Below are 57,671 nucleotides of genomic sequence, written 5' to 3'. Positions count from 1 at the left end.
CTTCTTTTCCTCAAACACGTATTCAATTCACTTTAGAAATATATCATAAACACTGATGACTTGTCAAATGCTAAATTTATTCGTTTTTCACAACAAAATTAATATTATCAGACATTCTGTATTTTGACAATACGTTTTTTTAAAGTAATTTGGACAATAAATATTCATCATGATACTTCCCATCAAAAAACAGAGATTCGCGCTTTATTCCTTCTTGTTCAAAGCCCATCTTTCGATATAAGGATAGCGCAGGGGCGTTGTTTGCAATCACGGACAATGCCAAGCGCCGTATTTCGTTTGTCCGTGCATGCTCCTCCATTTTCTGAAATAACTTCGTACCGATGCCTTTTCCTCTGTCCTGCTCATTGATGCCGATGACGATTTTGGCTGAATGCCTCGTTCGGCTCATTTGATTGCCCAATAAGATTAGGTAACCATTCAACTCATGGCCGCTAGCAGCAACGAGGAAAACAGAAAGGGGATTTTTTTCGATTTGCTCCATTTGCTTCTCCATTTGTTTCCCCGTCGCTTTTCTTTCTCCAGGGTTGAACAGCATATACCCGGAATCTTCAACATGATTGAATAGAGCTGCCAATTTACTTGCATCTTGCTTTGAAGCCTTACGAATTTCCACTTCTCCCCATTCCCCCTTTGGCCCACGCCATATTGAACCGATTCTCCATTGTTAAGAATTGTCTTTGGCCTTTTTCTTTTTCTCAATGGTATCCCAAGAAAAAAGGACTATCCAAAAAAACAGGACCGGGACAATCGCATATTGTCGATACTCATCCATTAGCAATAAGATGAGGATGGCAAGGAATGTTGGCCCGAATAGATAAGAAAACTTCTTCTTCATGCTGACCCTCCTTTTCATTGTTGTACATTCATTCACATGTTGATTTCATTTTATCATGACTTAATTAAAAGAGGGACACAACGACTTGTGCCCCTCTTTTGCTATTAGCGGCTTACTTCCGCTTTAATCGCTGAAACAAAATCTTCAAAAGCGATCGTTTCCGATTTTTGTTCACCGTATTTACGTACGTTCACACTGCCTTCGTTAACTTCATTGTCACCAACAACCAGCATGTATGGAATTTTTTGCATTTGCGCTTCACGGATTTTATAACCAATTTTCTCGTCACGTGTATCCAAATCGACGCGAATGCCTTGCGCTTTAAGCTTTTCTTGCACTTCTTTCGCATAATCCAAGTGTACTCCCGGTGAGACAGGAATCACTTGTGCTTGGATAGGTGCAAGCCACGTCGGGAATGCCCCCTTGTATTCTTCGATCAAGTATGCAACGAAACGTTCCATTGTGGAAACGACTCCGCGGTGGATGACAACCGGACGGTGTTGCTTGCCGTCTTCACCAACATAATTAAGATCAAAGCGTTCAGGAAGCAAGAAATCAAGCTGAACAGTGGAAAGCGTTTCGTCTTTGCCTAAAGCCGTACGCACTTGAACGTCAAGCTTAGGACCGTAGAATGCGGCTTCACCTTCTGCTTCAAAGTAATCCAGACCAAGTTCATCCATTGCTTCTTTTAACATGCTTTGTGCTTTTTCCCACATGGCATCATCATCGAAATATTTTTCAGTATCTTGCGGATCACGATAAGACAGACGGAATGAATAATCATTAATATCGAAATCTTTATATACTTCCAGAACCAAGTTCACAACACGCTTAAACTCTTCTTTGATTTGATCTGGACGAACGAATATGTGAGCATCATTCAATGTCATCCCACGTACACGCTGAAGGCCGGAAAGGGCACCTGACATTTCATAGCGGTGCATCAAGCCAAGTTCGGCAATCCGGATCGGCAGTTCACGGTAGCTGTGGATACTGTTTTTATATACCATCATGTGATGCGGACAGTTCATCGGACGCAATACAAGCTGTTCGTTTTCCATCTCCATGACTGGGAACATGTCGTCCTGGTAGTGATCCCAGTGTCCGGATGTTTTATAAAGGTCCACGCTTCCCATTACAGGTGTGTAGACATGGTCATAGCCCAGACGTTCTTCCTTATCAACGATATACCGTTCGATAGTCCGGCGAATGGTCGCGCCTTTTGGTAGCCACATCGGCAACCCTTGACCCACTTTTTGTGCGCTCATGAACAAGTTCAATTCTTTACCGATTTTACGGTGGTCACGTTCCTTGGCTTCTTCTAGGAAACGCAGGTGTTCGGCTAAATCTTCTTTTTTATAGAAAGCCGTTCCGTAGATACGCTGAAGCATTTTGTTTTTGCTATCGCCTCTCCAGTATGCACCGGCGATGCTCAATAGCTTGAATTCTTTGATTTTCCCAGTTGATGGAACGTGAATGCCACGACAAAGGTCAAAGAATTCCCCTTGCTCATAAAGCGTTACTTGCTGATCGGCAGGAATCGCATCGATCAACTCGAGTTTATACTCGTCGCCTATTTCTTTAAAACGGGATATGGCTTCATCACGACTGACTTCAATGCGGGAAATTTCCAAGTTTTCGTTGACGATTTTCTTCATTTCCTTTTCAATCAATGGAAGGTCTTCGGGAGTCAATGATTCCTCTAGATCTATATCGTAGTAAAAACCGCCTTCGATGACTGGACCAACACCGAATTTTGCGTTTTTGTACAAGCGTTTGATGGCTTGTGCCATTAAGTGGGCAGTACTGTGACGTAACACTTCAAGCGCATCCGCAGTATCCTGTGTAACGATTTCTATAGTACCGTTTTCTTCAATCGGGCGTTTCAAATCATATAGTTCACCATTGAATTTTCCAGCAATGGATTTTTTTCTTAAACCAGGACTGATGGATGCAGCGATGTCTTCAGTTGTTGTGCCTTTAGCAAACTCCTTAACCGCTCCGTCAGGAAAAGATATTTTCAGTAATTCAGACATTCAATTCCACTCCCTCTTATTGATAAAAAAATATTCTTGCAGGTATCCGATTCCATTACAACACAAAAAGCCCGCCCCTGTATAAAAACAGGGACGAGCTTAGTCATAAATGTCATTTACCCGCGGTTCCACCCTCGTTCCATCTTGCTTTTCAAGGCAAAATGGCACTTGTAACTTGGTAACGGCAGCTTCCCGTCAGCTCATATTCGCAAATTGATTGCTTTCCGAGCCGAAGTTTAAAGGTGGTAAGTGCTCCATGCGAATAGGAAGCTTTCAGCCTGATGGCTCCCCTCTCTGATAAACGGCAACTAGAATACCCTTGTCCTCATCATAACTTTTTGTTTTTTAATAGTATGTAGGAAATTATAATTTGTTATACGGTGAAAATCAAGGTTAATTTTCTCTTTTCCAAAAAAGTTCATTCGAATGACTTCGAGAATGACGAAAGCGGCAGGACGGTCGCCCGCTCTTCGAAAATTCTTGCGATGGTTTGAATTAGTCCCTCGTCCCTGTCGTCTGTATAGATACACAAGTTTTCAGGAGCAATCGATAGCAGTGGGGCAAGTATCACTGTATCGAGAAAAAGTGAACTTTTGGCAAGAAGACTCCTGTCGATCAAACTATTAATTTTTGGTCGGTCAAGCTTGCTGTATTCCTGATCATAGAAATGAAAACCGTCGTTGTTGACAAGGTGAAGCTTCCTTAATTTCGACTCCTGCCCATGAAGGCAATCGCGGAGAGTAGCTATGAAATTTTGATAGTCCTGCTCCAACTTATATTCATCGATGGCCTTAATAACATACTTTTCCAAGGAATGCTGGAATGACTTTAAACGGAAGGTCGTAAAAGAATCGAATGAAAAAGATACCTGTCCCTCCAAAATGCTTTGAAGGCCGACCTCAATTGATCGTTTCTCCGTACTGAATGCCTTCTCCTCATTCTTGGCCCTTTCCCCTTCAATGATTGATGAAGCAATCTCAAGGATGGCTTCAATTTCTTCCCGTTCTCTATAGAAAAATTTACCAACTATTATTTGTTCAAGAATCGGAAGCGTCTTTTCTTCCAATAAAAATGAATGAAAGGCATCACGTAGCAGGATTAGCCATTTATCACCTGAAGACTTCGTCATATCCACATGCATACCTTGTTGCGGAAGAAATTGAATGTATGGTCGAAATTCTGCCCCTAGTGGATGGACAGAAACGAAATTCAGTAATTTCAAAGCCTCAGAATCATTATGAAACAAAATTTGCACTACGACATCCCCCCTTCCCCCTTGCTTCTTTTTTCATGTATATGGGGATGCGGACGTGTTTAGAAGTAGGATGGGCCTTGTATTAAGAAAAAAGTGATCTCTATTTAGAGACCACTTTTCTTTTACCTTCTCCGGTTTACTCCATCCAGCTTGACCGGCTCCGCTAAATATTGAATTCTTTCCAATACCCTGGCAGCCTTCACTTCTTCCTTCTCACCACGCTGTGAAAAAGTTAAGTGATTCTCCAGGCCATTCAAGTCAAAGTTCGAAGTGAAAAACGTCGGCAGGTTTTCCAGCATCCTAAATTGTAAAATCGGACCAAAAACCTCATCGCGCCCCCAGCTCGTCATCGACTCTGCCCCAATATCATCCAACATGAGGACAGGTGCCGTCTTCACCATCTCAATTTTTTCATTGACCGTATTATCACCTATCGATCCCTTAAGTTCCCTTAGGTAGTCAGGTACATAGACAATAAGAGAGGAAATTTGCCTTTCAGCAAGTTCATTGGCAATAGCACCTAATAAATACGTTTTTCCAACTCCGAACTTCCCATATATATATAAGCCTTTTTGCCTTTCGCCTGGCTCATACTCCATAATGAACGACATCGCCTTACTTAATACACCCAAGCGTTTGTTTTCATCATCCGTTTGTGTAAAATCTTCGATCGTCGCCTTTAAAATATCCTTCGGCACATAAAGGCTGCGGATCAATTTTTCCCGTTTCCGCTTTTCATCCTCTGCCAATTTCCGCGGACAGATTTCATAATGCAGATTCAGGGCTTTCCCCTGAACGACCAATTTGGGATAATAACCATGCATCATATTGATGCAGCCATCCAAGCTGGGACATTTATCACACTTATTGCTTTGTGAAGTGAATTCATAAAGTTTTCCTAAGTTTTTATCAATCATTTCATTCGTGACAGTCGAACTGTTGGCATTTAAAAACAACCGCACCTGTTCGTCTTCAAAAATCTCCTGTTTTAGCTTTTCATAACGCTCTTGAAATTGGTTTGTATTGGCCAATTTATTAAGGGAACTATTAATCTTTTCCATCGTTCATTTCACCTCCTGCTTTCCACTGCTTCCATTTTTCCTGGAGATCACGTTTCTGGGCATTCAATTCAGGCTGATCCGTATTCTGCTCCTGTTGTACTTCTTCCTTTTTCTCAAGCCACTCCGGAACCACTTCTTCCCGAATCGCCTTTTTTCGGCCGCCCTTAGCAACATTCCTGCTCCCTTGAGCCCAGTCTTGATATTTCCTGTGTTCATTTTTAGCTAATTCCATCGCTTCGATGACGGTGGAAACCTTCAGCCGTGCCCAATGACCTGCCAGCTTTTCCACATAGCCCTTCGTGAATTTCATATCCGTTTTGAGCATGACATATTCAATTAAGACATTGACGACACCTGGATTCAGCTTTTGATTGATCATTACGCCTTCCACCACTTTCAAATCACCGCTTGATGGTTCTGCACCGCCTGACAATTGCATCAACCGCTCCCGTGGAGAAATCGTCTCCAAATGACGGATCAGCTCTTGTTCCTGCGTTTTCGGTTCTTCTTTTTGTGTCCGTTCACGAATCGGCTGCACACGATTGACAAGGGAGGGCATATCTGCCTGCCGTTCGATTTGATACCAATCCCTTGCTGCCTTTCTGAGGTTCTCCTCATCGATCTCATCATCCAATGAAACGGCATCCATTACTAGTTTTTGCATTTCAAGCGGATCAATGCCATATAAAAAGGCAAGTTTGGCGATCGTACTTTTTATTTTCGGTGTAAAGGCCTTTTTCGGTACGATCGAGGATTTCATCCCGGCAAATAAAAGGTCAAAATCAAATAAGCTGTCAAATCCCGATGGCTCGACTCCATCCGTCCGCTCGATGTATTGCTGTTTTGGCATCGGTTTCCATTCATTTTTCGCTTCATCCGTTACATATAATGAGTCCAAATGATCGGAGGAGAATACCTCCGCAAAAGATTTAGTCACACTCTCATATTGATCCGGTTCAATATGATCATCACAAAAGAATCTCTTTAACCGGTTGAAATGTGCTTTACCAATCTTTTTATATAAGTAGACATTCAGCATTCCATCCGTGAAAAACTGCTGGGGGGACAACGGCGGGTTCAACTCATAGATAAATTCCTTCGTATCATTTTTCGATTTCTTGTATACATTCAACAAACCGATTCCCTCAAGTAAAAGGCGTGCTTCGTAAATATCACCTAGCTTAAGGCCGATGGTATTCATTAATTGATAATGCGAGGAGGTTTCCGACCATAGCCTGTTTTCCTCCAACTCACTCCATAACGTCATGTATAGGCTCATACAGATAGGTCCAATAAGAGGTTGATATAGTCGGGTCAGTATTTTCCGATCATAATCATGAAGCAGCCCCGCAGATGAGACCATGTATGAATCCGCTGGGAGCAATTCTTGCCAATGCATTGACATCTCCATTCAAACCTTTCAAAAGATGTAGTGAAAAAAGAGCCAAAGTAAATCTTCAGCTCTACTTTCTTTCTTTATTTATTAAATCTTTCAATTCATCGATAAAGACATTAATATCTTTGAATTGACGATAGACGGATGCGAATCTAACATAGGCAACCTCATCGACTTCTGCCAGCTTGTCCATCACCATTTCGCCGACATTGTCGCTTTTCACTTCCGCTATGCCCTGGTTGCGCAGTTCTTTTTCTACATAACTGGTAATTTGTTCTAGTTCTTTCAAGGGAACCGGACGTTTTTCACAAGCCCTGATTAAGCCACGCAGGATTTTATCACGACTGAACTCTTCCCGTGTCCCGCCTTTTTTCACTACAATGAGTGGTGTTTCCTCCACCTTTTCGAATGTCGTGAATCGAAAACCACATGCCTCACATTCACGGCGTCGTCGAATCGATTTACTTTCATCGACTGGCCTGGAATCGAGCACTCTTGTTCCATTATATTGACATGATGGGCATTTCATCATTATCAGCTCCGTATTTTATGTAGGACTCCCCTATCTAAATGTTCCCCAAGGAATTACTTTTCTATCTTAATCTTATATTAAAAGGAACGGCCAGTACAAGTAAAAAGTGTAACTTCCAGCAGCAGGCACTTTTGATCAAGCAGCTGAAGTCCGTCATCAAAGTCTTGTGCTCTTTTGGCACGTACCATTAATATTAAGAAGGTTGCCGATTCATGGCATTAAAAAAGAGATGCACCCATGGCATCTCTGTGTATACGTGTTTTTTATAGGGCACTTATATTGGCTTTTTTCATTTGTACAGGACCTAATCCACGTGGCAACTCCATGTTTTCACGCGTTTGCGCATTCAAAGCATCTGCAATATAATTTGCCGCAATATTCGGATCCAAGTTACCGCATGTATAGACATCAATGCTGGCATAGCCGTGTTCTGGAAAACTGTGAATCGTTAAATGTGATTCAGAAATGATGACAACCCCACTAACTCCTTGTGGAGCAAACTTGTGAAAGGCAACTTCGCGTACCTCTGCACCTGATTTCAAAGCAGCATCAACAAAAATCTTTTCAATCAAATCGATATTGTTCAGTTTTTCAAAGTCACAACCCCAAAGTTCAGAAATGACATGTCTACCCATTGTTTCCATAGTGTAAGCTGTTTCCATATTAAGCTTCCCCCTTACCATGATTTAAAAATAAGTTCTGATAACTACCACGGGGGAAAGTTAGTCCAAAGAGGTCCTAACCCTTTAAGTAGCCATCATGCAAACCGCTTTTGAAGAAGTTCACGATTCATAGTATATATGGTTTGAATTTTTTTTGCAACTCCAAATTGAATTTTTAGAAAGATAAACTTTATATGTAATAGGGATATAGCAAAGGTTCCCATGTAGAGCAAATTCTGTTTTCGTGTTTATTCAGTACCATAGAGTGGCCAGAAATTGATTAATCACTGAATTAAAAATAGCCCGCTAAAAAAACTTAGCAGGCTCGTTTTTTTTTTTATTATTTTACTGATAACTCGACTTCGGAAGTTCTTTTCAACTCGGACGCAACTAATTTCACAAGGTCCACTACCCGGTTGGAGTAACCCCACTCATTATCATACCAAGCCAGGACTTTCACTTTCCTGTCACCAATCATCATCGTCGTTAAACCATCGATGATGGCAGAGTGAGGATTCGTTTTGAAATCACTGGAAACTAAAGGTTCCATCGTGAATTCCATGATTCCTTTTAGTTCATTTTCTGAAGCGTCGATGAACGCTTGGTTCACTTCTTCAATCGTGACATCCTGGTTTAAATCCACAACAAGATCGACTAGAGATACGTTAGGTGTCGGTACGCGTAACGCCATTCCGTGAAGCTTGCCTTTTAATTGAGGCAACACCAAGGAGATGGCTTTTGCAGCTCCTGTAGTCGTAGGAATGATGCTTTCCGCAGCGGCACGGGCACGTCTTAAGTCTTTGTGCGGGTTATCGATATTATTTTGATCATTTGTATAAGAATGGATCGTTGTCATTAAACCGTTGTTTATGCCGAATTTTTCATCAAGGACTTTTGCAACAGGTCCAAGACAGTTAGTTGTACAAGATGCATTGGATATGACAAAATGCTTGTCAATTTCCAGCACTTCCTGATTGACGCCCATTACAATGGTAACGTCTTCATTTTTACCCGGTGCCGATAAAATCACCCTTTTTGCCCCTGCTTCTAAATGAAGAGCCGCTTTAGAACGATCATTGAATTTTCCAGTAGCTTCAATTACAATATCTATGTTCATCTCTTTCCAAGGCAATTGCTTTGGATCGCGGTTATTTATTAGTTGTACTCGGCGGCCATTCACTACTAGTGAATCATCTTCCGCTATAATGATACCGTCGAATTTACCATGTATCGTATCATACTTTAGTAAGTGGGCTAAAGTTTCAGCAGGATAGCTTGCATTAATGGCAACAATGTCCAAACTCTCATCTAATATGGCCTTTCGGAAAACCATTCTTCCAATTCTCCCAAATCCGTTAATCGCTATTCTTGAATTCATTGTTCGGACCCTCCTGAAAATATTAATGTTATACTTATTACCTCTCATATGTAATTAGTATAACATAATTAAGTTGAATTGTGCTAATAAAAATGCGGATTACACTTATTTTTTCAACATAAAAGGAAGAAACCTGGAGGTTTCTTCCTTTTATGACACCTATATGACATGCCATTCGCTAAGTATGGCCTTCACTTGCTTCTTCGTTTCGGTAAGGTCCCCGTTATTATCGATGACGGCATCCGCCAAAGCCTTTTTATCAGCTAAGGGCATTTGCGAATGAATTCTGGCGAGAGCATCCGTCTCCGATAGGCCATTCCTGTTCATCAAGCGTTCCAATTGAACTCGCTCATCTACATATATCAGAAGTGTTTTTTCCACCATGTATGTTAGCTTACTTTCGAATAGGAGCGGAATATCCATGAATACCGTTTCTTCACCAGCTGCAAGCGCCGCTTCCGTTTTGAGGCGCATCCACTTTCTGACGGCTGGATGCACGATGCCATTCAAAAGCAATCTTTTTTCCTGATCATGAAAGATTATCGACCCTAACTTTACGCGATCGATAGTCCCATCCGTCAATAAAATATCTTCTCCAAACGTTTTCACCACTTGATGATACGCTTCTTCACCTGGCTCAACGACAGCACGGGAAGCCAGATCTGCATCTACGATTGTGAATCCGAGTTCTTGTAAATAGAGGCTGACACTGCTTTTCCCGCTAGCGATGCCCCCAGTGATTCCGATGATTTGTCCCATAAGCTCCCCCTTTTAAATCAATTAACATAACTTGAATAAGCCGATAAAAATTAAAAGTACACCTGGAAGAAAGGTCAAATGCTGGACAATTTTATTATTTGAAAGCAATTTCCCGCTTTGGAGTCCGCTCCATATGAAGATTGAACTCATAACAGCGATGCATCCAGCGAGGATGATTGGCGATATTCCGATCATGGCCGCTCCAACCCCGGCCCCGAACGCATCCAGCGATAGCGCAAACCCCAGCACAAGCGCTTCAACACCAGTGATCGTACCTGATTTATCAAAATCGGCATTCAATGGTTTTTGCAAAATATTGATGACTACCCCAAGTGATTTTATTTCAAAATTAAAGATGATTTTTTCATGATATCTATCTTCATTCAGTTCTTTGTCAGGCTTAAAATACTGGTATACCATCCAGGCACCAAGAATAATGAGAATGATGCCCCCCGTTTTTTCAGCCGCCCCGATAGATATGAGCTGACTGATGAATTGTCCGATGACCATCGCTATGCCCAAACTCAATGCAGAACAAAAAGAGATGACTGCTATTGACTTTAAGGGGATTTTCATCTTCCGCATACCGAATGTCAAACCTACGCCAAATCCGTCAATACTAACTGCAAAAGCAAGAAAAATAATTTGTAGCCACATCGGAATATTACTCCTTCCATCTCGTTGCTACCCTAGTATATGGAAGGAGCCCATCCGATGTGTTTGAAAAAACATTAGCTCATGTACGGCTGGCATAATGGGCAAATATGTGTACCGCGTCCTGCAACAACTAGCTTTTCCAGTGGCGTTCCGCATGTTTTACAGTTCTCGCCTTTTCGTCCATAAACATTCAGTTCTAACTGAAACATGCCGATTTGTCCTTGAGAGTTGACGTATGAACGAATCGTACTTCCTCCTTTTTCCACCGCTTCACCTAATGTTGTAATGATTTCTGCATGCAACTTTTTGATTTCTTCCATTGAGAGTGAAGAAGCTATCCTTTCCGGATGGATACCAGCACGGAATAACGACTCGTCCACATATATATTTCCAATTCCAACGACAACCGTTTGATCCAGGAGAACTGGCTTGATTTTTCTGTTGGTTCTTGCCAACTTCGCACTGAGCCCCTCGACTGTAAAATCTTCAGATAGCGGTTCAGGCCCTAAATGAAGCAGCGGCAACCTCTCAAATTCTTCCCCTTTAGCAAATAGGTGCATCGTACCGAATTTCCGAACATCGCGGTATCGAAGTTCACTGCCGTCCGTGAAAGTGAAAATCACATGGGTATGCTTATCAAACGGCTCTTCTTTTGGATGCACCCCGTATTTTCCCTCCATCCTTAAATGAGAAACCATCGAATAATCATCCAAGGTGAAAATGAGGAACTTGCCCCGACGCCCTATACTCTGAATCGTCTGCCCTCTTAGAGCATCCTGGAACTGTTCGACAGGCTCAGGGGCTTTAATGATTTTTGGCCAGAAGACGGACACTTCCTTGATCTCTTTTCCGATTACTAGCTGCTCTAATGTTCTTCTGACTGTTTCCACTTCTGGAAGTTCTGGCATTACAATCACCTATCTTTTATTATTTGGCATCAAACCATGTTGGCCCGAAGGCATAATCCACTTTAAGGGGCACATTCAATCCAATGGCATTTTCCATTTCCTCAGGCACGATCACTTTAAGTATTTCAAGTTCCTCGGGAGGAGTTTCAAAAATCAATTCATCATGCACCTGAAGAAGCATCCTCGTTTTCAGCCCTTCTTTTTTCAGGCGCTTATTCATATTTATCATGGCAAGCTTGATGATATCCGCGGCACTCCCTTGAATTGGCGTGTTCATCGCTGTCCGTTCGGCAAAGCTCCTGATGTTAAAATTCCGGCTTGTAATCTCAGGTATATAGCGACGTCTTTGCATTAATGTCGTGCTGTATCCTTTTTGACGGGCTTCATGTATGCTGTCTTCCATATATTCCTGGACACCAGGAAAACTCCTTAAATACTTGTCGATGAACTCTCCAGCTTCTTTCCTCGTGATGCCAAGACTTTGCGATAGCCCATAGTCACTTATACCATAAACGATTCCAAAGTTGACCGCCTTAGCTTGGCGCCTCATGTTCGAAGTGACTTCTTCTGCGGATACATGGAATACATCCATCGCTGTTCTTGTATGAATGTCCATACCAGCCTGGAACGCTTCAACCAATCCGTCGTCATTGGCGATATGCGCCAGCACCCGCAACTCGATTTGCGAATAGTCAGCAGCAAAAATGATCCAATCCTTTTCGGAAGGAATGAAGGCCTGCCTGATTTTCCTGCCCTCTTCAAGTCTGATCGGGATATTTTGCAGATTCGGATCTGTTGAACTTAACCGACCGGTCTGGGTCAATGCTTGATTGAAACGGGTGTGCACCTTCTCCGTTTTGCCATTGACCACTTTGAGCAAGCCTTCAATATAGGTGGATTGCAACTTACCAAGCTGGCGGTACAGTAATATTTCCTTAACGATATCATGCTGGCTCTCCAGTTTTTCCAGTACATCAGCTGATGTGGAATATCCCGTTTTAGTTTTCTTCATGACCGGGAGCTCCAATTTTTCAAATAGGATGGCCCCAAGTTGTTTAGGTGAATTGATATTGAAAGCCTCTCCGGCCAAATCAAAAATTCTTCCTTCAATGGTTCTTAAGCGGATGGCTAATTCCTGCCCCATGTTTTTCAGCCGGCCACTATCCACCTTTATGCCCTGCCATTCCATATTTGCAAGGATGATCGACAAAGGCAGCTCCAGATCCGTTAATAAATCATATTGCTCAAACTCATGAAGCTTATCAACCATCGGCTCTTTCAGAGAAAGAATCGCCTTCGCTTTTCTGGCGATATGCTCCCTTAATTCTGCCTCCTCAGGTAACTTGCGTTTTGCTCCTTTCCCATAAAAAGCATCATCGGCTTCAAGTCGAATAGCACCTTGGGTTTTCGTGATTTCTGCCACTTCGTCCACTGATTCTGCCGGATCCAGGATATAGGATGCTAAAAACACATCAAAATCGATGCCTTTTATTTCTACTCCTCGGTGGCGGAGTGCCACAACCGTACGCTTCGCATCGAAAACCGTTTTCTTTTTTGTTTCATCTTCTGCCCAGGATTTAAATGCCTCGGAACTCAAAGCATTTTCTCCATGAAAGTAAAAATGACCATGTTCATTACTGATGGCAATTCCAATAATGTCTGCACGATGATAATTATCTTCTAAGATTTCACCGTATAGAGCACTTTCATCCGCAAACATTTCTGCGGTCATTTCAGCCGTGTGGACCTCTATCTCTTCCTGTTCAAGCGGTACACTTTCCGTAACATCCAATTTATCGAGCAAAGTAGAAAAGCCAAGCTCTTTATAGAATGAAATGACTCGATCCTGATCCATTCCACTGTACTCGGTCTCGCTTACAGAAACTTCAAGCGGGACTTCCCTCGTAATCGTAGCAAGCTCCTTGCTCAGCAGCGCCAGGTCTTTATGTTCTTCTATTTTCTCTTTCAATTTTTGTCCGCTTACTTCATCAATCGATTGCAGAAGATTTTCAACGGTTTCAAATTGATGCAATAATTTAAGAGCGGTCTTTTCACCAACACCCGGTATACCTGGTATATTGTCGGAGGCATCTCCCATCAGTCCTTTTAAATCGATGATCTGCAAAGGGGATAGCCCGTATTTTTCATGGATATGCTTTGGCGTATACTCCTCAATTTCAGTAATCCCCTTTTTCGTAATGGAAACCGTCGTATTGGGGGAGGATAATTGTGTTAAATCCTTATCACCGGATATGACTTTCACTTCAAAACCATCTTTTTCAGCTTGTAAAGACAGTGTACCGATAATATCATCGGCCTCGTAATTCTCCAGTTCATACCTTTTTATTTGAAAACAATCGAGCAGCTCCCGAATGAAAGGAAATTGCTCGGATAATTCAGGCGGCGTTTTTTGACGTCCTCCCTTGTATTCTTTAAATGACGCATGTCTGAATGTCGTTTTTCCAGCATCGAACGCAACCAGGATGTGCGAGGGTTTTTCTTCTTCAAGAATGCGGTTGAGCATCATGGTGAATCCGTATACGGAATTCGTATGTACCCCTTTATCATTATTCAAGAGCGGGAGTGCAAAAAACGCACGGTAAGCAATGCTATTTCCATCTATGAGTACTAACTTTTTATCCAAATCCGTCTTCCTCCAGTCATACAGGTTCAAGTATTTTAGCTTCTATTTATAAACGCAAAAAGCCGTTCATTTTCTTCCTCTATTCTACCATGAGTAGAAGCGGAAAGAAAAATGAACGGCAACGCGGTTATTTAGTGTTTCCCATTAACAAGCTCGCATAAGGGGAATCCGATGGCAGAACGATGACCGTTTGATCTCCAATCGTTTTTTTGTACGATTCAAGAGTCCGGTATAGTTTATAGAATTCGGGATCTTTGGAAAAAGATCTATTATAGATTTTCGCCGCTTCCCCTTCCCCTTCGGCCCGGATCACTTCTGCATCTGCCTCTGCTGTCGAGAGCAATTCTTTCACTTTCCGATCAGTATCCGCAATGATCCGGTTTTTTTTCGCATCACCTTTTGATAGGTATTCTTGGGCTTTTGATTCACGCTCGGAAATCATCCTCTTGAAGACCGATGCTTCGTTTTCGGCTGGCAGGTCCGTACGTTTTATCCGGACATCCGTCAAGCTGATGCCATAACTGTCCTTTTGCAGCAGTTCGTTGACTTTTTCCGTTATGCGGTCGTTCAAACTTCCTCTGGATGACTTCTCATCATTGATGATTTCATCATAATTCAATTGGCCCAACTCTGAACGGACTGCTGAATAAATGAACTCTTCCATTTTCGTTTCCGCATTACCGAGCGTCCTTGCATTTGTAATCAACTTCTTCGGATCTTCTATTCTCCATACTGCATAATTATCTATCAGCATCCGCTTTTTATCTTTCGTATTGATTTCAGCTTCAGATACATCAGAACTCATTTGATACTTCGGCAGGGTCATGACGGTTTGAATGAAAGGCACCTTTGCCTTTAATCCAGGGGTCTTATCGATTCTTACAACCTCACCGAATTGACGGACAACTTTATATTCTCCCTCTTTGACGATATAGACATTGGTGAAAATAATTAGCAGCAGCACAATCAAAATAATGATGAAAATGCCACTTTTAACATAGCCTCTCCAGTGAAAGTCGCCTTTCTTCAACTCATTGAAATCTATTATTTTTCCGTTCATTGTTTAACGCCCCCTTCCCCTGTCGCTTTTTCTTCGGATGCATTCTCCTTTTTCGTTTCTGCTTTTTCGGCATTATCTTCATCAGGGACAGGCGCTTTTTTCGTTTCCTCTTTTTCTAGTGAACGAAGCGGCAAGTACTTCATTGTATTTCCATCATCATTCATGATATAAATCTCGGCATTGGGCAATACTCCTTCAAGGGTCTCGATAACAAGACGGTCCTTCGTAATCCCTTTATTGCCTTTATACTCACTGAATATTTTTTCAAAGACCGCTACATCCCCACGGGCTGCTTCCGTACGGGCAGCTTTATCCCCGTTGGCCTGAGAAATGATGGCGTCTTTTTCCCCTTCCGCTTCATTCATCCGTTTATTTTCATATTTATCCGCTTCGTTGATTTTCGTATTGGCCGTTTCACGGGCATCCGTTACATTCGTGAATGCTTTCCGCACTTCTTCATTCGGTAATTCCACGTCCTGGAGTTTAACCGCAGATATGGAAATACCGACATCATATTTCTCCATTAGCTGCGACAATAATTCCCGTACATCCGCTTCTATTTGTGCTTTACCGGAAGTAAGTGCATCATCGATTTTGGTGCTGCCGATAATACTCCGTAAAGCGGCTGAAGTCGTATCATATAATATCTTCTCTGGATCATCTGCATTGTATAGATATTTTGGAGGGTCCGTGATTTTCCACTGAACCACTAGGTCGGCTAGCACAATATTTTCATCACCCGTAATCATTTTGGTCTCACTCGGGTAATCCTTCACCTCTCCATCCTCTTCCTTATAGCCAAATTTCAGACTGAATGTTTCTTTCGATAGCTTCTCAACAGATTGAATCGGCCAAGGCAGTTTAAAGTGAAGTCCTGGTTCTGTAATCGTCTGCTCCACCTTACCAAATGTCATTATGACAGCTTGGTCGGATTCATCAACCGTATACCAGGTCGATATCGCAACCACACCCAAAATTAAAATAAGAAAGACTAGTCCTGTGATCGTATATATTCTTTTTAAGCTAACGATATGTATCACCCCTTCTTTGCTTGTTATATCTTATTTACGCAAGGAAGGGCCTAAAGTTTCATGGAAATCAAATATTTTCCTAAAAAAATAGGAAAGAGGAATGATTCCCAGAGGTATAGATAAAATTCCAAAATTAAAAGACAGAGACTTAGTGTCTCTGTCATTGTTTAACTCCTTGGATGAGGGGTTGTGCAATCATTGTACCCCTGCATTATGAAGACTGTTTTAAGAAATTGTAAAGGAAATGTAAATTCACGGTCATGCTACATTTTTCCCTTTAAACTTTTATTTAGCGTGACTGTAAAAGTCGTCCCCGTGCCTGGTGTGCTTTCCACTTTGATTTTACCTTTATGGACTTCTATTATATGCTTGACGATCGCCAGACCAATGCCAGTTCCACCCGAATCACGGCTCCTTGCCTTATCGATCCTGTAAAACCGTTCAAAGATCCTCGGCAGTTCTTTTTCTTCGATGCCGATCCCGCTATCTTGGACGGCAATATCCACGGTCTGTTCATTTTCCATGACATTCACGGTGACCCTTCCACCATTTGGTGTATAGGTCATTGCGTTCGTTATCAAATTAATGAAAACTTGTTTGATCCTGTCCGAATCCCCTTCAATAAATACCGGATTTTTTGTTGCTTTAATTTCAAGGGAGACTTCTTTATTCTTCATCTTCCCTATAAGCATCTCTTGTATTTCTCCAAGGACTCTCGAAATATCCACGACGCCTGCTTTCAAAACGAACTCCTGCTGCTCCATTTTTGATAAATTCAGAAGCTCCTGAATGAGTTCTTGCAGCCGATCACTTTCTTTCAAGATGATCGATAAAAAGTGCTTCAAGGTCTCTTCGTCTTTTAAAGCCCCATCTAACAATGTTTCTGAAAAGCCTTTGATAGACGTAATCGGGGTTCTCAACTCATGGGAAACATTGGCAACGAAATCCTTACGCATTTGCTCGAGCTTTTTCAATTCGGTGATATCATGGAATATGAGCAGGATCCCCTTCCATTCATCATGATTTCCGATAATCGGTGCCCCGTAAATCTCAAAATGCTTCCGTTCTATAGCAAGTGATATCTTCACTTGACGTTTTATCGTTTTTTCCGTTCGAAAAATCTCTTCGATGATGGAAATCACTTCCTGATCTTTAATGACCGAGTAATATTCTTGAAACAAAAACGTACTGGCGTTTACATGGAATATTTTTTTGAATTCCCGGTTGATCAAGGTTGTATACCCTTTACTGTCTATTAACAAGACACCACTTCCGATATTTTCAACAAGTGCTTCCAGACGATCCTGATTCATTTCTCTCGCCATCTCTGTTTCTTGTAAATTCCTCGCCAAAATGTTCAAAGAAGTTGTCAGCATTCCCGTTTCATCGGAATTCCGCTCATATGTCCGCGTTCCATAATTCCCTTTTGCCAGTTCAATGGCTGCCATCGTCGCTTCCTCGATAGGCCGGGTATAATATGAAGTGATTTTACTCGCAAGCATGAGAATGATGATCAAGGCAACCCCTAAACAAATGATCAATATTTGCCACATTTGCTTATTCACTTGATTGAGGGCCTCAATTTCGTTGCTATGAACGACAAATCCTTCTATCTCTCCGTCCTTTTCAACCGTCTTCCAATAATAATGGTGGTCCGATTCCCCTTCAACCACTTCATACCCTTCTCCACGCTTAAGCCCTTTTTCCAAAGTTATTTTACGAAGGACCTTTGCATGGTTTTTAAGTATTTCATTAGATGATGTAGAATCATATAATATCTCCCCACTCGTGGAAAGAATGGTTAAGTTTGAATCTAAAAGGGGTGTCAGTTTTGCCGTTTTCCCTTCCTCCAAAAAGGATACGATTCCACCATGTTCTTGTATATATGTAGAAATGAAAAATGTTTCGTTCTGTATACGTTCATTGAATGTTTTTATATAATAGCTTTTGAACAAATGTCCTAATAAAAAGCCCACGGCCATCAGGACGACCATCACCAGCATGATGAGGGTGTATAAGAGCTTTTTACGATAGGTCGTCATTCTTTTTTAGGCTCCTCAAGCTTATAACCCAATCCCCTGATCGTTTTGATGTAAAGAGGTTTTTTTGTATCCTTCTCTATTTTTTCACGAAGATGGCTAATATGCACATCGACAATTCGCGAATCTCCCGCGAAATCATAATTCCATACTGAACTTAGCAGTTGGTCCCTAGTTAATACTCTTCCTTTATTCTTAGCCAAATGTAAAAGTAATTCAAATTCCTTTGGAGTCAATTCTAATTGCTGTTCCTCAAAGAATGCTTCGTATCGATCCGGGAATACTTTCAAGTCCCCTAATTTCAAGAGACCATCTTCCTGATCATGACTCGTCTCACTGCCATTGGATTGTAACTGAGATCTTCTTAATATGGCCTTGATCCGGGCTGTTACCTCCCGCGGACTAAATGGTTTGGTTAAATAATCATCCGCCCCCAGTTCTAGCCCCAGCACTTTGTCAAATTCATCATCCTTAGCTGTCAGCATCAAGATCGGTATATTGATCTTTTGCTGGCGAAGTTGTTTACATACTTCAAGACCATCCATTTTAGGCAACATCAAATCCAATACGACTAAATCCGGGCGTATATCCACAGCAGCCTGCAGCCCTTGTTCTCCATCTAAGGCCGTGATTACCGAATAGCCTGCTTGTTCTAAATTGTACTGAAGTAAGGTAACTATTGATTGTTCATCATCCACTACGAGAATTTTCTTTGACATTAGATCCTCCTGAATTGCGTATTACCCCATAGACTATTTTTTTAGTCTACTCATCCAATTCCATTATAAAGAATATTATAGGAAAATTACACATAAAAAAAACACATTGAATGTATTCCTATAGTCAGCAGGTGCTTATAAGTACGAATTGTCCCAGCCGCCTTTAAAATCGGATAAAAAAAACTGCCCGAAGATGGTAGAAGGCCTTAGCCTCCCTTCCATTATTCCGGGCAGTTTTCAAGAGCACTTATTGAAGAACTTGCATTACTGCTTTAACTGATTCAACTGATTTAGAAAGTGCTTCTTTTTCAGCTTCAGTCAATTCTAGTTCGATGATTTGTTCAATACCGTTTGCTCCTAGTACAGTTGGCACTCCAAGGTAGATTCCTTCGAATCCGTATTCGCCTTCAAGATAAGCGATGGATGGAAGAACCCGACGTTGGTCTTTAAGGATCGCTTCTGCCATTTCCACTAGAGCTGCAGCAGGTGCATAATATGCGCTTCCGTTTCCAAGAAGATTTACGATTTCTCCGCCGCCAGTACGAGTACGGGCTACGATTGCTTCTAAACGATCTTTTGGGATCAATGTTTCCAAAGGAATTCCGCCTGCATATGAGTAACGTACTAGAGGAACCATATCGTCGCCGTGTCCGCCAAGTACGAAACCTGTTACATCTTTAACTGACAAGTTTAATTCTTGAGCTACGAATGTACGGAAACGAGCTGTATCTAGAACACCTGATTGTCCAATTACGCGTTCCTTTGGGAAACCTGATTCTTTATAAACAGTATAAGTCATTGCATCAACTGGGTTAGTCAATACGATGATTGTTGTATTTGGAGAAAATTTAACCAATTCTTTAGTTACGGATTTCATAACTTTTTGGTTGGTTTGAACTAAGTCGTCACGGCTCATACCAGGTTTACGAGCAATACCAGCAGTGATGATTACCACGTCAGAATCAGCTGTATCGGCATAGTCGGATGTACCGATGATGTTAGCGTCAAAACCTTGAACCGGACCCGCTTCCGCCATATCAAGCGCTTTACCTTTAGTAGGGTTTTCAGCTTGTGGAATATCTACTAAAACGATATCACCAAGTTCTTTTTGAGCTGCTAGAAATGCTGCTGTAGCACCAGTGAACCCGGCACCAACTACTGTTATTTTTTTACGATTAGACATGTTATTTCCTCCTCAAATTAAGTAAATGATTTTGGAATTATTTTAACGTCTTCATTCATAAATAGATAAGAAGCCCCCTGGAAAAGAAGCCCGATCAGGCACTTTTCCAGAAAGCATCATAAGCAATTATTTAAGGTTTTTGATCAGCTCGTCAGCGAACTCAGAACATTTAACTTCTGTTGCGCCATCCATCAGGCGGGCAAAGTCGTATGTAACAACTTTAGAAGCGATTGTTTGTTCAACTGATTTTGTGATGCTGTCTGCAGCTTCGTTCCAGCCAAGGTGTTCAAGTAAAAGCACACCTGAAAGAAGGACTGAAGATGGGTTAACTTTATCAAGACCAGCGTATTTAGGAGCCGTTCCGTGTGTAGCTTCGAAGATAGCATGTCCAGTTTCGTAGTTGATGTTTGCTCCTGGAGCGATACCAATTCCGCCAACTTGTGCAGCTAATGCATCAGAAATGTAATCTCCGTTCAAGTTCATTGTTGCAACAACATCAAACTCTTTAGGACGAGTCAGGATTTGTTGTAAGAAGATATCAGCAATGGAATCTTTAACGATGATTTTGCCTTCAGCTTCAGCAGCTGATTGTGCTTTGTTAGCAGCTTCAGTGCCTTCAGCATCTTTAATTTTGTCATATTGGTTCCAAGTGAACACTTTATCGGCAAATTCTTGTTCTGCAACTTCATAACCCCAAGTTTTGAACGCGCCTTCCGTGAATTTCATGATGTTACCTTTATGAACAAGCGTTAATGATTTACGGCCTTCTTTGATCGCATAGTTAAGTGCAGAGCGAACAAGACGTTTCGTTCCCTCTTCAGAGATCGGTTTGATCCCGATACCAGAAGTTTCTGGGAAACGGATGTTTGTAACACCGAATTCATTTTGTAGGAAGTCGATTAATTTCTTCGCTTGGTCAGAACCTTTTGCATATTCGATACCAGCATAGATATCTTCAGTGTTTTCACGGAAGATGACCATGTCAGTGTCTTCAGGACGTTTAACCGGTGAAGGTACACCTTCAAAGTAACGTACTGGACGAAGACATACGAATAAGTCCAATACTTGACGCAATGCAACGTTCAATGAACGGATACCGCCGCCGATTGGAGTTGTAAGAGGTCCTTTAATAGCGATTAGATATTCGTTAATGACATCAAGAGTTTCTTGTGGAAGCCATTCGCCCGTTTGGTCAAATGCTTTTTGTCCAGCTAAAACTTCTTTCCATTCGATTTTCTTTTCGCCATTGTAAGCTTTTTCAACTGCTGCGTCTAAAACGCGAGAAGCTGCAACCCAGATATCAGGACCGATTCCGTCTCCCTCAATATAAGGAACGATTGGGTTGTTTGGTACGTTAAGAGCACCGTTAGTAACTGTGATTTTTTGGCTTTGTGTCATGTCTCTTACCTCCGATTCAAATTCAAAGGTTAGCTGGTCTGCCATTAGGTGAGGCAGAACCACTAACCCTTTTTACTCACATCTATTAATTTACTACAAATTCGATGAAATATAAAAATAAATTTTGAAAAACTTTTAATTAACGTTTTTCGATTGGTACGTATTTCTGCATACCTGGTCCAACATACTCAGCACGCGGACGGATCAGACGGTTGTTTGAATATTGCTCAAGGATATGAGCGATCCAGCCTGAAGCACGGCTTACAGCAAAGATTGGTGTAAACAGGTCATGCTCGATACCTAAACTGTGGTATACGGAAGCAGAATAGAAATCAACGTTTGGCGGAAGATTTTTTTGACCAGTTACGATTTCATGGATTTTAATGGACATATCATAATATTGAGGCTGTCCAGTAAGCTCAGTCAATTTTTGAGACATTTCTTTAAGGTGTTTAGCACGTGGATCACCTTTACGGTATACACGGTGGCCAAAGCCCATGATTTTTTCTTTATTGGCTAATTTTTCGTTGATATAAGGCTCAACATTTTCCACTGAACCAATATCTGTAAGCATTTTCATGACTTGTTCGTTAGCTCCGCCGTGAAGTGGGCCTTTTAAAGCGCCGATGGCAGAAGTCACGCCAGAATAGATATCAGATAATGTAGCCACACAAACGCGTGCAGTGAATGTAGAAGCGTTCAATTCATGGTCAGCATGTAGAACTAATGCTTTGTTGAATGCTTCCTCTTCGATTGCAGTTGGTTCATTACCGCTTAACATATATAAGAAGTTAGCAGCAAAGCTTAAATCTGTACGTGGTGCAATCGCTTCTTTACCTTGACGGGTACGAGCGAAAGTTGTTACCAATGTAGGAATTTTTGCTTGGATGCGGATTGCTTTACGATAGTTAGCATCTTCACTCATTACATCTGCTTCTTCATCATATAGACCAAGAAGAGAAACTGCTGTACGAAGAGCTCCCATTGGATGTACTTTGTCGATCGGGTATGTTTTGAAATGATTAACTACTTCAGCTGGAATTTCAGCATTTTCAGCAAGTTGTTTAGTTAATTCTGCTAATTGGCTTTTGTTTGGAAGTGCTCCATGCCATAAAAGATAGATTACTTCCTCGAATGTTGCGTTTACAGCCAAATCATCGATGTCATAACCCACATATGTTAATGTGTCATCGATAATGGAGCTAACTGATGAAGTTGTTGCTACCACACCTTCAAGACCTTTTGTTGCTGTCATACTAAATCTCTCCTTTTCCTAAGTATTCCCCTATGCCCTTGCTCATTGCGTATAAATATAGCGCTTCCAAGAAATTAGCTATTGTAAACAACCATCTATTTTTTAGCCGAAGACATACATCTTGTATTGGAAGCGTTCACAGAATAGGACCCCACCAATAGTAAAATGTACGATAATCTTTAATACGAATTCTAAAAATTAATGCTTGTAGCCATTCCTAGTGAGCGCTTGCTCAATAACTACATCTTCTTTAAGATTCCTCAAAAATATCGATGATATTCAGGAATCCATTTTTAATAAGTCAGAGCAGTTACATGATTATTATAAACAATAAACACTTTTTTGGGAATGAAAAGCACTTAAAATGTGAAAAAATTATTATTTTATTAGAAAAACTAGCCACATATTCTCTTGCTTTTTTTTGGGGGTTTCAAAACGTTTTTTTGAAAATTTGTCACAAAGCAGAATAAACGAAACATTAAATAGAAAATTTACATTTTCAATACTGACGAACGCTTCTATCCTTTGCGACTTCCTTCATTTAAAAAAATTGAAGATCTGCATGCATAAATAAGCAATTCCTGCCCCAATTAATGGACCAACTGCCACACCCTTGAATAAGGCAACCGCAAGAATCGTCCCAAATACAAGAGCCGTAGTGATGTGCGGATCATGTGATAGGAGCGTAATGCCATTTTTTGCTATGAGTGCAACCGCTATTCCGGATGCAAGCGCAATCCAGGCATAAGGAGATTTAATGGCATCTCCGAGTTCCTTGAAACCAATCGCCCCATTTGCTATCGGTATGAGTACGGAAATCGTAATGATCGTCACGCCCAGGTTGATTCCTTTCGCTTCAAGATAAGGAAAAACCTTAGCGTCAAGACCAATTAGTTTCATGATTAAAAGAAAACCTGCAGCCATGATCAGCGACGTATTTTTCCCAAACCAACCGATTGCTGCAAGTAAAATTAAAAATACGACAGGACCGTTTATCATTTTCTCCCTTCGCCTTCTTTCCTCTTTTTTGTTATTTTAGCATAATAAATCCCCCTCTATCCTGAGAGAAAATCTATTTATTCCCCAATTCATTTACGGAAAAAAGTCAAGCCGTATGACGAAAGATTCTTTCCTTTCTTTTCCATCATCGTTACAATTATAATACAATCTTTATGATAGAAGGAGGATTTGTCTTGAATCCAGTTTATATGTATCGTTTCATTCGTTCTTTACTGGTAATCGGAGGGATCATTTTAGGGGCAATTGCCTTGTTTTATCTATCAAAATATACATATCCATTCATCATTGCGATGATAATCGCTTTCTTGATGAACCCTCTTGTCACTTTTTTTGAAAAGAAAGGAAGGTTACCGAGGGGGTTGGCTGTATTCGTTTCCCTTTTACTCATTTTCCTTTTATTTGCGGGGCTTATCACCTTACTGGTTACGGAGATCATTTCAGGTACCAATTACCTCGCCGGAGTCATACCCGAACACATCGAAACGATCGTGGATTATATAGAATCATATATCGCGACAACCATCATCCCTTTATATAATCAAATCGCTGCCATGTTCAATAATCTGGATACCGGACAGCAGGACACCGTTCTCAAGAATATCCAAAATATCGGTGAATCCATCACTACCGGAGTAAGCGGCTTCATACAAGCGTTCTTGAAGAATATTCCCACAATCATTGGATGGTTTCCAACTACAGCAACGGCGCTTCTTTTTACCCTGCTGGGCACTTTCTTCATAAGCAAAGATTGGGATACCTTTGGCCGAATGACCGGAAAGGTGTTGCCTGATAAGATTTTTTCGGGGGCCAAGCGTTTATTCAGGGATTTAAAACGGGCTTTATTCGGATTTATCCGGGCACAATTCACCCTTGTTTCATTGACGACTGTTACGATATTGATCGGCTTTCTCATTTTAGGTGTGAACTATTCAATTACCATTGCACTGATATGCGGCCTGGTCGATATCATTCCCTATTTAGGGACGGGCACGATTTTCATTCCATGGATCATATTTGAATTCATCGCTGGAAATACAAGTCTCGCAATCGGTTTGTCCGTGCTTTACATAATCGTTGTTGTCCAGCGTCAGTTAATAGAGCCAAAAGTTCTTTCCTCCAGTATCGGTTTGGATCCGCTTGCCACTCTCATCGCCTTGTTCATCGGCTTCAAATTGATTGGTTTCCTAGGGCTGATTGCAGGACCTGTCGTACTTGTCATATTCAATACACTTCAGCGAGCACATGTCTTCAAGGCCATTTGGTCCTTCATCATCGGTCAGGATACAAAGAAAACCACATAAAAGAATCCAGCTGCCTTTCTACACTAAATAGCATTCCCCCGATCACATGAAAATCCGCCTCAGTTTCGAGGCGGATTTTCATGGTTTCATGCTTATTTTGAAGTCTGGAATTGTTCTGTTTCAGTAGAACCTGCAAGTGCTGTTGTGGACGATGTCCCACCAGCAACGACTTGTGCCACTTCATCAAAATAACCAGTTCCCACTTCGCGTTGATGGCGTGTTGCCGTATAACCATCAGATTCACTTGCGAACTCTGCTTGTTGTAGTTCTGAGTAGGCAGCCATTCCGCGGTCTTTATAACCAAGAGCAAGATTGAACATGCTATGGTTCAAAGAGTGGAACCCTGCAAGTGTAACGAATTGGAATTTGTAACCTAATTTACCCAATTCAACTTGGTAGCCGGCAATTTCTTCATCACTTAATTTCGCTTTCCAGTTAAATGATGGTGAACAATTGTAAGCAAGCAGTTTACCCGGGAACTCTGCATGGATCGCTTCCGCAAAGCGGCGAGCATCAGCTAGGTTAGGTTCGGAAGTCTCACACCAGATAAGGTCAGCGTAAGGTGCATATGCAAGGCCGCGCGCAATCGCTTGGTCAAGACCTGCATTGGTACGGTAGAATCCTTCTGGAGTCCTTTCACCAGTGATGAATGGTGCATCAACCGGATCGATATCATCCGTGATCAAATCTGCAGCATCAGCATCCGTACGAGCAATTAAGATGGTCGGTGTACCCATTACGTCCGCTGCCAATCGGGCGGAAACTAAATTACGTACTGCCGTTTGGGTTGGCAAAAGAACTTTACCGCCTAAGTGTCCACATTTTTTCTCGGATGAAAGTTGGTCTTCAAAGTGAACGCCGGCCGCTCCTGCTTCGATCATGCCTTTCATTAATTCGAAGACGTTGAGGGAGCCACCAAAACCAGCTTCAGCATCCGCCACGATTGGAGCAAACCAATCGATATCATCTTTTCCTTCAGCAAAGCTTATTTGGTCTGCACGTTGAAGTGTCTGATTAATGCGTTTAACCACTTGCGGCACGGAGTTGGCCGGATATAAACTTTGGTCAGGGTACATTTGTCCTGCGATGTTAGCATCAGCCGCAACTTGCCAGCCGCTTAGGTAGATTGCTTTTAAACCGGCTTTCACTTGTTGCATGGCCTGGTTACCAGTCAATGCTCCTAATGCGTTGATGAAATCCTCTGTATTTAATAGATTCCATAGTTTTTCAGAACCACGGCGTGCCAATGTATGCTCGATATCGATGGAACCTCTTAATTTAATAACTTCTTCAGCCGTATAAGGACGTTTAACGCCAGTCCACCGTGAATCATTTTCCCAGCTTTGTTGTAATTGTTGCGCTCTTTCATTCATCATTATAATTTCCTCCTAATTTATATTAAAATTCTAAATATTAAGATAATTGCTTGTATGCCGGATTTGTTAAGAAATCAGCAAACTCATCTGCTTCAATCAATTCTTCGAATAGTTTAGTAGACTCTTCGAACTTTCCTGATTTGAAAGCTTCTTCTCCTACTTCCGATTTAATGACTGCCAATTCTTCCTCTTTGATCTGATGGAATAATTCTTCGGTTATTTTTCTGCCATCTTCGAGAATCCCTTTTGGATGACGGATCCATTGCCAGACTTGAGCTCTTGAAATCTCGGCCGTTGCTGCATCTTCCATCAGGTTATTAATGGGTGCTGCTCCTCTACCACTTAACCAAGAGGCAATATATTGAATGCCTACGTTAATGTTTGTCCTTAATCCTGCCTCTGTGATCGTTCCTTTAGGCACCTCCAGCAATTCTTGTGCGGTTACTTGGACATCTTCACGTTTTCGGTATATTTGATTCGGTTTTGGAACTAGTAGGTCAAATACCTCTTTTGCCGTGCTTACCATACCTGGATGGGCAACCCATGTCCCATCGTGACCGTCTCTCGCCTCGCGCTCTTTATCTGCACGGACCTTCGAAAATGCCTCATCATTTTTAGCCTGGTCATTTTTCACTGGGATTTGCGCTGCCATCCCACCAATCGCCGGAGCATTCCGAGCGTGGCATGTTTTGATTGCCAATAAGGAATACGCTCTCATGTTCGGGACAGTCATCGTGACCTGTAACCTATCAGGGAAAATCACATCATCCGAGTGACGGAATTTTTTCAGGAAGCTAAAGATATAATCCCAGCGGCCACAATTCAGGCCTGCGGAATGTTCTTTCAGCTCGTATAGAATTTCGTCCATTTCGAATGCGGCAAGAATCGTTTCGATCAAGACCGTTGCCTTAATTGATCCTTGCGGGATTCTTAAATCGTTCTGTGCATATACGAATATATCATTCCATAATCTAGCTTCCAGATGGCTTTCCATTTTTGGTAAGTAGAAGTATGGACCGCTTTGTTTTTCGATCAATGCTTTTGCATTGTGGTAAAAGTATAGGCCAAAGTCAAAAATGCTGGCTGATATTGGCTGTCCATCTAAAAGGACATGTTTTTCTTCTAAATGCCAGCCGCGGGGCCTTATCTTTAGAACAGCTGTTTTTTGATTCAATTCATATACTTTTCCATTTGAATTTTTAAAGGAAATGGTACCCCGGATGGCATCGCGCAGATTCAGTTGGCCATCCATGCAATTCTCCCAAGTCGGCGAGTTGGCGTCTTCAAAGTCAGCCATAAATACATTGGCACCTGAGTTCATGGCATTAATGATCATCTTACGATCAACCGGTCCGGTGATTTCAACCCTGCGATCTTGCAAGTCATTCGGGAGGGGCGAAATGGTCCAATCACTTTCACGAATATGCTTCGTTTCTTCAAGGAATTCAGGCAGCTTGCCTTGGTTCAGGTCTTCTTGAACGCATTTGCGCCGTTCTAAAAGCTCTTTTCTTCTTTCACCGAAATGCCGTTCAATTCTTTCGATGAATTGAAGAGCTTCCGTTGTAAGTATTTGTTCATATCCTGGTTTAATGGTGCCAGTAATTTGCAGGCCTTTTGCCTCCGTAATCATGTTGCCTCTCCACATCCTTTCCAACTATTCATGTTATAATACAGTTGTTTTATTTCCTGTTTGTATTATATAACACACAGAATAAATTTGTCACCAGTTTTTTCTAAAAAATTCAAAAAAAAGAATATTAAGCATAGAAAAGCCTGGTTTATCAACGTTTCGCCCCGAAAATAATTTAACAATTCTGTCTTCACTATCAATTCCCAACCCTTTATCATGAACTTTTAAGATGAAACAGAGGGAAACCATTCATATTAAAACGTCCTCCCATTTTTGGTGAAATGCAAAAAAGCATCCATTGTGAAACCCTGGATGCTTTTTCCTGTAACAGACCAAAAAGGCTGTCTAAAAGCTTGAAGCTTTAGACAGCCTTTTACTATTTATGCCGAATGATGGTGACCTTTCCTTTATTCATCCTATTCATCATGAAACGGATAACAATCGGCTTAAGGAGGTTCCGAGTTGGCGGAAACACAAGGATCAATCCCATGATATCCGAGATGAGCCCAGGGGACAACAACAGTGCAGCTCCGATAAAGATACAGATTCCATCAATGATTTCATTTCCAGGCATCATTCCATAACGAATCTGTTCCTGTGCCTTTTTCCATGTTTCCATCCCTTGCTTTTTAGCTAAATAGGCTCCGATTAAACCAGTGGCTACAATCAGGAACAGCGTTGGCCAAAAACCGATTACATTGCCTGACAGCAATAGGACAATAATTTCAACGACCGGCATCGCAATGATAAACAATAAAAAATATTTCATCTACATTCCTCCTGCACAGCCCATTTCTGGTGCGGTACATCCATCTTACCTCATTCGACCGGAATTTAGCCAAAAATTCGTTTTATAAAACGTTAGCATGGCCATCATAGATGATTCCACGACCGGCATCGACCGTTATTCTTTGTCCATCCGTGAATATTTTGCTCGCGTTTTCCGCCCCGACGATGACAGGAATACCCAAAGTGACCCCTACAACAGCTGCATGGCTTGTTAAACCGCCTTCTTCCGTTATCAATGCGGCACACTTTTCAATCGCTGGCATCATATCGCGATCCGAACCGATTGTAACCAATACAGAGCCTTCCTTCACTTTTTCCAAAGCTTCCTTGGCATTCTTGGCTACAACCACTTCACCTTTCGATGATTTCCTGCCGATTCCTTGAGCCTTCAAAAGAACCTCACCTAACACATGAATTTTCATCAAGTTAGTCGTACCTGTTTCACCTACAGGCACACCGGCTGTTATGACGACTAAATCTCCATGGGAAACTAAGCCTGAATGCAAGCTTTCATCGATTGCAGTTTGAAGCATTTCATCCGTAGTCGTCGCTTTTGGACCAATCTGCGGGTAAACGCCCCAAGCCAGTGCAAGCCGTCTTGAAACATGATCATTGGATGTAACGGCAATGATCGGTGCTTTAGGGCGGTATTTGGAAATCATCCTTGCCGTATGGCCACTCTCGGTAGGAGTGATGATTGCACCGGCATTTAGATTAAGTGCAGTGTGAGCAACGGACTGACCAATGGCATCCGTTACATTATAACGGTTCAGTTTACTTCTTACTGATAATATTTCCCGATAATTAAGCGCGGTTTCTGCACGTGAAGCAATGTTATGCATAGTTTGCACAGCTTCGACAGGATAGGTTCCTGCAGCTGTTTCACCAGAAAGCATGATGGCATCCGTTCCATCAAATATGGCATTGGCTACGTCACTTGCTTCTGCACGGGTAGGCCTTGGGTTACGTTGCATCGAATCGAGCATTTGTGTAGCCGTTATGACCGGTTTCCCGGCATTGTTACATTTTTTGATCATTTGTTTTTGGACTAACGGCACTTCTTCTGCAGGAATTTCCACACCCAAATCTCCACGTGCTACCATCAAGCCGTCTGAAACTTCCAAGATTTCATCAAGTCGGTCAACACCTTCTTGATTTTCAATTTTAGGAATGATTTGAATATGTTCCGCTCGATTTTGCTGCAGTAATTCACGCACTTCAAGCACGTCGGAAGCCCTGCGTACAAATGAAGCAGCCACAAAGTCAATACCCTGTTCGATTCCAAACAGGATGTCTTGTTCGTCCTTCTCCGTTATGCCTGGCAGTTTCACCGAAACACCTGGCACATTTACGCCCTTTTTATTCTTCAGTGTGCCGCTGTTCAATATTTTGGTATGGATTTCTTTTCTGACCTGATCTATCTTCAACACTTCAAGTCCAATCAATCCATCATCCAAAAGGATTTTGGATCCTTCATGGACATCATGTAGAAGCCCTTCATAAGTAATGGAGAATTTTTCGGGAGTTCCCAAAACTTCATTCATGGAAATAATGACTTCATTGCCAGCTACCAGCTCCATGGAATCATTCTCCATGTTATTTGTCCGTATTTCAGGTCCTTTTGTATCCAACAGGATAGCAACCTGTTTCCCTGCTTTTTCACTAGCTTCTCTAATGTTGCGGATTCTTGCGGCATGTTCTTCATGATTGCCATGAGAAAAGTTAAGCCGAGCTACATTCATCCCCGCTTCTATTAATTCAACCAGCTTTTCTATACTTTCACTTGCGGGGCCAATCGTACAAACAATCTTGGTTTTTCGCATGGTGTCATCCTCCTTTAAGGAAAACTCGCCGCCTGCCCACCTTTTAAAAGTCAGGGGCGTAGTATGGTTATTTGTCTCTTCTTTTTAATAAATAATTCTTGAAAAAGCAAATATGGGTCTTAACAGATTAAATAGATAATTCCGAGGATAAATCATACATTTTCTTGTCAATTGTATGAGGTTTAGCAAGGGCTTCGATGATATCATAATCTACAAGGCGATTTTGTTCTATCCCTACAGCCCTGCCCCCTTTTCCATCAAGCAGCAATTCCACACCTCTTGCTCCAAGTCGACTTGCCAATACCCGGTCATTTGCCGAAGGAGATCCACCGCGCTGAACATGGCCTAGAACCGTAACACGTGTTTCAACTCCTGCTTTCTCCTCAATTTTCCTGGAGACATCAACAGCACTTCCAACACCTTCAGCAACTATGATGATGCTGTGCTTTTTCCCACGGTCATGTCCGCGGTTCAACTTCCCGATCAGCTCGTCCATGTCGTAATCATATTCAGGACAAAGAATCGTTTCCGCCCCGCCAGCCAATCCGGCCCAAAGCGCAATATCGCCGGCATTTCTCCCCATTACTTCAACCACATAAGTTCTTTCATGAGAAGTCGCGGTATCCCGAATTTTGTCGATCGCATCGATTACTGTATTTAAGGCGGTATCAAAACCTATGGTAAAATCCGTGCCCGGTATGTCATTATCAATGGTCCCAGGAACTCCGATACAAGGGTAACCCCTTTCAGTCAAAGCCTTCGCCCCTCTGTATGAACCATCGCCACCTATTATGACAATTCCCTCAATACCATGATTATTAAGTTGTTCTATAGCTTTTAGCTGGCCTTCCTCTGTCCTGAATTCCGGACAACGAGCCGTATGTAACATTGTACCGCCGCGATGAATGATATCTCCGACCGATCCTAATTCAAGCTGCCTTATATCGCCATTTATCAGACCCTGGTAGCCATGGTAAATTCCGAAGACCTCCATCTCATGAAAAATTGCTTTCCGGACAACCGCACGGACAGCTGCATTCATACCTGGAGAATCTCCCCCACTTGTCAATACACCTATTCTTTTCATAAAAGTCACCTCTCTACAGCACTAATCGATTTTAAGCTCACAATACCTTCGTTATATCATTGTACCCTTTTTCAAGCTTCAATAAGCAGTAATTACCCACTTATGCCACACTTGATGTTATAAGCCTAACCGATTCTCTTCAGAAATTGAAGTAAAATGGCGCAAAAGTTTACATACTTCACACAAGACGTATTCTATGATTCCCATTAATGCATACATATACTTCCAATGAAAGGCTGAAAAAACGTGTTGCCCAAGGCACCACGTTTTTTCTATTGCTAAATGTTTATGAATGCTGTTCCACTTCCTTAGGTTTCCCCTCAGATTGCTTTTCAAATTCATATTCACCGATTTTCTTGAATTTCATGTAACGCTGATTAATAAGTTCATCACTGTTCAATGGCAATAGTTCATTAAATGAACGTGTCAGGATTTCCTTGATGGCTTCTGCCTGTAAATTGGCATCCCTGTGGGCGCCGCCTCTCACTTCAGGAATGATCTCATCGATGACACCTAAGCGATTTAAGTCAGGAGCCGTGATTTTCATCGTTTCCGCAGCCCTCTTAGCCTGCGAAGCATCCTTCCACAGCAAGGCCGCAGCTCCTTCAGGAGAAATTACCGAGTATGTTGAATTCTCAAGCATGAAAATTCGGTCTCCAACTCCAAGTGCCAATGCACCACCGCTTCCGCCTTCACCTATGACAATACTGATGACCGGCACTTTCAGCCCTGCCATTTCGAAAAGGTTTTTCGCAATAGCTTCACTTTGTCCGCGCTCTTCAGCAGCTTTACCAGGAAAAGCACCCTTCGTATCAATAAAACAAATAATCGGTCGATTGAACTTTTCCGCCTGTTTCATCAGGCGCAAAGCTTTTCGATAGCCTTCCGGATGGGGCATACCAAAGTTACGACGGATGTTTTCCTTCGTATCTTTACCCCTTTGATGACCGATGACTGTAACAGCCCGTCCATCAAACTCCGCAATTCCAGCAACGATCGCTTCATCATCCCCATAATAACGATCACCATGAAACTCTAGGAAGTCGTTGAATAATAGCGGGATGTAGTCAAGCGTCGTCGGGCGGGCCGGATGCCGGGCAATCTGAACACGATCCCACGGTTTTAAATGGTTATAAATATCCACTTCCAGCTTCTCTAATCGTTTTTCCAACGTTTCGATTTCAACCGTAAGATCTACCTCAGCATCCTTCGTAATTGCCTTCAGCTCTTTAATCTTATTTCTCAGGTCCGTAACAGGACGCTCGAACTCTAATTCATATATCATTACCATTCACCCCCCGGGGCATGGATTTTAAGGATCGTCGTTAAGGTTTCTTTCAATTCCGTACGTTTAACGACCGCATCCAATTGGCCGTGCTTCATCAAGAATTCAGCCGTTTGGAAGTCTTCAGGAAGCTCTTCATGAATCGTCTGTTCAATGATTCTTCGCCCCGCAAAGCCAATCAGGGCTCCAGGTTCGGCAAGGTTAATATCACCAAGTGATGCGAAACTTGCCGAAACCCCGCCTGTGGTAGGGTGGGTCATCATTGAAATGATCAGACCGCCTTCGTTGCTGAGCATCTTTAGTGCAGCACTTGTCTTGGCCATCTGCATCAAGCTTAAAACACCTTCCTGCATCCGAGCGCCGCCTGATGCCGTAAATATGATAAACGGAATCTTCAATTCACCTGCACGTTCAATGGCACGGGTGATTTTTTCCCCAACAACGGAGCCCATGCTTCCCATCCGAAAATTGGAATCCATGATGGCGGTTGATACTTGGTAGCCATTGATGCTCGCGACTCCTGTAACAACTGCTTCATTAATTTTGGCTTTCTTTTTATCCTTTTCCAATTTATCCAAGTAATCCGGAAATTCAAGTGGATTAACTGAAATCATTTCTTTATCAAATTCATTAAAACTGCCGGCATCGAATAAACTTTCGATACGCTCATGGGAAGACATCGAATGGTGGAACCCACAATGCAGACAGACTTTCTTGTTTTTCACTAATTCTTTTGTATACATGATTTTTTTACAGCCGGGACATTTTGTCATAATTCCTTCTGGTACATCTTGTTTCTCCCGATCTAAAGGAACCGTTGCATACTTCTTCTTAGACTTCGCAAATAGCTCTTTAAGCAAGCTTAATCCTCCCTTTACCACCAATTATCTATTTTTATGATACTTGGTACAAACTATATCAGAAATAAAATTAGTATCGTGTAAAAAGGTGTCACTCGTCCTTCGACATATTTCTAATTCTAATAAGATACGTTTCGATGGCTTTTTCTTCATCCCGTTCAAGCAAATATGTAAGAAGTGCCAGATATTCTTCTTTTCTTACATTACCTTGTACCATCTCTGATGTTCTCGCGTAGCTGTTGATAATGCGCCAAATTCTTTCCAGCAATCGATTGCGGTTCAATATGGCAATTCTTAAGAAGAAATCATCATCACGAAACTCACCTGCTCTGACCCAGGCAATTAATCGTTTGATGTCTTCAGCCGTAGCAAAAAAGGCGACGATCCTTAAACAATCTATTTCAATCAACCTTTTCGTCTCAGCCAAATCTTCTTGTACCTTTTTGTCTTGCAAAAAAAAGGTTCCCAGAAGCTCGACTAGCTTATGCTCCTGGAAATCCCTGATAAACGTCCCTTCACCACGCCTTGTTTCAATTAACCCTAATAACTCTAAGGCACGGAGTGCTTCACGGACTGAGGAACGACCAACATTCAACCGATCCGATAACTCCCTTTCTGAAGGGATTTTATCTCCCGGCAGGAGGCTGTCCGCTTCAATCATGCTGCGTAGGCTCTCAACAACTTCGAGATAAATTTTGGATGAAGAAGTACGTTCTGCCAAATTAATTATTCCTCACTTTTTCCAATGATCGCTAATTTCCTTGTTTTTTCTTTAATTTCCTCAGGATCCACATGAATTCTAGCCACTCCCGTTTCCATCGCTGCCTTGGCAACTGCAGCTGCAACGGCAGGAGCTACTCTCGCATCAAAAGGAGCAGGAATAACATAGTCTTCATTTAACTCATTTTCTTCTATTAAACCGGCAATGGCCTGTACTGCAGCTACTTTCATTTTTTCATTGATATGAGTCGCACGTACATCCAAGGCACCACGGAAAATTCCTGGGAAAGCAAGAACGTTATTCACTTGGTTCGGAAAATCCGAACGGCCTGTTCCAACAACCTTGGCACCCGCTGCTTTCGCTTCCTCTGGCATGATTTCCGGATCTGGATTAGCCATCGCGAATATGATCGCATCCCGGTTCATTGTAGAAACCATTTCTTTAGTCAACGCACCTGCGGCTGAAACACCTATAAATACATCCGCGTCATGAATGACCGATTCCAAAGGACCTGAAAGCTTATTTCGATTAGTCACTTTCGCCACTTGTTCTTTTATTTCATTCATGCCTGACGAACGGCCCTCATAAATGGCACCTTTCGTGTCACACATGATAATGTCACGAACTCCATAGCTATAAAGCAATTTAATGATTGCAATTCCAGCAGCGCCGGCTCCATTTGCTACCACTTTAATTTCTGATATTGATTTATTCACAAGACGTAAAGCATTTACAAGACCGGCAACAGTTACAATTGCTGTACCGTGCTGATCATCATGAAAAACAGGAATATTCATTTCTTTCTTAAGTCTTTCTTCAATTTCAAAACAGTTCGGTGCGGCAATGTCCTCTAAATTCACTCCCCCGAATGTTGGCTCGAGTAATTTAACGGTCTCTACAATTTTATCCACATCCGTCGTTTTTAAACAAATTGGAAAAGAGTCTACTCCTGCGAAGCTTTTAAATAATACGGCTTTACCTTCCATAACTGGCAAAGCGGCTTCAGGGCCAATGTTTCCAAGTCCCAACACTGCAGTTCCATCAGAAATTACTGCGACAGTATTCCCCTTCATCGTATAGTCATATACGGTTTCTGGCTTATCGTAAATTTCTTTACACGGTTCTGCGACACCAGGAGAATAAGCTAGGCTTAAATCTTCGGCATTCCTAACCTGTACTTTTGAAACAGTTTCTAATTTCCCTTGATTCAAGCGATGCATATGTAATGCTTCTTCTCTTAATGTCATATTTTCACTCCTAAACAAATTGGTAAACCCGAAACTATATGCTGAAATCTAGTGGTCAGACCACAGCGGCCTGTTCTCAATATAACATATCTATTAAAGTTGTAAAACAGTTATTCTCTCTTATAAACGACATTCGCTTTTCCAACAGCATTACCTAATGAGGCAATCAGACTGTCTGTTGGATTGACCCAATCCCAATAAGACAGCTGAACATAGCGGTTTTCCCTTTCGTAAAAAAGCATGACCTTCGCTTCGCCGCTATGCTGCATTAAAATTTTTTTTATTTTTTGTAGCGTGTCCTTCGTTTGCTTGTCAGCTTCAATTTTCAGGAAAATAGTTCCATTTCTTTCCTCTTTCATCTGCTTCACTTTTTCAAGCGGGTAGATGTTCCTGATCAGGAGCTGGGTTTTTCCATCCCGTTCTTCCAACGTACCCTGCAGCATAATGAGTTGTCCATGGTTCAAATCTGCAGAATGGTTTTTATACACATTGGGGAAAACTACGGCTTCAATGTCCCCCTCTTCATCACTGACGCTCAAAAAGGCCATCACATCGCCCTTTTTTGTCCTTATCGTTTTTACAGACGTAATATATGCGCCTAGTAAGACTTTTGACTCCTTTTTATTTGTCGCTTCGTCTATGGTCAAACAGCCAAAGTACTGAAAAAGTTCCCTGTAGCTTGTCACCGGATGATTCGATAAATAAAGGCCCAAAGCGCTTTTTTCCAAGAACAGTTTATGTTCGATTGGAATTGGCTCGACACGGTTGTATTTCGGTTTGAGTGAAAACTCGCCATCCGAAAACATATCAAATAGATCATCGTCTGGATTTACCAGTTCCGTATGGCTAATCGCTACGTCCAAACTAGCCAACAATGTGGCCCGGTCTTCACCGAATTCATCAAATGCACCTGAATGCACTAGCGCCTCCAACACTTTTCTATTTACGATTTTCCCCGATACCCGCAAACAGAAATCGAATAAATCAACGAATTTCTTTTGCCGTCTGGCAGCAAAGATTTCTTTTAAAACTGTACCGCCTATCCCTTTTATGGCTCCGAGGCTAAAGCGGATCCCTTCCTTTTCCGGTAAAAAAGGGTAGCCGCTCAGGTTAATTGATGGGGTCAGAACGTTTATCCCCTTCTTTTTTGCCTCACGGATATATTGGGAAATCTTTTCCTCGTTCCCAATCACCGATGTCATGAGGGCTGCCATGAAATATTCCGGATGGTGGGTTTTCAAGTAACCTAGCTGATAGGCAATGAAACTATATGCGACCGCATGGCTTCTGTTGAATCCGTAGTTAGCAAAGCGGACGATCAAGGTATAAATCTCATCTGCCGTTTTTTCGGAATATCCTTGTTTCAACGCCCCGCTCACAAAATGCTGACGCTCCTGATCGAGAACATCCTTCTTCTTCTTCGAGACGGCCCGCCGCAGCAGGTCAGCCTCCCCAAGTGTAAACCCAGCCAGCCGAGAGGCAATTTGCATGATTTGTTCTTGATAAACGATGACTCCATATGTAGGCTCAAGAATATCCTTCAAATCCTGGTGCAAGTAATCAATCGGGACCAATCCATGTTTTCGTTCGATGAACAATGGTATGTTTTCCATCGGTCCCGGACGATATAGGGCATTGACTGCGACGATATCCTCGAATCGGTTCGGTTTCAACTTGATCAAAACCTTTCTGATACCATCAGATTCAAATTGAAACACTCCAGTTGTTTCCCCTCTCCCTAAAAGGGCTAACGTCTCGGGATCATCCATTGGTATATGGGATAAGTCCAGCTTTTTCCCAGTTCCCTTTTGGATATTTTTTAAAATATTATCGAGTAGTGTCAAATTCCGGAGTCCGAGAAAATCCATTTTAAGAAGGCCAAGTTCTTCTAGGAGGTCCATTGGATATTGAGTCAGATGGATGCCGTCATGCCCTTTAGTAATCGGGATATGATCAGTCAAAGCCTGGTCGCTGATGACGACGCCTGCGGCATGTGTCGACGCATGTCGTGGCAGGCCTTCAAGCAATAACGCCGTTTGAAAAAGTTTTTGATTCAAGTCACTCTCATTAACGAATTCACGCAGCCTTTTCGATTCCTTGAACGCTTCAGGAAGGGTGATGCCCAGACGATTTGGAATCATTTTCGATACAGCTTCCTGTTCCTTTGAATTCAAGCCGAAAACTCGTCCTGTGTCCCTTAATGCAGCTTTGGCAGCTAAAGTTCCGAACGTAATGATTTGTGCTACATGAAGTTCCCCGTATTTCTTCGCGACATAGGCAATCACTTCTTCACGGCGGTTATCAGGAAAATCAATATCGATATCCGGCATCGAGACTCTTTCTGGATTCAGGAAACGCTCGAACAGCAGGGAATGTTCGATTGGATCGACATCCGTTATCGAGAGGACGTAAGCGACCATCGATCCGGCGGCAGATCCCCTTCCAGGCCCTGTCAGGATTTGGTTGTCCTTAGCGAATTTCATGAAGTCCCAAACGATTAAAAAGTAATCGCTGAATTTCATCTTGGCAATGACATCCAACTCATACCGAAGGCGCTCTTCATATTGACTCGATGGCTCTGACAGTCTTTTCTTTAATCCCTGGAAACAGACGGCTTCTAGCATTTCCTCAGCTGTGACGCCAGCTTCAGTAGGGTACTTAGGCAGCAGGGAAAGATGAAACGGAATTTCAAGATTGCATTGCGCGGCAATATGGAGCGTATTTTCAAGTGCATCAGGTCTATCATGGAATAGTTCTGCTATTTGAGCCCGGCTTTTTAAATAAAATTGGTTGGACTCAGGCACCGTGTGCCCCTCATCCGCCAGCTTGTCGCCATTTCCAATGGCCAGCAGCACTTCTTGGGCGAGTGCATCGGTTTCGTTTAAATAATAGACCGGATTCGTCGCTACGGTCTTTATCCCTAAATCTCTCGCCAACAGACTTATGTCTTCGTTCCCTTTCTCCTCATTCGCAATTGACAGTCTCTGTATCGATACATAAAAGTTATCAGACCCAAAAATCTGCTGGAACCGCTTTGCTGCCTGTTTGGCTTCCTCCGGCCTTTCTTCCCTCAAAAGCAGTTCTATTTGTCCCTCTGCTCCCGGTGTGATTGCTATCAATCCCTTGGAATAGGCTTTGAGCCAGTTCATCGGTATGCCTGACGGAGATTTCGTTTTTATGGCACTGCTTATTTTAAGCAGGTTTTGATATCCTTGTAGATTTTTTGCTAATAACAGAAGTCCATGTGCATTTTCCTGTTCATCCAGGACATCTGCAAGAATGCCGATGATCGGCTTTATTCCCTGTCTCTTGCATTCTTTATAAAAATAGACCGAACCGTACATAACATTTCGATCGGTTAAGGCAAGACTTGTACAGCCATCCGCTTTCGCTTTGGCCACAAGTTCAGTGATCTTCACCGTACTTGTAAGCAGGCTGTATCCGCTCTGAATATGGAGATGAGTATACACGTTTTTTCTCCCACCTTTGTAAGGCATGTTTCTTTTCATTATAGTGTTTATTTCAAAAAAAGAAAATATGTTCTCATTACCAATGCAATTTCCCACCCTGATTTCCGCCGACTATCATAATACCTCTGCACGTCCCATATAAATAGAATAGAAGAATATCAAGCTAAAAAGGATGATGATACATGAATGAAGCCTTTGTTCCAGCCTTTCTCAACAGCTTTTTCATATCGCTTGGCGTTTTGCTTGGCGGCTCGTTAATTGGGGGCCTCGCCGCTTTTTTTACGGGACAAGCCCCGATGACGACTGTGTTCCGGCTATCGGACAGCCTGCGTATTTGGGCGATTGTCGCTGCCATCGGGGGTACATTTGATATGGTCTATAATTTCGAACGCGGTATTTTCCACGGAGAAACGAAGGATATCGTCAAACAGGTCCTATTGATTCTTTCTGCACTTGGCGGTGCACAGACAGGAGCACTGATCATCAACTGGTTCACGCAGGAGCATATCTCATCATGAGGATTCCCCCTTATCACCGGGCACCCACCTGGCAGCGTTTTTTTGCCGGGGCTGCACTAGGCGGATTGCTCAGCTGGGTGATTTTCTTTTATATGTATGGGGTCCAGCAAGAAAAGCAGATCCGGACCCTTCATGAACAAAGAGAGGAGATTAAGGATCTAAACGAAGAAATCTCCATTTGGGAGCAGGATTATAAAAAGTTAAATCAGAAAAACGAAGAGATCTTAACAATTCAAGAAGTTGAAGTAACCATTACGAATGAAAAATACAGCCTCGATCGGCTCAGTATTGCCGAAGCAGAGGATGTGATAGAGGACGACCTTTCCTCACTTCTCGCCAAAGATGTCGTTAGCGTATATAACGGAAAGTCGCTATTGAAAAAATCGATTGAAAATAAAATCGTGACCATCAATAAAAAGCGTTATCAACTTGAAGTCGTTGAAATCATGTATTATACAAAAATGAACATTGAACTCAAACTGAAAAGGACTACTTCTTAAATGTAGACGATATGGTAATGCCCTTTTAATTTTCCACCAAATTTAAAGACCAAATCATATACGATTTGGTCTTTAAATCATGCAACAAAACTATTTACTGTTTTTCATTCCGCTTTATTCAACTCTTCCATATCAGCAAGGATATTATCCACTTCATCCCAAGAGTGTATGGAAGCTCCTGCCGCAAGCGGATGGCCGCCGCCGTTATATTTCCGGGCAATCGTATTGATGATTGGACCTTTAGAACGGAATCGGACACGGATTTCTTTATCCTCTTCTATGAAAAAGACCCATGATTTAACATTTTTAATCGAACCGAGCGAGGAAACGAGTTGAGACGCCTCAGATGTCGAGGCATGGAATTTTTCAAGTATATCTTTCGTTATGATCATTTTCCCCGTTCCATTTGGGAGGATTTCGAAATGCTGCAATACATAGCCATTCAACCGGACAATGCTTTCATTGACATCATACATCTCCTGATATAACTGCGGGCGGGAAAACGAATAGTGAATCAATTCACTAGCATAGGCAAATGTCTTTTCAGTCGTACTTTGGAATAGGAAACGTCCTGTATCGCCAACGATGCCTGCATAAAGAAGACGCGCCGCTTCATCACTCATCTTCAAGCCTTGTTCTTTACCAAACTGGTATAAATCATAAATCATTTCACTAGTGGAACTTGCTGATGTATCAACCCAACGCATATCTCCATATGGATCTTCATTCGGATGATGATCAATCTTAATCACTTTATCCCCGGTCTTATACCGTACATCACAAATCCGGTCAGTATTCGCGGTATCACAAACGATGACCAAAGCACCTTGGTAGGTTTCATCCGAAATTTCATCGAGCCTTCTTAAGTAATTCAATGATGGTTCTTCTCTTCCAACCGTGAATATTCGCTTTTCAGGGAAAGATGCTTTCAGGATTTCTGCCAATCCCCCCTGTGAACCATAAGCGTCCGGGTCTGGACGAACATGACGATGGAGAATGATAGTATCATAACGCTTTATTTCTGCTAAGATTTCAGCTTTCATATAGATCTCCCTCCACATATGTAGTATCGTGCCTAATAAAGATGATATATTTCATTTAATCAAAAAATTGGGGAAATAGGAAGACTCATCTTGTTTACTGTGGCATTCTATTTCAATTCCCGCTACAATAAAAAGGTACATATGTTAAATTGGGGGAATTTTAAACGATGCCTATTCTTGTCACCTTGATTGTTCTTTCACTAGGGGTCTATCTGTTTTATAAAATTAAATCGGTACGCACCAAAATGCCGATGGAGAAAAAGTGGATTTCCGGGAAATCTTCCATTGCCCTTGGTGCGTTTGTCGCACTATTCGGAATCAATCAGCTTTTTCTCTTCCACACGACCACCACTTATATCATCGCTGCCGTTTTCATCTCTGTTGGCCTATTCAGCGTTTGGGGAGGCTATAAAATGTATAAGTTTTACCTGCCGCATGCGATCGAAGAGGCCGCAAATCAAAAAGGATAATCGAATTTCGATTATCCTTTTTGATTTATTCATTTTTCATGATCTGTCAAGCAATTGGCAAGTTAACATCGCCTTGCCGACAAGCTTGCCTTGGTTATATACCTCGACATCCACTTTTCCGAATTTACGCCCTACATCAAGGACACGAGGATGGATTTCGAGTGTACTATCGATCTGGACTGGCTTGATGAAATAAATCATCATATTTTCCACGACCAAGTCACCGCGCTTATAGCTTCGAAGTGCCCGGTTCGCTGAATCGGTAACCAATGTCGTGAACACACCGCTGGAAATGGTTCCAAGATAATTGGTCATTTGCGGAGTGACACCATAGTTATACACTTCCTCGCCCTTCCCACGATTCGATGTCATCACAAGCTGGCTTGTGATCGTATCATCGATCGTTTCGCCTACCTGAGGCTGCCTTTGACTCATTTGAAGTGCCTTCAGTACATCCTGCCTGCTCACGATCCCCTTTAGGATATGGCTGTCATTAACGACAGGGATCAACTCGATGCCTTCCCAAACCATCATATGGGCAGATGATGCAACACTCGTTTTATCGCCTACAGTCATTGGATTTTTCGTCATGACCTTTTCAATGAGCGTCAACTCTTCCTGACCAATGATATCTTTTGATGTGACCATTCCTTGAACCTTCATATTGTCATCGACAACAGGGAAACGGCTATGCCCTGATTCCTGATTGAGTTCATGCCAAGTCTGAACCCGGTCACCGATTGTTAAAAAGGTCGTTTCCTGAACAGGTGTCAAAATATCCTCCACCAGCAAGATTTCCTTTTTAATCAATTGATCATAGATCGCCCGATTGATCATCGTTGCGACGGTAAAGGTATCGTAACTTGTTGAAATGACTGGCATCTCCAATTCATCGGCTAACCTTTTAACAGGCTCTTCCGTATCGAACCCCCCGGTGATCAACACCGCTGCACCTGCTTTTAACGCGTTCTCATGGGCCTGAGTACGGTTCCCGACGATCAGCAGATTTCCTGCACCTGTATATCTCATCATGGCATCCAGCTTCATCGCCCCGATGACGAATTTATTTAATGTCTTATGCAGTCCGGTTTTCCCACCCAGAACTTGTCCGTCCACAATATTAACTACCTCAGCAAACGTTAGCTTTTCAATATTCTCTTTTTTCTTTTTCTCAATGCGAATCGTGCCTACCCGCTCAATGGAGCTCACGTAGCCCTGGTTCTCCGCTTCTTTAATTGCCCGGTACGCCGTACCTTCACTAACATTCAATGCTTTCGCAATTTGACGGACGGAAATCTTTTCGCCAACAGGGAGCCCATCGATATGTTTTAATATTTGTTCATGCTTTGTAGCCAAGCGCTTCACCCTTTTCACGGTATTCCTATTCCCCATTATAAGGTCAAAGAGCCCAGTTTATCAAACAACTACTAATGTTGACGCAACCTTTTGTGTTCAAGCGGTCTTTTTACCTTGTGTTTTTTTGGAGAATATAGAATCCCCGTCAGGTTTCCAGCTACCGCCAACAACGCAAACAATAACCAGGAACCTGCAAACAAGCTCTCCAAACCGCCGCTTTCCAACGACAAGCGCGGCACCGCATAATACAGCATCACACCACATAAAAGCAAACATAGTAATAACCTCTGTTTCATCCAAATCCCCCCTTTATCCATTTATTCATTTTATGCCTGTGAAAGGAAAAAAGACTGAACTGAATGAATGAGATTTACTTGCCGATACATCCACTTTGTATTGATTCTCTTTCATTCAAGAGGGTTATATTTACTCGATATACTTAAGTAGGGAAAGTTTTGAATAGACTTATCCTTTCAATAATAGTTGCTTTGAGCGCCCTAACTATAGCTGGCGTTCTGCAGCAGGTGATAAAGTGGCAGAGGAAAATGATTCTAAACAAACAGATAATAAAGAAGTTCAAAATATATCCCAATGAATCTCAAAAATATGGATGACACTTTTGGGGAGAATCGAAAAACTCACTGTACAGGTAGATTGTAGATTGCAAGAAGAACAGGAAGCAGTTGAATTGGAAAAACAACAGGTTCTATCTTCGTTTTAATGCAGAGTGGATTGGAACGGGTGTGAGAGACTCCTGCGGGAGATACGCGTCTAAGGGAGACCCCGCAGGCGCAAAAGCGCCGAGGTCGGACTGCCCGCGGAAAGCGAGTGCCTGGACGGGAAATCAACGGTCAAATTTTACAAACCTAAAAAAAATGTAGACAAACTCCATAATCATCGAGTTTCGTCTACAGTCTGACGGGAGCCCCATAGGCTCCCGCTTTTATAAGTCTATTTCATCTCCGGCTTCCATGATTAGTCCATTTCCCTGTTCAAGCAGGTCAATGAATTGGTTAGGATCCTGTTTGATGACAGGAAAAGTATTGTAATGAATCGGCACAACTTGTTTAGCTTGAAGGAATTTCGCTGCAAGTGCCGCGTCTTCCGGCCCCATGGTGTAATTGTCGCCGATTGGCAAAAATGCAAGATCAATCGGATGTCGCTCCCCGATCAGTTTCATATCGGAAAATACCGCTGTATCCCCTGCATGATAGATGGTTTTCCCTTCTATTGTAAGTAACACGCCGGCAGGCATCCCTAAATAAATGATTTGTCCATCCTCAGTACTGAATCCCGTTCCATGGAAAGCAGGCGTCAGTTTCACTTTTCCAAATTCGAACTCGAAAGCTCCGCCGATGCTCATCCCGTGTGTTCGAACCCCTTGAGAACCAAGGTAGTCAGCTATCTCTGCGACGCCAATGACAAGTGCATCATGTTTCTTAGCCAATTCAACCGTGTCACCGACGTGGTCATTATGACCGTGTGTTAAGATGATCACATCCGGTTTTACGTCTTCCACCTTCAAATCGGTTAGTTCGTTTCCAGTAATGAACGGATCGAATAAAATCGTTTTACCACTCGTTTCGACTTTTACAATTGCATGTCCATGAAAAGATACTTTCATTTCTTATGCTCCTTTCGCATACCCACTAATTTTTAGTATCATTAATCTAACTTAGAACTTTCCCATTTACTATGCTTTTAAATATTGCTAAGGTAATTATATCTTATTACTGGAGGTATCGTCATGAATGAACGTTTGACAGAACTACAAAATTGGCTTCAGGCCAATGAGGCGGAAGCCGCATTACTTACATCCACGGAGAGCATTTTCTATTTAAGCGGATTTTTTAGTGACCCTCATGAAAGATTGCTTGCACTGGCCGTTTTTGCAAATGCCGACCCATTCCTGGTCTGCCCGCAAATGGAAGTTCCAGATGCTAAACAGGCTGGATGGAACGGCGATATCATCGGTTACACCGATATTGAAAATCCATGGGAAAAAGTTAAGCAAGCAGTCGTGAAACGCGGGTTAACGATTAATAAAATGGCCATTGAAAAAGAGCATATGAACGTAGAACGCTATGAACAAGTGCAACATCACTTCGAAGAGCCAAAACTCGTTTCAGCAGAAGAAAAACTCCAAGAGATGCGAATGATCAAGTCGGAAGATGAAATGGTCAAAATTCGTGAAGCATGCAGACTTGCCGATTTTGCAATTGAAGTTGGTGTCAGCGAAATCCGTGAAGGTAAAACGGAAATGGAAATCCTTGCAGCGATTGAATTTGAATTGAAAAAGGCCGGAGTCAGCCAAATGTCATTCTCTACGATGGTCCTGACTGGCAAAAATGGCGCCTCCCCTCATGGTACACCAGGAAATACGAAAGTACAGCGTGGCGACCTAGTCCTCTTTGACTTAGGCGTCGTTCATGAAGGGTACTGCTCTGACATCACTAGAACCGTTGCTTACGGAGACATCAATGATAAACAGGCAGATATATATGAAACTGTACTTAGGGCACAAGAAGCGGCCGTTATGGCCAGTAAACCTGGTGTTTCCTGCTCCGAGATTGATTTGACCGCCAGAAACATCATAAGGAATAAAGGATACGGTGAATTCTTCCCTCATAGGCTCGGCCACGGACTTGGGATCAGTGTCCATGAATACCCTTCCTTGACCGAAACGAATTCCCTTGAACTTCAATCGGGAATGGTTTATACAATCGAACCTGGTATATATGTTCCAAATGTTGCAGGTGTCAGGATTGAAGATGATCTATTAATCACCGATACCGGCTGTGAAGTTTTGACCAAATATCCGAAGAGCCTGCAAATCATAAAATGATAATGAACTCGGATAACCCCGTCCTCACTTGAGACGGGGTTATCCTTTTATTATGTAAATCGGTATCATTCAAGGAAATCCATTGAAACAATAGGAAAAATACAACTGGAATAATGTGGGTGATACACTCCTTACATTAATAATTTTGAAGCACTCAAAAAAAAAGGTCCCTCTAGTTAAATGAAAGAAACGGTGGACCTCGTCATAACAAGTTCGCTATCATGAAACAATATTTCAATCAATATTTCTATCCATAGGATAAAACATTTGCTAATTTGTTATAATTGAAATAAGAGCCATATGGTAAATTGTAGTATAATAGGCATGGAATAGAAGGAGGAGATACACGATGAATAGTATAGATTATAAAAATATTCTAGTAGCAGTGGACGGTTCAGAAGAGGCGGAATGGGCCTTAAAAAAGGCAATCTATTTGGCAAAACTCAGTGATGCGACCCTTGTGCTTGCACACATCGTTGACACCAGGAATTTCCCTACTATTGAAGCGTATGATATGACACTCAGTGAGCGTTCTGATACCTTTGCCAACGAGCTATTGGAAAAGTATAGAACGGACGCCATTGCATCTGGGATTGCAAACGTCCAAACGGAAGTGGCATATGGTTCTCCCAAAGTTCAAATCCCAAGAGATTTAGCGAAAAAACATTCAATCGATCTAATTGTATGTGGTGCAACAGGCCTTAATGCAGTCGAACGTTTCCTGATCGGCAGCGTGTCGGAAGGCATCGTTCGCCATTCAAACTGTGATGTAATCATCGTGCGTACGAAATTGGATAAAAAATAATCAAAAAAACTCGTTCGCCAAATTGGTGAACGAGCTTTTTTATGATTATTTACTTACCAGTTTTTCCGCCTTTTCAATCGCCAGCTGAACTTGTGCAAAACCTGTACCGCCAGCACTATTACGGCGCTTAACGGCTTCGTAAGGATTTAATGCATCGTAGATATCATCGGCAAACAACTCGGAAGCTTCCTGGAATTGTTCGATGCTCAGATCTACCAAATAGCAACCATTCTGAACACAGTACAATACAAGTTTCCCAACAACTTCGTGTGCCTTACGGAATGGCATTCCCTTTGAAGCTAGATAATCAGCTAATTCCGTCGCATTCGAGAAATCATTTTTTGTTGCTTTTTCCATGACGTCCGTTTTCACTTTCATTGTTGTAATCATGCCGGCAAATATCTTAAGCGAACCAACAATGGTCTTAACTGTATCAAAAACGCCTTCTTTATCTTCTTGCATATCTTTGTTATAAGCAAGCGGCAGTCCTTTTAACACAGTCAATAACCCTGTTAAATTACCATAAACCCTTCCAGTTTTCCCACGAATCAATTCCGCCATATCGGGGTTTTTCTTCTGCGGCATGATACTGCTTCCCGTTGAAAATGCATCATCCAATTCAACGAATTGGAATTCCTGACTTGACCAAAGTATGATTTCTTCGCTGAAACGGGATAAATGCATCATCATGGTTGCACTGTTGCTCATGAATTCAATGGCAAAGTCACGATCACTTACCGCATCAAGGCTATTTTCGTAAATACCATCAAAACCTAATAGTTCGGCACTAAGAGCACGGTCAATCGGGAAAGTCGTCCCAGCTAATGCCCCAGCACCCAGTGGAGAAATATTAATTCTTTTGAAGCTCTCGGTGAAGCGTTGCTTATCACGCTCAAGCATCCAAAAATAAGCCATTAAATGATGGGCAAAAGAGATTGGTTGTGCCCGCTGTAAATGTGTATAACCTGGAATTAGTGTTTCCACATTTTTCTTCGCTTGTCCCAAAATCGCTTCTTGCAAGTCATTGATGAGTTCTTGAATCACTTTCGTTTGGTTCCGCATATATAGATGAAGATCTGTTGCAACTTGGTCATTACGGCTTCTTCCTGTATGAAGCTTTCCGCCTACTGGTCCAATTTCGTCTATAAGCATGCTTTCCAGGTTAAGATGGATATCCTCCATCTCAACCTTAAAAGTCAACTCACCCTTTTCAGCTTTTTCCTGTAAACTTTTCAGACCTGCAATAATCTGATCCGCATCTTCTTCAGGTAAAATGCTGCATTGCTTTAACATGGTTACATGAGCTAAACTCCCTTGAATATCTTCAAGGACAAGTTCCTGGTCAAAGGATATGGAGGCTCCAAACTCGTCTACCCATTCTTCTGCAGACTTCGTGAACCTTCCTCCCCAAAGCTTGCTACTCACACTGTCACCTTCTTGTTATTGACCATGCTGTTCACTTTCGTTGGAAGTCCCCATAACTTAATGAATCCAACTGCTGCATCATGATCGAATTCGTCAGCTTTTGTATAAGTGGCCAATTTTTCATCATATAGGGAGTACTCGGACTTTCTTCCTTCCACGATCGCATGACCTTTGAATAGTTTCACACGAACTGTACCCGTTACATTCACTTGCGTTTCTTTCAAGAAAGCGGCCAATGCTTTTTGAAGCGGAGAGAACCAAAGACCTTCATAAATCAATTCAGTCATTTTCTTCTCGATCACTGGTTTGAAGTGAGCCAGTTCTTTTACAAGCGTGATATCTTCAAGTTCTTTATGTGCAGCGATCAATGTCATCGCCCCAGGAGCTTCATAGACTTCACGAGATTTGATTCCTACTAATCTATTTTCCACGTGGTCGATACGTCCAACTCCGTGCTTACCTGCAATCTCATTCAATTCAACAATCAGATCAGCCAATTTATAGTTTTTGTCATTCAATGTAACCGGTACACCTTGTTCAAATCCAATTTCAATGATGTCAGCCGTATCCGGCGTGTTTTCAAGACTTGCAGTCAAATCATAAGCATCTTCTGGTGGAGCTGCCCACGGATCTTCCAGGATTCCACATTCGTTGCTTCTTCCCCAAAGGTTTTGGTCAATAGAGAATGGGCTCGCCAAGCCGATTGGAACAGGAATTCCATTTTCCGCTGCATATTCAATCTCCTCTTCACGAGACCATTTCCAGTCACGAACAGGTGCAAGAACCTCTAAATTAGGATTCAAAGCTGAAATGGATACTTCGAAACGCACTTGGTCATTTCCTTTTCCCGTACAACCGTGTGCAACAGCTACCGCATTTTCCGCTTCAGCCACTTCCACTAATTTTTTAGCGATCAGCGGACGTGATAAAGCTGATACCAATGGATATTTTCCTTCATACAAAGTATGTGCCTGAAGAGCCGTCAATGCGAATTCATCAGCGAATTCATCTTTCGCATCAATCACATATGAACTAACCGCACCAACTGTTATCGCTTTTTCTTTAATGAAATCTAAATCTTTTCCTTCTCCGACATCCAAGCAGCATGCCACAACTTCGTACCCTTGATCTTGTAACCATTTAATTGCAACGGAAGTATCCAAACCTCCGGAATATGCTAAAACCACTTTTTGATTTGCCATTTTCATCGTCCCTTTCATGTGAATAAAAATTCATCTGTTGTTATTTTTATTCATTCTATGATTAGTACTTTATCATTTTTATAAAAGGAATACAAGGGGTATTTTAAAGATTTAGCTAAATAATATGTTAATTTGTCGGGGAATTTCATATATTGTATACAGCCACTAAAATATAGTAAACTATGAGTATGAAAAATCGAAAAGCGGAGGGAATATGAAAGAGCAATTTACCTATGATGAACGGCTTGGCATCCCCATTCCTGATCTGCGCCTGGAGTGGGATGAATATACAAAAGGCGAGCAACAGCAAATACTTGTGCACTGGGAGAATATCCGGGGGGGCATCCCAGACCGCATCAAGGAACTGGAATCCATGATAAACCGAAAGCAGCTTCAGCTCTCCGATGAGAGTAATTTCGCAAAATCATGTCAGTTCAATTCCGAAATTGCGGAACTTGCTTCCATCATCAATGACTTGTGGCTTTGGTATCGGGCCAATCAAGGCGTGAGTGAAAAGATGCATAATTAAGGCCTATTCCATGCAAAAAAAAGCCACAGTTTTAAACTGTGGCTTTTTTTTTGCATCCCCCTTATAAATCCTTTCGAAGTTCACCAATGACATGTCCCAACTCCGGGAGAATCAATTTATTCATCGCAAGCCGAACCGCACCTGATGAGCCTGGGGTGGAAAAAACCGCCTTGTCCTTCACGACTCCGGCGATGGCCCTGGATAGAATGGCTGCCGAACCGATGTCCTCTTGATAGCTGAGCATACGGAAAACCTCGCCAAAACCGGGAATTTCCTTTGTCATCAATTCTTTAACCGCCTCGATCGTTACATCCCTTTTGGCGATGCCAGTCCCTCCATTAGTCAATATGACATCGACCTTGTTGCTATTGCAGCCTGCTTTAACCGCTTCTTGAATCGCTTCTCTTTCATCTTTCACAATTTCATATTCCGTCACTTCATGCCCATTCGACTTCAATAATTCCATCATCAGCGCACCGCTTTTATCCGTTTCTTCATCACGAGTATCGCTAACGGTTATCACCATGCAGCGAATTGCCTCCGTGATGGCTTGTTTATGATTCTTGACACTCATTCTTCATTAACCTTCTTCAACTGTAAATACCGATATTGATAGAACTTCTGGGCAAATTCACTGACATTCCGGGTCATTTGATAATTGGCCCCAGCCCCGATGGCCATGCTAATGAATGGAATGCCCTGAACCAGTTTTTTTCGAAAAACAGTAATGGATATGGCCTTCAACAGTTGCTTCAGTGGCTGTTCCATCCAGGAAGGATTTGTCAGTTCATCAATTCCCAGATAAAAATAGTCATCTTCAGCGGTCTGGACTTCCCGGATCAATTCTTCCCAAGCTATTCCTTGGAGTCTCTTTGGCATCGCACCTGCATTGAAAACCTTAAGAGCCAACATCATTTCAAAAGGCGTATTCACCTCAATACCATATGACATCGCAATCAGCTGTACCGTCCGGACATTGATGACCGTCATGGCCGGAATATCACTCCCTAACAGGAGAAGGCCTCCTGATCCGCTTATCCCTCCTTGTGCAAATGAATATAAACGATGCTTAGCTATATGCTGGTTCGCTATGTAATTCAACTGGTCGATCGATAAGAGATTCAAGTCACTAAGCATTTCGATATCTTCATTAAACACCCGCGCAGATGCTAAAATCCGCTCTCTTGCATCTATTTGAACTTGTGAGCTTTGGACCATGGCATGCAAATGAAAAAGCCATGTATCAAGCTTATCAAAAAACTGTTGTTGGACGTTTTCTGGAAGCAGCGCAAAACCCTGCTCTAACCATTTATCATACAATGCTGCCAGATCCGTTGGCTCATATTGATAAAGATTTTCTTGCCATTCACTAATTTCATTCCAAATTTTGATTTCCCGATTCGTGAATTCCATGCATCAAGCCTCCTATGTACAGAATTGGTGGATTCTCCCTTAAGTATACCATAGAGGAGGACTTTTCAAGAATAGATGATGCTGTTCCTGTGTTTCAAGGCCATAGCTCACTTGGTATGATATCCAAAAAAAAAAGCCATATGAAGGGGGCTTGAAGGTCAATCATCTGCATCAACTTTATACAATAATATAATTCAATCCTAGTAAAGATCCCCTTACCGAAGTCATAAATCATGTAAGGAGATTTTTCTAAGAAAAATCAGGAAGGCATGTTTTCTCATTTCCCTCTTAAAGCTACCTCCATGGTATCCCTGGCAATCATGATTTCTTCATTAGTAGGGATGACCATCACTTTCACTGGGGAATAAGGTGCATTGATGAACGCTTCCTTACCAGTGGTGCGATTAAGATCCTTATCCCAATAAACGCCCATGAATTCCAGTCCCTCCAAGATACGACCTCTAATGGTTTGACTGTTTTCACCGATGCCGGCTGTAAAAATGATGCCATCCACTCCCCCCATTTTAGCTGAATAGGAACCTATATACTTGTGAATCCGATCTGCAAAAACCTCAAGTGCAAGTACAGCCCGTTCATTGCCTTTATCCGCTTCCACTTGGATATCGCGCAGGTCGCTGGAAAATCCGGAAAGGGCTAGCATGCCGCTTTCCTTATTCAAGACATCCAGCACTTCATCAGCTGTTTTCCCCGTTTTTTCCATGATATAAGGAATCAGCGCCGGATCGATGTTGCCTGAACGCGTACCCATTGTAACACCGGCCAACGGTGTAAATCCCATTGATGTATCAACTGACTTACCACCCTTTATTGCCGTAATGCTTGCACCATTTCCTAAATGGCAAGATATCAAACGAAGCTGCTCAATCGGCCGGCCGATCATTTTTGCCCCCCGCTGTGACACATATTTATGTGAAGTACCATGGAAGCCATACTTCCTTATTCCGTATTTTTCATAATATTCAAAAGGTAAGCTATACAAATATGAACCTGCAGCCATCGTTTGATGAAAGGCAGTGTCGAAAACAGCAACTGCCGGAACATCACCAAGTATTTGCCTGAAGGCTTTGATTCCCGTGCTATTCGCGGGATTATGAAGGGGTGCCAACTCTGAAAGTTTATCGATTTGCTCTATCACGTCCTCCGTGATCATGACCGAGTCACTGAACACCTCACCACCATGCACCACACGATGCCCTACGCCGTCCAAATCTTCAAAGGAGTCAATGATGCGGTGGTCAATCAGCTTTTTCAACAAAAGTCCAACAGCCACTTCATGATTGGGTATATGGGACGTTTTAGAAACTTTTTCGCCTTTGACACTCAAAGTAAATGTGGAATTTTTCCAGCCGATTCTTTCTACAAGACCTTTTGTAATCACTTGTTCACTTGGCATCTCAAAAAGCTGAAACTTCAATGAAGAGCTGCCTGCATTAATAGCCATGATTTTTGACATCCATCCTGCTCCTTTACTCAAAGCTAGTCAAACAAACTATGATCATCTCAACGAATAACGCGCAGTGTATTGTACAATCTTATCATGGTAAAGAATGACAACCAAATGAAAAATAATCACTCTTACAAAAAAAATGAAAGCCAATGCGAATGGCATCAGCTTTCATTTACTATTTTTCCTCTTTAAACCAATCGTCCATCTGTTGCATGACAGACCTTGTTGCATCGAAATCCGAGAGCTTTGGAAGTTGAACGAGCAGTGCCTTTTTCGGTGCTTCGATCCCCTCTTTCTTCTTTTGAAGGATCAGGATACTTTTCGCAGCCGCTTCACTTTTAAACATGGAAAGCGGCAGTTGCACCATCCCTTGGATATGTGTATGTTTTTTCAGGAAATCATTGAGTTTCTGCGCTTCTTCTGAGACGAACAAGTTATTAGGGACGATGAAGAAAAGATGTCCGCCATCCTTCACATGTTTAACACTTTGCTCAATAAACAAATGGTGTGCATACGAATGTCCTTTTTCGGCCTTCAATTCATAATCTGCTGCACGTACATCATTCGGGTAATAACCAATCGGCAAATCACTGACCACAACATCCGAAGGATCGATGAAAAGCGGCTCCAGACTGTCCTGATTGAAGAATTGCAGCGGGTGTTCTTGTAGGTTCGCCCCTGCATATGCAAGCTTGATCAAGGTTTCATCAATTTCGACACCATATGAAGCGATATTTTTATCAGGAAGTTGATTCAAGATTGCAAATAGCAAATTCCCCGTTCCTACCGCAGGATCGAGCATGACTAACTCTTTTTGATCCTTGGCGAATTTACCGACTAAATAGCTGACGAACATGCCGACTGCATCAGGGGTCATTTGGTGATTCGGTTGTACGCTCTGCTGCATGCCTTTTAATATGGCAAGCTGATAGGCTTTACGGATTGCTTCCTTCTCATATTTCTCGAGTGAAAAGTCTGCATAATGTTTCATTAACCTTTTCTTCGATACTTCACTAATTTCCTCCTGCAGGACTTTCCCTTGGAAGAAATTCTCTCCCGTTTCACCTAGGGCATCCAGATATGTGCAAGAGAGTTCACTTTGTAATATTTGGGCTGTTTCATCAAATTCATAAAATAATTGTTCAACTGGGGTAGACTTCACTTATTAATTCCTCCTGTTTGCTTCTGCCCTTATTTTAAAGGTAAGAAGTAAGAGATACAAGCCGTACGTCCTGCTGATGATTCTTCGTTTGTTTAACGTACTGTTTTCCAATTTGAAAGTCCGCATATAAGCTCTTTTTTCAAAATTTTCAACCACGATTAAATAAAAGGTAAATTTGTTCATTTACTAGTGCGGATAAATAGGTGGTTGGGGGTGTACTTTGGATGATACTAATAAAGATTCTAAATTTCTTTTACTTTTGAAATTTAATTTATGATTAAGCAGTTCGCAATCTTAGATGGTCCCAAACTCTTTTAATAATTTGCAATTATTAATCTGACTAGCACCAAAACCAAGCATTTTGAGAAGATCTGTTACCTGTATTTTTCCCTCATTATCTATAAGACGAATTTTCGGATTTTACTTCAACTTGTTGAGGAAAGATTTCTATAAATAAACTTTGACCTTTGTCAGTTAGCACTACATTTGAAGCTCGACGGTCAGTTGAACTTGGCTCAAAATACAGGGCTGTTGCCCTTTATTTTTTATTACTTGGAAAGGCTCACTGAATTCCCAAACAGAATACCATACATGAGGTGGTGATTATATGGATAATGAAAATCAATACTATCATGGGCCGGTTAATCCGATAAATCAGCAGCATGGTATACAGTCAGATGATGAACTTAACAGACAACAACAAGGGTTCCAACAAGGGTTTCGCCAAGGATATCGGCAAGGGTATCGACAAGGGTATCGAGATGGATATCGAGCAGGGCAACAAGCGGGGTCTCATCCAGGACCATATCCAAGACAAATGCCGTCGTGGCCTAATGAAATTGATATAAGAGTTGGTACACCTAATGGTCAAGAGTGGTCTGGCAAGATTGTATTACCACTAAATGGTCCGAGTTTAGAGCCATAACTAACTTCAGCATATTAATGAATAAAAAACGGTATATTAGAAACGAACTGTATTGTTCGACACTCAAAGATTAATATAACTAAAGCTCCATTGAAGATTAATCAAGAAAATCAACAACATCCGTTTACAACGTCTAAAACAAAAAACCGGGCAGATTGCGCCCGGTTTCTTAGAATTCGCCTCTTATTTTGCCGCTTTTGCCGCTTCGATTGCACCTTCGTAATTTGGATGGTTAGTGCCTTCACTCACGTATTCTACATATGTGATTTCATCGGAGCTGTTCACTACGAATACAGAGCGCGCCAATAGGCGAAGTTCCTGCATGACTACACCATAAGCTTCACCGAAAGAAAGGTCACGGTGATCTGAAAGAACTTGAACATTGTCCAAGCCGCTAGCAGCACACCAGCGTTTTTGCGCGAAAGGAAGATCGTTACTGATCGTCAGGACTTTCACATTATCCAATTTTGCCGCTTCTTCATTGAATTTACGTGTCTGTGCATCACAAACACCTGTATCCACGGATGGAACCACGCTTATAATGCGGACAGAACCTTTAGAGTCGCTTAATGTAACCGGCGATAAGTCATTTGCCAATACTGTAAAATCAGGTGCTTTGTTCCCAACTTTTAGTTCTTGTCCCACTAAAGTGATCGGGTTGTTTTTAAATGTTACTGAAGCCATTAAAAAATTCCTCCCTTTTCTGCTATATGTACAAGGATAATCATATTTGTTTTACCGGAATTTTGCAATTAATTGAATTGGGAAAAATGTTTGTGTTCATGTCTCTTTCAATAGTTTGGATATTTCAGCAAAAAGAAAACTCGGCGGATGCCGAGTCGCAGTTAGAAATCTAAATCCTGTTTAGGTTCTTGGTATCTCATTGTGGCTGCTTGACTGCCAGCTTGATTTTGATTTTTGTCTTTCTTGGCTAGCATGGATTGAATCTTATCTACAACCTGAGGAGCTAAATCCATCATTCTTTCGAGAAGGTGTGTTCCTTCATCAAGATGGATCATTTTCACGCCATGGGAACCGACAATCAAAAAGGCAATTGGTGTTATGGAGACCCCACCACCGCTACCGCCGCCAAATGGCTGCTTAGACTCACCTTGCTGTCCTTGATGGTTTCCATCGATCACAAATTCGCTTCCACCGGCTGCAAAACCAAACCCGACTTTGGATACGGTTAAAATGACGCTTCCATCCGGAGTTTCCACCGGATCTCCGATGATCGTGTTCACATCGACCATTTCTTTCAGATTTTCCATCGCTTCTTTCATTAATCCTTGGATCGGATGATCTGACATCTAAATTCCTCCACTCTAGAACGATTGTTTATTGGAATCACCTGATAGCCTCGCTAATTTCCTGGACTTGAAGTTTGCCTTTCCGCCCTTCCAATAACGAAGCAGTTTTATTCCAGTCACCATAGCTTGCCCGATTCTAAATTGTAATATGCATGAAATCGTCGTATTGGCCTGCCATCGATGAAAGTCGGGAGTTATGGAATAAGAGGGCATGATCCTGAAGTTGAAATAGGTAGTTAACAAACCGATGATGGAACCTTTAAGTGCCCAACATACTCCAGTTAACATGCCGGTGTGTGCGGCGTTTTTAGTACCAACCATACTGTGCCAAGCGAATTTTTTAACTTGCACTTTCCCTGTGAAATGACGGACAATCCGATGAAAACCGATGATATGATGAAGGATTTCCTTCATGTCAGCGAATTCATTACGTAAATCTTCGGGAGTGATTTTTTTCATTTCTTCTTTTTTTTCTTCTTCCTTCATTCCTTGTTCTTGCTTTACTACTATCGCTGCCGAATCATCATCCTTTTTAATGACCGGCACTTTGAAAGTATAGTGAAAAAGTCCATACCAAGCTGATAATTTAATATGTATTAGGTCATTTTTTTGGACACGTTTGAGATCAATGTACACTCTTACTTTAGTGAAAATAAGTAGAAGCAGCACCAAAATGAGGATACCCATAATCAACAAAAGCCACTTCATGCATCCACATCCTTTCAGCCTATTATTATCGGCATATGCAAAAAAAAATAAACCTGCAAGAGCAAAAATCACGCTCTTACAGATTTATAAATGAAAGAAATCATCTACGGATCAAAACCACACTTGTGTCTGCGAAGACATCATGCAAAGCCTGTTTCTTCGGTAATAGGCCTGCCAAAAGATAGCCAATCCATGTGATTTTTGAGATATAGCGGCCAATCAGCTCCCTGAACAATACCGTACCCCATGAAATGGTTTTTGTTTCTTCCTTCAATGCAACGACTTTCAGTCCAAAAATCATTTTGCCAAGGGTTTGGTTCAAGAACTTGGTCATCAAAACAAAGTATAAGAAGAATACGATTCCTGTTAAAAAGCCCTCTGCGGAAAACCAAAGGTCATCTGTTCCTTCATAAAACTTAAAGATAGGATGAATCAATATACGATTCAAACTACCGATAATCAACAGATCCGCTAAATAAGCCCAAAATCTCATCCAAAAACCAGCAAAATAAACGCCCTTGACTTCCCCATCATCCACGGTCTTCTCGGCATGT

Annotated in this window: 53 protein-coding genes and 1 other annotated feature (2 of these 54 cut by a window edge); of the genes, 8 read left to right on the top strand and 45 right to left on the bottom strand. The window is 42.0% G+C overall.

Annotation, left to right across the window (positions count from 1 at the left end; translation table 11 throughout):
• Positions 1-12 (bottom strand) — a sequence feature (ribosomal protein L20 leader region) (it extends 125 nt beyond the left edge of the window).
• A gap of 127 nt (positions 13-139) precedes the next feature.
• The 21 genes from LQ203_RS00845 to LQ203_RS00745 form a co-directional block, all read right to left on the bottom strand.
• Positions 140-634 carry a GNAT family N-acetyltransferase gene (locus LQ203_RS00845; RefSeq protein ID WP_230154762.1) on the bottom strand — a complete coding sequence of 165 codons (495 nt, stop codon included), beginning with the start codon at positions 632-634 and terminating at the stop codon, positions 140-142.
• A 51-nt stretch (positions 635-685) separates the two neighbouring features.
• Entirely contained in the window at positions 686-856 is a 171-nt protein-coding gene (locus LQ203_RS00840; RefSeq protein ID WP_230154754.1) for a hypothetical protein, read from the bottom strand.
• 104 nt (positions 857-960) lie between these two features.
• A complete protein-coding gene (gene thrS, locus LQ203_RS00835; protein WP_230154752.1) occupies positions 961-2,892 on the bottom strand; it encodes a threonine--tRNA ligase in 1,932 nt (643 codons plus the stop codon).
• 418 nt (positions 2,893-3,310) lie between these two features.
• Positions 3,311-4,147, bottom strand: a complete 837-nt coding sequence (ytxC, locus tag LQ203_RS00830; RefSeq protein ID WP_230154751.1) for a sporulation protein YtxC — start codon at positions 4,145-4,147, stop codon at positions 3,311-3,313.
• A 122-nt stretch (positions 4,148-4,269) separates the two neighbouring features.
• On the bottom strand, positions 4,270-5,208 hold the full coding sequence (gene dnaI / locus LQ203_RS00825) for a primosomal protein DnaI (RefSeq protein ID WP_230154750.1): 939 nt from the start codon (positions 5,206-5,208) through the stop codon (positions 4,270-4,272).
• The gene (locus tag LQ203_RS00820) at positions 5,195-6,607 is read right to left on the bottom strand and encodes a replication initiation and membrane attachment family protein (RefSeq protein WP_230154749.1); all 1,413 of its coding nucleotides are present in this window, start codon (positions 6,605-6,607) and stop codon (positions 5,195-5,197) included. Before LQ203_RS00820 ends, dnaI begins: the two co-directional genes overlap by 14 nt.
• A gap of 64 nt (positions 6,608-6,671) precedes the next feature.
• Positions 6,672-7,133, bottom strand: coding sequence for a transcriptional regulator NrdR (gene nrdR / locus LQ203_RS00815; protein WP_053347258.1), 462 nt, complete (start codon positions 7,131-7,133; stop codon positions 6,672-6,674).
• A gap of 266 nt (positions 7,134-7,399) precedes the next feature.
• Complete coding sequence (gene speD, locus LQ203_RS00810) at positions 7,400-7,780, bottom strand: adenosylmethionine decarboxylase (RefSeq protein ID WP_230155349.1); 381 nt, start codon at positions 7,778-7,780, stop codon at positions 7,400-7,402.
• A 358-nt stretch (positions 7,781-8,138) separates the two neighbouring features.
• Positions 8,139-9,176: a glyceraldehyde-3-phosphate dehydrogenase gene (locus tag LQ203_RS00805; RefSeq protein ID WP_230154748.1), complete on the bottom strand. Its 1,038-nt coding sequence runs from the start codon at positions 9,174-9,176 to the stop codon at positions 8,139-8,141.
• A 159-nt stretch (positions 9,177-9,335) separates the two neighbouring features.
• Positions 9,336-9,935 (bottom strand): dephospho-CoA kinase, encoded by a 600-nt coding sequence (gene coaE, locus LQ203_RS00800; protein ID WP_230154747.1) that lies wholly within the window; start codon positions 9,933-9,935, stop codon positions 9,336-9,338.
• A 21-nt stretch (positions 9,936-9,956) separates the two neighbouring features.
• The gene (gene ytaF, locus LQ203_RS00795; RefSeq protein ID WP_230154746.1) at positions 9,957-10,592 is read right to left on the bottom strand and encodes a sporulation membrane protein YtaF; all 636 of its coding nucleotides are present in this window, start codon (positions 10,590-10,592) and stop codon (positions 9,957-9,959) included.
• A gap of 74 nt (positions 10,593-10,666) precedes the next feature.
• The gene (gene mutM, locus LQ203_RS00790) at positions 10,667-11,500 is read right to left on the bottom strand and encodes a DNA-formamidopyrimidine glycosylase (protein WP_230154744.1); all 834 of its coding nucleotides are present in this window, start codon (positions 11,498-11,500) and stop codon (positions 10,667-10,669) included.
• A gap of 19 nt (positions 11,501-11,519) precedes the next feature.
• Positions 11,520-14,144, bottom strand: coding sequence for a DNA polymerase I (polA, locus tag LQ203_RS00785; RefSeq protein WP_230154742.1), 2,625 nt, complete (start codon positions 14,142-14,144; stop codon positions 11,520-11,522).
• A gap of 127 nt (positions 14,145-14,271) precedes the next feature.
• The gene (locus LQ203_RS00780) at positions 14,272-15,204 is read right to left on the bottom strand and encodes a protease modulator HflC (RefSeq protein ID WP_230154740.1); all 933 of its coding nucleotides are present in this window, start codon (positions 15,202-15,204) and stop codon (positions 14,272-14,274) included.
• Positions 15,201-16,235 (bottom strand): FtsH protease activity modulator HflK, encoded by a 1,035-nt coding sequence (hflK, locus tag LQ203_RS00775; protein WP_230155348.1) that lies wholly within the window; start codon positions 16,233-16,235, stop codon positions 15,201-15,203. The genes LQ203_RS00780 and hflK overlap by 4 nt, the downstream gene beginning before the upstream one ends.
• 263 nt (positions 16,236-16,498) lie before the next feature.
• Positions 16,499-18,277, bottom strand: coding sequence for a two-component system histidine kinase PnpS (gene pnpS, locus LQ203_RS00770; protein WP_230154738.1), 1,779 nt, complete (start codon positions 18,275-18,277; stop codon positions 16,499-16,501).
• Positions 18,274-18,993, bottom strand: coding sequence for a response regulator transcription factor (locus LQ203_RS00765; protein ID WP_230154736.1), 720 nt, complete (start codon positions 18,991-18,993; stop codon positions 18,274-18,276). The genes pnpS and LQ203_RS00765 overlap by 4 nt, the downstream gene beginning before the upstream one ends.
• Before the next feature lie 247 nt (positions 18,994-19,240).
• Positions 19,241-20,176 (bottom strand): malate dehydrogenase, encoded by a 936-nt coding sequence (gene mdh, locus LQ203_RS00760; RefSeq protein ID WP_230154732.1) that lies wholly within the window; start codon positions 20,174-20,176, stop codon positions 19,241-19,243.
• 126 nt (positions 20,177-20,302) lie between these two features.
• Entirely contained in the window at positions 20,303-21,619 is a 1,317-nt protein-coding gene (icd, locus tag LQ203_RS00755; protein ID WP_290370500.1) for an NADP-dependent isocitrate dehydrogenase, read from the bottom strand.
• A 94-nt stretch (positions 21,620-21,713) separates the two neighbouring features.
• The gene (gene citZ / locus LQ203_RS00750; protein ID WP_144526561.1) at positions 21,714-22,829 is read right to left on the bottom strand and encodes a citrate synthase; all 1,116 of its coding nucleotides are present in this window, start codon (positions 22,827-22,829) and stop codon (positions 21,714-21,716) included.
• Between the two features lie 537 nt (positions 22,830-23,366).
• Positions 23,367-23,828 carry a DUF441 domain-containing protein gene (locus LQ203_RS00745; protein ID WP_101222907.1) on the bottom strand — a complete coding sequence of 154 codons (462 nt, stop codon included), beginning with the start codon at positions 23,826-23,828 and terminating at the stop codon, positions 23,367-23,369.
• A gap of 194 nt (positions 23,829-24,022) precedes the next feature.
• Between LQ203_RS00745 and ytvI the strand changes: the two genes are divergently transcribed.
• Entirely contained in the window at positions 24,023-25,150 is a 1,128-nt protein-coding gene (gene ytvI, locus LQ203_RS00740; RefSeq protein WP_230154730.1) for a sporulation integral membrane protein YtvI, read from the top strand.
• A 92-nt stretch (positions 25,151-25,242) separates the two neighbouring features.
• Here ytvI and aceA read toward each other — a convergent pair whose 3' ends face one another.
• The 10 genes from aceA to dnaE all read right to left on the bottom strand — a co-directional run bounded on the left by aceA (position 25,243) and on the right by dnaE (position 39,438).
• Complete coding sequence (aceA, locus tag LQ203_RS00735) at positions 25,243-26,526, bottom strand: isocitrate lyase (protein WP_230154728.1); 1,284 nt, start codon at positions 26,524-26,526, stop codon at positions 25,243-25,245.
• A gap of 37 nt (positions 26,527-26,563) precedes the next feature.
• Positions 26,564-28,156, bottom strand: coding sequence for a malate synthase A (gene aceB, locus LQ203_RS00730; RefSeq protein WP_230154725.1), 1,593 nt, complete (start codon positions 28,154-28,156; stop codon positions 26,564-26,566).
• A gap of 376 nt (positions 28,157-28,532) precedes the next feature.
• Positions 28,533-28,925 (bottom strand): FxsA family protein, encoded by a 393-nt coding sequence (locus LQ203_RS00725; RefSeq protein WP_230154723.1) that lies wholly within the window; start codon positions 28,923-28,925, stop codon positions 28,533-28,535.
• An 82-nt stretch (positions 28,926-29,007) separates the two neighbouring features.
• A complete protein-coding gene (gene pyk / locus LQ203_RS00720; protein WP_230154714.1) occupies positions 29,008-30,768 on the bottom strand; it encodes a pyruvate kinase in 1,761 nt (586 codons plus the stop codon).
• A gap of 127 nt (positions 30,769-30,895) precedes the next feature.
• Positions 30,896-31,855 carry a 6-phosphofructokinase gene (gene pfkA / locus LQ203_RS00715; protein ID WP_230154712.1) on the bottom strand — a complete coding sequence of 320 codons (960 nt, stop codon included), beginning with the start codon at positions 31,853-31,855 and terminating at the stop codon, positions 30,896-30,898.
• 286 nt (positions 31,856-32,141) lie between these two features.
• A complete protein-coding gene (gene accA, locus LQ203_RS00710; RefSeq protein ID WP_230154709.1) occupies positions 32,142-33,140 on the bottom strand; it encodes an acetyl-CoA carboxylase carboxyl transferase subunit alpha in 999 nt (332 codons plus the stop codon).
• Entirely contained in the window at positions 33,140-34,000 is an 861-nt protein-coding gene (gene accD, locus LQ203_RS00705) for an acetyl-CoA carboxylase, carboxyltransferase subunit beta (RefSeq protein ID WP_230154707.1), read from the bottom strand. Before accD ends, accA begins: the two co-directional genes overlap by 1 nt.
• A 91-nt stretch (positions 34,001-34,091) precedes the next feature.
• Positions 34,092-34,721 (bottom strand): GntR family transcriptional regulator, encoded by a 630-nt coding sequence (locus tag LQ203_RS00700; protein WP_290370499.1) that lies wholly within the window; start codon positions 34,719-34,721, stop codon positions 34,092-34,094.
• Positions 34,722-34,726: 5 nt separating this feature from the next.
• Positions 34,727-35,968: a malic enzyme-like NAD(P)-binding protein gene (locus LQ203_RS00695; protein ID WP_230154705.1), complete on the bottom strand. Its 1,242-nt coding sequence runs from the start codon at positions 35,966-35,968 to the stop codon at positions 34,727-34,729.
• A 110-nt stretch (positions 35,969-36,078) separates the two neighbouring features.
• Positions 36,079-39,438 (bottom strand): DNA polymerase III subunit alpha, encoded by a 3,360-nt coding sequence (gene dnaE / locus LQ203_RS00690; RefSeq protein ID WP_356713557.1) that lies wholly within the window; start codon positions 39,436-39,438, stop codon positions 36,079-36,081.
• A gap of 182 nt (positions 39,439-39,620) precedes the next feature.
• Between dnaE and LQ203_RS00685 the strand changes: the two genes are divergently transcribed.
• Both LQ203_RS00685 and ytrI read left to right on the top strand, forming a co-directional pair.
• Entirely contained in the window at positions 39,621-39,956 is a 336-nt protein-coding gene (locus tag LQ203_RS00685; RefSeq protein ID WP_230154703.1) for a YtrH family sporulation protein, read from the top strand.
• Entirely contained in the window at positions 39,953-40,456 is a 504-nt protein-coding gene (gene ytrI, locus LQ203_RS00680; protein WP_230154702.1) for a sporulation membrane protein YtrI, read from the top strand. Before LQ203_RS00685 ends, ytrI begins: the two co-directional genes overlap by 4 nt.
• A 104-nt stretch (positions 40,457-40,560) precedes the next feature.
• Here the strand turns inward: ytrI and LQ203_RS00675 are convergent, their stop codons facing one another.
• Entirely contained in the window at positions 40,561-41,499 is a 939-nt protein-coding gene (locus LQ203_RS00675) for a bifunctional oligoribonuclease/PAP phosphatase NrnA (protein ID WP_230154700.1), read from the bottom strand.
• Between the two features lie 167 nt (positions 41,500-41,666).
• On the opposite strand from LQ203_RS00675, the gene LQ203_RS00670 reads away from it, so the two are divergent.
• The gene (locus LQ203_RS00670) at positions 41,667-41,969 is read left to right on the top strand and encodes a YtpI family protein (RefSeq protein ID WP_230154697.1); all 303 of its coding nucleotides are present in this window, start codon (positions 41,667-41,669) and stop codon (positions 41,967-41,969) included.
• Between the two features lie 36 nt (positions 41,970-42,005).
• On the opposite strand, the gene LQ203_RS00665 is transcribed toward LQ203_RS00670, so the two are convergent.
• The 3 genes from LQ203_RS00665 to LQ203_RS00655 form a co-directional block, all read right to left on the bottom strand.
• Entirely contained in the window at positions 42,006-43,325 is a 1,320-nt protein-coding gene (locus LQ203_RS00665; RefSeq protein WP_230154695.1) for a DRTGG domain-containing protein, read from the bottom strand.
• Between the two features lie 71 nt (positions 43,326-43,396).
• Positions 43,397-43,621, bottom strand: a complete 225-nt coding sequence (locus LQ203_RS00660) for a hypothetical protein (RefSeq protein WP_230154687.1) — start codon at positions 43,619-43,621, stop codon at positions 43,397-43,399.
• Between the two features lie 647 nt (positions 43,622-44,268).
• Complete coding sequence (locus tag LQ203_RS00655) at positions 44,269-44,949, bottom strand: metal-dependent hydrolase (protein ID WP_230154685.1); 681 nt, start codon at positions 44,947-44,949, stop codon at positions 44,269-44,271.
• Positions 44,950-45,072: 123 nt separating this feature from the next.
• Between LQ203_RS00655 and LQ203_RS00650 the strand changes: the two genes are divergently transcribed.
• The gene (locus tag LQ203_RS00650; RefSeq protein ID WP_230154683.1) at positions 45,073-46,170 is read left to right on the top strand and encodes a Xaa-Pro peptidase family protein; all 1,098 of its coding nucleotides are present in this window, start codon (positions 45,073-45,075) and stop codon (positions 46,168-46,170) included.
• A gap of 349 nt (positions 46,171-46,519) precedes the next feature.
• Positions 46,520-46,975: a universal stress protein gene (locus LQ203_RS00645; RefSeq protein ID WP_230154681.1), complete on the top strand. Its 456-nt coding sequence runs from the start codon at positions 46,520-46,522 to the stop codon at positions 46,973-46,975.
• A 45-nt stretch (positions 46,976-47,020) separates the two neighbouring features.
• On the opposite strand, the gene argH is transcribed toward LQ203_RS00645, so the two are convergent.
• Together argH and LQ203_RS00635 are read right to left on the bottom strand one after the other, a co-directional pair.
• On the bottom strand, positions 47,021-48,400 hold the full coding sequence (argH, locus tag LQ203_RS00640; protein WP_230154679.1) for an argininosuccinate lyase: 1,380 nt from the start codon (positions 48,398-48,400) through the stop codon (positions 47,021-47,023).
• Entirely contained in the window at positions 48,397-49,602 is a 1,206-nt protein-coding gene (locus LQ203_RS00635) for an argininosuccinate synthase (RefSeq protein WP_230154677.1), read from the bottom strand. The genes argH and LQ203_RS00635 overlap by 4 nt, the downstream gene beginning before the upstream one ends.
• Before the next feature lie 214 nt (positions 49,603-49,816).
• Here LQ203_RS00635 and LQ203_RS00630 point away from each other — a divergent pair, with 214 nt between their 5' ends.
• Positions 49,817-50,131, top strand: a complete 315-nt coding sequence (locus LQ203_RS00630) for a hypothetical protein (protein ID WP_230154675.1) — start codon at positions 49,817-49,819, stop codon at positions 50,129-50,131.
• Positions 50,132-50,192: 61 nt separating this feature from the next.
• Here LQ203_RS00630 and LQ203_RS00625 read toward each other — a convergent pair whose 3' ends face one another.
• From LQ203_RS00625 to LQ203_RS00610, 4 genes are all read right to left on the bottom strand, one after another.
• A complete protein-coding gene (locus tag LQ203_RS00625) occupies positions 50,193-50,705 on the bottom strand; it encodes a MogA/MoaB family molybdenum cofactor biosynthesis protein (protein ID WP_230154673.1) in 513 nt (170 codons plus the stop codon).
• The gene (locus LQ203_RS00620; RefSeq protein WP_230154671.1) at positions 50,702-51,544 is read right to left on the bottom strand and encodes an EcsC family protein; all 843 of its coding nucleotides are present in this window, start codon (positions 51,542-51,544) and stop codon (positions 50,702-50,704) included. The genes LQ203_RS00625 and LQ203_RS00620 overlap by 4 nt, the downstream gene beginning before the upstream one ends.
• A 277-nt stretch (positions 51,545-51,821) precedes the next feature.
• Positions 51,822-53,018, bottom strand: a complete 1,197-nt coding sequence (locus LQ203_RS00615; RefSeq protein WP_230154669.1) for an acetate kinase — start codon at positions 53,016-53,018, stop codon at positions 51,822-51,824.
• Positions 53,019-53,187: 169 nt separating this feature from the next.
• Positions 53,188-54,174, bottom strand: a complete 987-nt coding sequence (locus LQ203_RS00610) for a class I SAM-dependent methyltransferase (RefSeq protein ID WP_230154667.1) — start codon at positions 54,172-54,174, stop codon at positions 53,188-53,190.
• Positions 54,175-54,781: 607 nt separating this feature from the next.
• On the opposite strand from LQ203_RS00610, the gene LQ203_RS00605 reads away from it, so the two are divergent.
• A complete protein-coding gene (locus LQ203_RS00605; RefSeq protein ID WP_230154665.1) occupies positions 54,782-55,099 on the top strand; it encodes a hypothetical protein in 318 nt (105 codons plus the stop codon).
• Between the two features lie 183 nt (positions 55,100-55,282).
• Here LQ203_RS00605 and tpx read toward each other — a convergent pair whose 3' ends face one another.
• The 4 genes from tpx to LQ203_RS00585 form a co-directional block, all read right to left on the bottom strand.
• Entirely contained in the window at positions 55,283-55,783 is a 501-nt protein-coding gene (tpx, locus tag LQ203_RS00600; RefSeq protein ID WP_230154663.1) for a thiol peroxidase, read from the bottom strand.
• Positions 55,784-55,944: 161 nt separating this feature from the next.
• A complete protein-coding gene (gene ytfJ, locus LQ203_RS00595) occupies positions 55,945-56,409 on the bottom strand; it encodes a GerW family sporulation protein (RefSeq protein ID WP_230154661.1) in 465 nt (154 codons plus the stop codon).
• Positions 56,410-56,424: 15 nt separating this feature from the next.
• Positions 56,425-57,117 (bottom strand): DUF2953 domain-containing protein, encoded by a 693-nt coding sequence (locus LQ203_RS00590; RefSeq protein ID WP_230154659.1) that lies wholly within the window; start codon positions 57,115-57,117, stop codon positions 56,425-56,427.
• Between the two features lie 100 nt (positions 57,118-57,217).
• Positions 57,218-57,671, bottom strand: partial view of an RDD family protein gene (locus LQ203_RS00585; protein ID WP_230154657.1) — the 3' portion only. 86 nt of this gene lie beyond the right edge of the window; only the last 454 of its 540 coding nucleotides appear in the window; the start codon falls outside the window, past its right edge; its stop codon occupies positions 57,218-57,220.

Origin of the sequence: Peribacillus sp. Bi96 (genome assembly GCF_918698115.1) — a bacterium.
Classification (GTDB): domain Bacteria; phylum Bacillota; class Bacilli; order Bacillales; family DSM-1321; genus Peribacillus.
The sequence above is the reverse complement of the archived record's forward strand: the minus strand, read 5'-3'. Positions and strand labels throughout refer to the sequence as shown.

Coding starts and splice junctions, on each gene's coding strand:
- LQ203_RS00840 (WP_230154754.1), bottom strand. CDS start 856: ATGAAGAAGAAGTTTTCTTATCTATTCGGGCCAACATTCCTTGCCATC.
- thrS (WP_230154752.1), bottom strand. CDS start 2,892: ATGTCTGAATTACTGAAAATATCTTTTCCTGACGGAGCGGTTAAGGAG.
- dnaI (WP_230154750.1), bottom strand. CDS start 5,208: ATGGAAAAGATTAATAGTTCCCTTAATAAATTGGCCAATACAAACCAA.
- LQ203_RS00820 (WP_230154749.1), bottom strand. CDS start 6,607: ATGCATTGGCAAGAATTGCTCCCAGCGGATTCATACATGGTCTCATCT.
- nrdR (WP_053347258.1), bottom strand. CDS start 7,133: ATGAAATGCCCATCATGTCAATATAATGGAACAAGAGTGCTCGATTCC.
- speD (WP_230155349.1), bottom strand. CDS start 7,780: ATGGAAACAATGGGTAGACATGTCATTTCTGAACTTTGGGGTTGTGAC.
- LQ203_RS00805 (WP_230154748.1), bottom strand. CDS start 9,176: ATGAATTCAAGAATAGCGATTAACGGATTTGGGAGAATTGGAAGAATG.
- coaE (WP_230154747.1), bottom strand. CDS start 9,935: ATGGGACAAATCATCGGAATCACTGGGGGCATCGCTAGCGGGAAAAGC.
- ytaF (WP_230154746.1), bottom strand. CDS start 10,592: ATGTGGCTACAAATTATTTTTCTTGCTTTTGCAGTTAGTATTGACGGA.
- mutM (WP_230154744.1), bottom strand. CDS start 11,500: ATGCCAGAACTTCCAGAAGTGGAAACAGTCAGAAGAACATTAGAGCAG.
- LQ203_RS00780 (WP_230154740.1), bottom strand. CDS start 15,204: ATGAACGGAAAAATAATAGATTTCAATGAGTTGAAGAAAGGCGACTTT.
- pnpS (WP_230154738.1), bottom strand. CDS start 18,277: ATGACGACCTATCGTAAAAAGCTCTTATACACCCTCATCATGCTGGTG.
- LQ203_RS00765 (WP_230154736.1), bottom strand. CDS start 18,993: ATGTCAAAGAAAATTCTCGTAGTGGATGATGAACAATCAATAGTTACC.
- mdh (WP_230154732.1), bottom strand. CDS start 20,176: ATGTCTAATCGTAAAAAAATAACAGTAGTTGGTGCCGGGTTCACTGGT.
- icd (WP_290370500.1), bottom strand. CDS start 21,619: ATGGCAGACCAGCTAACCTTTGAATTTGAATCGGAGGTAAGAGACATG.
- citZ (WP_144526561.1), bottom strand. CDS start 22,829: ATGACAGCAACAAAAGGTCTTGAAGGTGTGGTAGCAACAACTTCATCA.
- LQ203_RS00745 (WP_101222907.1), bottom strand. CDS start 23,828: ATGATAAACGGTCCTGTCGTATTTTTAATTTTACTTGCAGCAATCGGT.
- aceA (WP_230154728.1), bottom strand. CDS start 26,526: ATGATGAATGAAAGAGCGCAACAATTACAACAAAGCTGGGAAAATGAT.
- aceB (WP_230154725.1), bottom strand. CDS start 28,156: ATGATTACGGAGGCAAAAGGCCTGCAAATTACTGGCACCATTAAACCA.
- LQ203_RS00725 (WP_230154723.1), bottom strand. CDS start 28,925: ATGAAATATTTTTTATTGTTTATCATTGCGATGCCGGTCGTTGAAATT.
- pyk (WP_230154714.1), bottom strand. CDS start 30,768: ATGCGAAAAACCAAGATTGTTTGTACGATTGGCCCCGCAAGTGAAAGT.
- pfkA (WP_230154712.1), bottom strand. CDS start 31,855: ATGAAAAGAATAGGTGTATTGACAAGTGGGGGAGATTCTCCAGGTATG.
- accA (WP_230154709.1), bottom strand. CDS start 33,140: ATGATATATGAATTAGAGTTCGAGCGTCCTGTTACGGACCTGAGAAAT.
- LQ203_RS00695 (WP_230154705.1), bottom strand. CDS start 35,968: ATGACATTAAGAGAAGAAGCATTACATATGCATCGCTTGAATCAAGGG.
- LQ203_RS00685 (WP_230154703.1), top strand. CDS start 39,621: ATGAATGAAGCCTTTGTTCCAGCCTTTCTCAACAGCTTTTTCATATCG.
- ytrI (WP_230154702.1), top strand. CDS start 39,953: ATGAGGATTCCCCCTTATCACCGGGCACCCACCTGGCAGCGTTTTTTT.
- LQ203_RS00675 (WP_230154700.1), bottom strand. CDS start 41,499: ATGAAAGCTGAAATCTTAGCAGAAATAAAGCGTTATGATACTATCATT.
- LQ203_RS00670 (WP_230154697.1), top strand. CDS start 41,667: ATGCCTATTCTTGTCACCTTGATTGTTCTTTCACTAGGGGTCTATCTG.
- LQ203_RS00660 (WP_230154687.1), bottom strand. CDS start 43,621: ATGAAACAGAGGTTATTACTATGTTTGCTTTTATGTGGTGTGATGCTG.
- LQ203_RS00655 (WP_230154685.1), bottom strand. CDS start 44,949: ATGAAAGTATCTTTTCATGGACATGCAATTGTAAAAGTCGAAACGAGT.
- LQ203_RS00650 (WP_230154683.1), top strand. CDS start 45,073: ATGAATGAACGTTTGACAGAACTACAAAATTGGCTTCAGGCCAATGAG.
- LQ203_RS00645 (WP_230154681.1), top strand. CDS start 46,520: ATGAATAGTATAGATTATAAAAATATTCTAGTAGCAGTGGACGGTTCA.
- LQ203_RS00635 (WP_230154677.1), bottom strand. CDS start 49,602: ATGGCAAATCAAAAAGTGGTTTTAGCATATTCCGGAGGTTTGGATACT.
- LQ203_RS00630 (WP_230154675.1), top strand. CDS start 49,817: ATGAAAGAGCAATTTACCTATGATGAACGGCTTGGCATCCCCATTCCT.
- LQ203_RS00625 (WP_230154673.1), bottom strand. CDS start 50,705: ATGAGTGTCAAGAATCATAAACAAGCCATCACGGAGGCAATTCGCTGC.
- LQ203_RS00620 (WP_230154671.1), bottom strand. CDS start 51,544: ATGGAATTCACGAATCGGGAAATCAAAATTTGGAATGAAATTAGTGAA.
- LQ203_RS00615 (WP_230154669.1), bottom strand. CDS start 53,018: ATGTCAAAAATCATGGCTATTAATGCAGGCAGCTCTTCATTGAAGTTT.
- LQ203_RS00605 (WP_230154665.1), top strand. CDS start 54,782: ATGGATAATGAAAATCAATACTATCATGGGCCGGTTAATCCGATAAAT.
- tpx (WP_230154663.1), bottom strand. CDS start 55,783: ATGGCTTCAGTAACATTTAAAAACAACCCGATCACTTTAGTGGGACAA.
- ytfJ (WP_230154661.1), bottom strand. CDS start 56,409: ATGTCAGATCATCCGATCCAAGGATTAATGAAAGAAGCGATGGAAAAT.
- LQ203_RS00590 (WP_230154659.1), bottom strand. CDS start 57,117: ATGAAGTGGCTTTTGTTGATTATGGGTATCCTCATTTTGGTGCTGCTT.